Origin of the sequence: uncultured Tessaracoccus sp., from assembly GCF_947286155.1 — a bacterium.
Taxonomy (GTDB): domain Bacteria; phylum Actinomycetota; class Actinomycetes; order Propionibacteriales; family Propionibacteriaceae; genus Arachnia.
The window spans coordinates 55908-104947 of the sequence record NZ_CAMYPD010000004.1 but is presented as its reverse complement, the minus strand read 5'-3'; the positions used below and the strand labels follow the sequence as shown (position 1 = coordinate 104947).

General features: G+C 65.5%; 48 protein-coding genes, 1 tRNA gene and 1 pseudogene (1 of these 50 only partly in view). 41 read left to right on the top strand and 9 right to left on the bottom strand.

Annotated elements, in window-relative coordinates; all coding sequences use genetic code 11:
- Positions 1-862 (top strand): cytochrome c biogenesis CcdA family protein (locus Q0X68_RS02170; RefSeq protein ID WP_297746893.1); only part of this gene is annotated, 862 nt, incomplete at its 5' end.
- On the opposite strand, the gene Q0X68_RS02165 is transcribed toward Q0X68_RS02170, so the two are convergent.
- Positions 828-1952 carry a hypothetical protein gene (locus Q0X68_RS02165; protein ID WP_297746891.1) on the bottom strand — a complete coding sequence of 375 codons (1125 nt, stop codon included), beginning with the start codon at positions 1950-1952 and terminating at the stop codon, positions 828-830. The two genes, Q0X68_RS02170 and Q0X68_RS02165, sit on opposite strands and share 35 nt — an antisense overlap.
- Positions 1953-2218: 266 nt before the next feature.
- On the opposite strand from Q0X68_RS02165, the gene Q0X68_RS02160 reads away from it, so the two are divergent.
- From Q0X68_RS02160 to dinB, 3 genes are read left to right on the top strand one after another with little or no spacing between them, the layout of a single operon-like run.
- Positions 2219-2485, top strand: coding sequence for a DUF6504 family protein (locus tag Q0X68_RS02160; protein ID WP_297746889.1), 267 nt, complete (start codon positions 2219-2221; stop codon positions 2483-2485).
- 1 nt (position 2486) lies between these two features.
- The gene (locus Q0X68_RS02155) at positions 2487-5891 is read left to right on the top strand and encodes a DNA polymerase III subunit alpha (protein ID WP_297746886.1); all 3405 of its coding nucleotides are present in this window, start codon (positions 2487-2489) and stop codon (positions 5889-5891) included.
- Entirely contained in the window at positions 5888-7039 is a 1152-nt protein-coding gene (gene dinB / locus Q0X68_RS02150; protein ID WP_297746880.1) for a DNA polymerase IV, read from the top strand. The genes Q0X68_RS02155 and dinB overlap by 4 nt, the downstream gene beginning before the upstream one ends.
- A gap of 9 nt (positions 7040-7048) precedes the next feature.
- Here the strand turns inward: dinB and Q0X68_RS02145 are convergent, their stop codons facing one another.
- Positions 7049-7474: a DUF3040 domain-containing protein gene (locus tag Q0X68_RS02145; protein ID WP_297746877.1), complete on the bottom strand. Its 426-nt coding sequence runs from the start codon at positions 7472-7474 to the stop codon at positions 7049-7051.
- A 181-nt stretch (positions 7475-7655) separates the two neighbouring features.
- On the opposite strand from Q0X68_RS02145, the pseudogene Q0X68_RS02140 reads away from it, so the two are divergent.
- A pseudogene (locus tag Q0X68_RS02140) lies at positions 7656-8902 on the top strand (IS256 family transposase).
- A 43-nt stretch (positions 8903-8945) separates the two neighbouring features.
- Here the strand turns inward: Q0X68_RS02140 and Q0X68_RS02135 are convergent.
- The 3 genes from Q0X68_RS02135 to Q0X68_RS02125 are packed head-to-tail and all read right to left on the bottom strand — an operon-like array spanning position 8946 to position 13249.
- Entirely contained in the window at positions 8946-11108 is a 2163-nt protein-coding gene (locus tag Q0X68_RS02135; RefSeq protein ID WP_297746874.1) for a transglutaminaseTgpA domain-containing protein, read from the bottom strand.
- The gene (locus Q0X68_RS02130) at positions 11105-12307 is read right to left on the bottom strand and encodes a DUF58 domain-containing protein (protein WP_297746871.1); all 1203 of its coding nucleotides are present in this window, start codon (positions 12305-12307) and stop codon (positions 11105-11107) included. Before Q0X68_RS02130 ends, Q0X68_RS02135 begins: the two co-directional genes overlap by 4 nt.
- Before the next feature lie 42 nt (positions 12308-12349).
- A complete protein-coding gene (locus tag Q0X68_RS02125) occupies positions 12350-13249 on the bottom strand; it encodes a MoxR family ATPase (protein ID WP_297746899.1) in 900 nt (299 codons plus the stop codon).
- A gap of 246 nt (positions 13250-13495) precedes the next feature.
- Between Q0X68_RS02125 and mraZ the strand changes: the two genes are divergently transcribed.
- The 20 genes from mraZ to pyk all read left to right on the top strand — a co-directional run bounded on the left by mraZ (position 13496) and on the right by pyk (position 34257).
- Positions 13496-13927: a division/cell wall cluster transcriptional repressor MraZ gene (gene mraZ / locus Q0X68_RS02120; protein WP_297746868.1), complete on the top strand. Its 432-nt coding sequence runs from the start codon at positions 13496-13498 to the stop codon at positions 13925-13927.
- Positions 13928-14066: 139 nt separating this feature from the next.
- Positions 14067-15005: a 16S rRNA (cytosine(1402)-N(4))-methyltransferase RsmH gene (rsmH, locus tag Q0X68_RS02115; RefSeq protein ID WP_297746865.1), complete on the top strand. Its 939-nt coding sequence runs from the start codon at positions 14067-14069 to the stop codon at positions 15003-15005.
- On the top strand, positions 15002-15562 hold the full coding sequence (locus tag Q0X68_RS02110) for a hypothetical protein (RefSeq protein ID WP_297746862.1): 561 nt from the start codon (positions 15002-15004) through the stop codon (positions 15560-15562). The genes rsmH and Q0X68_RS02110 overlap by 4 nt, the downstream gene beginning before the upstream one ends.
- Positions 15562-17574, top strand: coding sequence for a penicillin-binding protein 2 (locus Q0X68_RS02105; protein ID WP_297746859.1), 2013 nt, complete (start codon positions 15562-15564; stop codon positions 17572-17574). The genes Q0X68_RS02110 and Q0X68_RS02105 overlap by 1 nt, the downstream gene beginning before the upstream one ends.
- A gap of 8 nt (positions 17575-17582) precedes the next feature.
- Positions 17583-19076 carry a UDP-N-acetylmuramoyl-L-alanyl-D-glutamate--2,6-diaminopimelate ligase gene (locus Q0X68_RS02100; protein ID WP_297746856.1) on the top strand — a complete coding sequence of 498 codons (1494 nt, stop codon included), beginning with the start codon at positions 17583-17585 and terminating at the stop codon, positions 19074-19076.
- A complete protein-coding gene (gene murF / locus Q0X68_RS02095) occupies positions 19073-20494 on the top strand; it encodes a UDP-N-acetylmuramoyl-tripeptide--D-alanyl-D-alanine ligase (RefSeq protein WP_297746853.1) in 1422 nt (473 codons plus the stop codon). The genes Q0X68_RS02100 and murF overlap by 4 nt, the downstream gene beginning before the upstream one ends.
- Positions 20491-21561, top strand: a complete 1071-nt coding sequence (gene mraY / locus Q0X68_RS02090) for a phospho-N-acetylmuramoyl-pentapeptide-transferase (protein WP_297746850.1) — start codon at positions 20491-20493, stop codon at positions 21559-21561. Before murF ends, mraY begins: the two co-directional genes overlap by 4 nt.
- Positions 21543-23012 (top strand): UDP-N-acetylmuramoyl-L-alanine--D-glutamate ligase, encoded by a 1470-nt coding sequence (gene murD / locus Q0X68_RS02085; protein ID WP_297746847.1) that lies wholly within the window; start codon positions 21543-21545, stop codon positions 23010-23012. Before mraY ends, murD begins: the two co-directional genes overlap by 19 nt.
- A gap of 14 nt (positions 23013-23026) precedes the next feature.
- On the top strand, positions 23027-24268 hold the full coding sequence (locus tag Q0X68_RS02080) for an FtsW/RodA/SpoVE family cell cycle protein (protein WP_297746844.1): 1242 nt from the start codon (positions 23027-23029) through the stop codon (positions 24266-24268).
- Positions 24265-25350 carry an undecaprenyldiphospho-muramoylpentapeptide beta-N-acetylglucosaminyltransferase gene (gene murG / locus Q0X68_RS02075; RefSeq protein WP_297746841.1) on the top strand — a complete coding sequence of 362 codons (1086 nt, stop codon included), beginning with the start codon at positions 24265-24267 and terminating at the stop codon, positions 25348-25350. Before Q0X68_RS02080 ends, murG begins: the two co-directional genes overlap by 4 nt.
- A gap of 4 nt (positions 25351-25354) precedes the next feature.
- Complete coding sequence (gene murC / locus Q0X68_RS02070; protein ID WP_297746838.1) at positions 25355-26791, top strand: UDP-N-acetylmuramate--L-alanine ligase; 1437 nt, start codon at positions 25355-25357, stop codon at positions 26789-26791.
- Positions 26784-27500: a cell division protein FtsQ/DivIB gene (locus Q0X68_RS02065; RefSeq protein ID WP_297746835.1), complete on the top strand. Its 717-nt coding sequence runs from the start codon at positions 26784-26786 to the stop codon at positions 27498-27500. Before murC ends, Q0X68_RS02065 begins: the two co-directional genes overlap by 8 nt.
- A 133-nt stretch (positions 27501-27633) precedes the next feature.
- Positions 27634-28788, top strand: coding sequence for a cell division protein FtsZ (gene ftsZ, locus Q0X68_RS02060; protein ID WP_297746832.1), 1155 nt, complete (start codon positions 27634-27636; stop codon positions 28786-28788).
- A gap of 124 nt (positions 28789-28912) precedes the next feature.
- Positions 28913-29374, top strand: a complete 462-nt coding sequence (sepF, locus tag Q0X68_RS02055) for a cell division protein SepF (RefSeq protein ID WP_297746896.1) — start codon at positions 28913-28915, stop codon at positions 29372-29374.
- 2 nt (positions 29375-29376) lie between these two features.
- Positions 29377-29661, top strand: a complete 285-nt coding sequence (locus Q0X68_RS02050) for a YggT family protein (protein WP_297746829.1) — start codon at positions 29377-29379, stop codon at positions 29659-29661.
- 104 nt (positions 29662-29765) lie between these two features.
- The gene (locus Q0X68_RS02045; RefSeq protein ID WP_297746827.1) at positions 29766-30770 is read left to right on the top strand and encodes a DivIVA domain-containing protein; all 1005 of its coding nucleotides are present in this window, start codon (positions 29766-29768) and stop codon (positions 30768-30770) included.
- Between the two features lie 126 nt (positions 30771-30896).
- Positions 30897-31313: a TraR/DksA family transcriptional regulator gene (locus Q0X68_RS02040; RefSeq protein ID WP_297746824.1), complete on the top strand. Its 417-nt coding sequence runs from the start codon at positions 30897-30899 to the stop codon at positions 31311-31313.
- Positions 31286-31819: a signal peptidase II gene (gene lspA, locus Q0X68_RS02035; RefSeq protein WP_297746821.1), complete on the top strand. Its 534-nt coding sequence runs from the start codon at positions 31286-31288 to the stop codon at positions 31817-31819. Before Q0X68_RS02040 ends, lspA begins: the two co-directional genes overlap by 28 nt.
- Positions 31816-32739: an RluA family pseudouridine synthase gene (locus Q0X68_RS02030; protein ID WP_297746818.1), complete on the top strand. Its 924-nt coding sequence runs from the start codon at positions 31816-31818 to the stop codon at positions 32737-32739. The genes lspA and Q0X68_RS02030 overlap by 4 nt, the downstream gene beginning before the upstream one ends.
- A 93-nt stretch (positions 32740-32832) precedes the next feature.
- Positions 32833-34257 (top strand): pyruvate kinase, encoded by a 1425-nt coding sequence (gene pyk, locus Q0X68_RS02025; protein ID WP_297746815.1) that lies wholly within the window; start codon positions 32833-32835, stop codon positions 34255-34257.
- Positions 34258-34325: 68 nt separating this feature from the next.
- Here the strand turns inward: pyk and Q0X68_RS02020 are convergent.
- Positions 34326-34408 (bottom strand) — tRNA-Leu (locus Q0X68_RS02020).
- A 113-nt stretch (positions 34409-34521) separates the two neighbouring features.
- On the opposite strand from Q0X68_RS02020, the gene Q0X68_RS02015 reads away from it, so the two are divergent.
- Complete coding sequence (locus Q0X68_RS02015) at positions 34522-35112, top strand: ANTAR domain-containing response regulator (protein WP_108869688.1); 591 nt, start codon at positions 34522-34524, stop codon at positions 35110-35112.
- Positions 35113-35118: 6 nt separating this feature from the next.
- Here the strand turns inward: Q0X68_RS02015 and Q0X68_RS02010 are convergent, their stop codons facing one another.
- Positions 35119-35523: a PaaI family thioesterase gene (locus Q0X68_RS02010; protein WP_297746812.1), complete on the bottom strand. Its 405-nt coding sequence runs from the start codon at positions 35521-35523 to the stop codon at positions 35119-35121.
- Between the two features lie 58 nt (positions 35524-35581).
- Entirely contained in the window at positions 35582-35716 is a 135-nt protein-coding gene (locus Q0X68_RS02005) for a hypothetical protein (protein WP_297746809.1), read from the bottom strand.
- 324 nt (positions 35717-36040) lie between these two features.
- Here Q0X68_RS02005 and Q0X68_RS02000 point away from each other — a divergent pair, with 324 nt between their 5' ends.
- From Q0X68_RS02000 to Q0X68_RS01965, 8 genes are read left to right on the top strand one after another with little or no spacing between them, the layout of a single operon-like run.
- Positions 36041-36661: an NUDIX domain-containing protein gene (locus tag Q0X68_RS02000; protein WP_297746806.1), complete on the top strand. Its 621-nt coding sequence runs from the start codon at positions 36041-36043 to the stop codon at positions 36659-36661.
- A complete protein-coding gene (xerD, locus tag Q0X68_RS01995; protein WP_297746803.1) occupies positions 36658-37569 on the top strand; it encodes a site-specific tyrosine recombinase XerD in 912 nt (303 codons plus the stop codon). Before Q0X68_RS02000 ends, xerD begins: the two co-directional genes overlap by 4 nt.
- 41 nt (positions 37570-37610) lie before the next feature.
- A complete protein-coding gene (locus Q0X68_RS01990; RefSeq protein WP_297746800.1) occupies positions 37611-38504 on the top strand; it encodes a ParA family protein in 894 nt (297 codons plus the stop codon).
- Positions 38497-38838 carry a hypothetical protein gene (locus Q0X68_RS01985; protein ID WP_297746797.1) on the top strand — a complete coding sequence of 114 codons (342 nt, stop codon included), beginning with the start codon at positions 38497-38499 and terminating at the stop codon, positions 38836-38838. Before Q0X68_RS01990 ends, Q0X68_RS01985 begins: the two co-directional genes overlap by 8 nt.
- Entirely contained in the window at positions 38831-39661 is an 831-nt protein-coding gene (locus tag Q0X68_RS01980) for a ScpA family protein (protein ID WP_297746793.1), read from the top strand. Before Q0X68_RS01985 ends, Q0X68_RS01980 begins: the two co-directional genes overlap by 8 nt.
- On the top strand, positions 39661-40227 hold the full coding sequence (gene scpB / locus Q0X68_RS01975; RefSeq protein ID WP_297746790.1) for an SMC-Scp complex subunit ScpB: 567 nt from the start codon (positions 39661-39663) through the stop codon (positions 40225-40227). The genes Q0X68_RS01980 and scpB overlap by 1 nt, the downstream gene beginning before the upstream one ends.
- A complete protein-coding gene (locus Q0X68_RS01970; protein ID WP_297746788.1) occupies positions 40220-40954 on the top strand; it encodes a pseudouridine synthase in 735 nt (244 codons plus the stop codon). The genes scpB and Q0X68_RS01970 overlap by 8 nt, the downstream gene beginning before the upstream one ends.
- Positions 40955-40976: 22 nt before the next feature.
- Complete coding sequence (locus Q0X68_RS01965) at positions 40977-42020, top strand: FKBP-type peptidyl-prolyl cis-trans isomerase (protein ID WP_297746785.1); 1044 nt, start codon at positions 40977-40979, stop codon at positions 42018-42020.
- Here the strand turns inward: Q0X68_RS01965 and gluQRS are convergent.
- Positions 41984-42862: a tRNA glutamyl-Q(34) synthetase GluQRS gene (gene gluQRS, locus Q0X68_RS01960; RefSeq protein WP_297746783.1), complete on the bottom strand. Its 879-nt coding sequence runs from the start codon at positions 42860-42862 to the stop codon at positions 41984-41986. The genes Q0X68_RS01965 and gluQRS overlap by 37 nt on opposite strands.
- Before the next feature lie 99 nt (positions 42863-42961).
- On the opposite strand from gluQRS, the gene Q0X68_RS01955 reads away from it, so the two are divergent.
- From Q0X68_RS01955 to Q0X68_RS01925, 7 genes are all read left to right on the top strand, one after another.
- A complete protein-coding gene (locus tag Q0X68_RS01955) occupies positions 42962-43891 on the top strand; it encodes a YafY family protein (protein WP_297746780.1) in 930 nt (309 codons plus the stop codon).
- Positions 43884-44801, top strand: coding sequence for a YafY family protein (locus Q0X68_RS01950; protein WP_297746778.1), 918 nt, complete (start codon positions 43884-43886; stop codon positions 44799-44801). The genes Q0X68_RS01955 and Q0X68_RS01950 overlap by 8 nt, the downstream gene beginning before the upstream one ends.
- A 5-nt stretch (positions 44802-44806) precedes the next feature.
- The gene (locus Q0X68_RS01945; protein WP_297746775.1) at positions 44807-45016 is read left to right on the top strand and encodes a hypothetical protein; all 210 of its coding nucleotides are present in this window, start codon (positions 44807-44809) and stop codon (positions 45014-45016) included.
- Positions 45017-45018: 2 nt separating this feature from the next.
- Entirely contained in the window at positions 45019-45258 is a 240-nt protein-coding gene (tatA, locus tag Q0X68_RS01940; RefSeq protein ID WP_297746772.1) for a twin-arginine translocase TatA/TatE family subunit, read from the top strand.
- A gap of 84 nt (positions 45259-45342) precedes the next feature.
- The gene (gene tatC, locus Q0X68_RS01935; RefSeq protein WP_297746769.1) at positions 45343-46140 is read left to right on the top strand and encodes a twin-arginine translocase subunit TatC; all 798 of its coding nucleotides are present in this window, start codon (positions 45343-45345) and stop codon (positions 46138-46140) included.
- Positions 46137-47048, top strand: a complete 912-nt coding sequence (locus Q0X68_RS01930; RefSeq protein WP_297746766.1) for a diacylglycerol kinase family protein — start codon at positions 46137-46139, stop codon at positions 47046-47048. The genes tatC and Q0X68_RS01930 overlap by 4 nt, the downstream gene beginning before the upstream one ends.
- Positions 47045-49040: the 5' portion of an RNA helicase gene (locus tag Q0X68_RS01925; protein WP_297746763.1), read on the top strand. 734 nt of this gene lie beyond the right edge of the window; 1996 of the gene's 2730 nt are visible here — the first part of the coding sequence; it begins with the start codon at positions 47045-47047; its stop codon lies off the right edge, out of view. The genes Q0X68_RS01930 and Q0X68_RS01925 overlap by 4 nt, the downstream gene beginning before the upstream one ends.

Sequence of the window (49040 nt, the reverse complement as noted above, 5' to 3'; positions counted from 1 at the left end):
AGGTATTCAAGCAGACCATCGATGCGGAGCTGGCGAAGGCAGGATCGTGACGCTCGGTTGGGCGGCCGCCTTCCTCGGTGGGGTGGCGGCTATCTTCAGCCCGTGCTCGGCCATGCTGTTGCCGAGCTTTTTCGCCATCGCGTTTGGCACCCGTAGGGCGACGCTGCTCGGCAGGGTGGGCCTGTTCATGCTGGGCATGCTGCTCACCCTCGTCCCGCTCGGCATGGCCGCAGGGACGCTTGGCTCCATCCTCATCACCCATCGTCACACCATCGCGGTGGTGGGCGGCGTGCTGCTCATCGTCATCGGCGTACTCACCATGGCTGGCGTCTCTATTCCCATGCCGGGGCTGCGCTCGAGGGGCGGGACGAGCGGGCTCGCCGTCCTCGCGCTCGGCGCTGTCTACGGCTTGGCGGGTGCCTGTACTGGGCCGCTACTCGGTGCGGTGCTGACATTCGCCGCAGTGTCTGCCTCGTGGCTGTATGGGGCCATGATGCTCTCCCTCTTCGCCGCTGGGATGGTGGTGCCGCTCGCGCTGCTGGCGCTGTTCTGGGACGCGGGGCGCATGGCGGAGCGGCTGCAGCCGCGCGAGGTCACCGTCGGTCCGCTGCGCACGACGGTGTGGGGCCTTGTGGCGGGCGTGCTCTTCGTCGTGATGGGTGTGCTGTTTCTCGCGACCGACGCCACCGGCGCGCTGGGTGGCATCTTCGACGCGACGCAGCAGCTGCAGCTGGAGTCGACGCTGTGGCGGTGGGCCGAGGCCATCCCCGATGTTGCGGTGCTGCTGGTGCTCGCAGTGATCGTCGGGTTGTTGGCGTGGTGGGCGGTTACGCGTCGCGATCCGGAGCCTCGCGACGAATAGGAGGCATGGTGAAGGCGCGGTTCGTCGGGCGGCAGTCCTCGCCCGTGAGTTCCTCGTGCAGCGCGTAGACGGTGAGCGCTGCGCTCATCAGCTCCGCCCACGGCGCGCCACCGGCGACGCAGGCCGCGCTGGCGTGGTGGGCGCTCGGGGTGGGGCGGTGTAGCCAGCGGCGGGCGTCGTCGGGCGCGAGGCCGGCGTCGATGTTGGGTGTGGCCTGCGTGTAGTCGAGGCGCGTGGCGCGCTGCTCGCCACGGATAGTGCGGATGGGGGCCGGCCCGGTGAGGTCGACGATCTCCGCCGCCGCACCGGGTTCCGCGGGCTGGGCGGCGGGGGTGAGCGCGGGGCGGGGTCGGCGCCAGCGGCCTTGGGGCAGTGCTGGCCGTGCGTCGACGGTGACCCCGCCGGGCGGTGCGGGGCTTCGTCGGACGAACCGCTCGGTGAGGCGGCGTTCCAGCAACGAGATGAGGGCCGACGCGTCTGCCGTGCGGCCCTGCTCGTCGACGAGGCGGTGGCGCCCGAAGATGCGCACGATGGATTGCCGTACCGCGACGAGCGCCGGCGCCTTGCGTGAATCGGTGCCTGCGAAGTGAGCTTCCGCGAGGATGATCGGCGCCATCTTCCCGGCGCGGTCTGCAACGTCTGCCAGCGTGCGGTGTAGCCAGAGCGCTCGACGGTCGTCGGCGCTGGCGGGGGTGTCTGCGGCCTCGACGCCGAAGCGGCGCAGCGCGGCCCACACGCCGTCGAGTTCGTCGACGAGATCGCGCCAGCGTTCCGCTTGGGCTTGGCCGAAGGCGTCGCGGATGGCGTAGTACTGGCCGCCGCGCTCGTCGGGGAGCACCAGCTCAGTGCCACAGGGGAGGAGATACGTCACCGGCGGGGCCGGTTCGAGCGAGAGCCCGAGCGAGCCGAGCGTTCCGGCGAGCGGGCGCCCGGTTTTCTTGAAGAGATCGCGCCACGCGGCGGGAAGCTCGAAGTGGTCGAGCGGAGCGCGCGGGGTGTCGTCGCCGGAGAGCACTACGTCGTGCCCAAGTCTGGCCAGGCGAGCCGCGACGGCCATGCCCGCCAATGTGCTTCCCTCGACGACAATCATGTCGGGCAGTCTATGCGCGAATGCCCTTGAATACGCGAGTTGTCGTGCGCATTGGCCGGCTGACAAGGCGCAATGCTGGAGGTTGACGAATTGTCAGTGGGGGCGCCTATAGTTATACATACCGGACAAGCGTTCGATTACCTTGGGGAAGCTCTAGTCGAGCGCTTTCCGGTTGGGCCACCTCGGCCGGTTGCAGATTCGACCCCTGCAGCCGGCCGAGGTTCCCGGGTCGAGCAACACAATCGAACGTTCCCCGGAAGGCTGCCATGCGTATCTATCAAGAGCCCGTCACCGTACAGTTTCGCGACGTTCCAACCCAGTTCGTCTGGCGCGGGCGTCTGCTGCGTGTGCTCACCGTGCAGACCCTCACGAGAGAATCGTCTCCGTGGTGGCGAAACCCTGCGGCACCAGGTGTCGAAGAGCGCGAGGTGTGGCGCGTCGAAGCCGAGAGCGGGCGTGCCTGGCGTGGTGTCTACGAGCTTGCCCGCACCGTCGGAAACGACGACTGGCAGCTGCAAGGCGTGGAGGATTAGCGTGTTCACCCACCTTGAAGCCTGCTCCAGCTACTCGATGCAGTACGGGGCCTCACACCCCGACGAGCTCGTCACGCGGGCTGCCGAGCTTGGCATGACGCGCGTTGGGCTCACCGATCGCGACGGCCTCTACGGCGCGGTTCGCTTCGCGAATGCATGCTCGCAGGTGGGGGTCGCGCCCATCATCGGGGCAAGCCTCGCAGTGGTTCCTAACGGATGGGCTCCCGCGCGCCGCCCCGCTGCGGTGAAGGGCGGGGCGCTCCGCGACCATCGTCTCCCTCGGGCCACGCTGTGGGCCACCTCGAGGGCTGGGTGGGGGCAGTTATGTGCGCTCATCAGTGCCGCGCACGCTGCGGGTCGTGGCACCCCACGGGTCACCCTAGAGCGCATTGCCGAGCACGTAGCAGGCGGCGACGTGATCGTCGGGCTTGGCGCCGATTCCCCAGCCGGGAGGATGCTGCTCGACGCTCGGTTCGACGGCGCCGTCAACGAAATTCGGCGCTGGCGCGATGCGTTGGCAGGCGGGCTCACCGTCGCGATGACGAACCATCACACACCTGGCCGAGGCATCGCGTCTGCACACCAGGCCGCGGGGCTTGTGCGCGCCGCAGAGCAGGCGGGGGCGCCCGTCGTGGCGACGAACATGGTGCGCATGGCGCGTCCCGAGCAGGCCGCCACCTGTGACGTGCTTGACGCCGCCAGGCGACGAGTGCCGCTGCGGGCCGGCAACATCGACCGCGTCAACGCCGAGGGCTACTTGAAGGGCGAGCAAGAGATGCGCCGCGCCGTCGACGAGGTCGCCCAGCTCGCGGGTGCCAACGCCGAAGCGCTGCTCGCTGCCACCGAGGCACTCGCGGAGCGCTGCACGCTCAGCCCGCGCCACGATATCGGCCTCGGCGAGGTTCGCCTGCCCGAACTCGATACCCTCGGCGCTACCATCGACGACGCACCTCGCGCACTGCGCGCCCGCTGCGAGGCGGGCCTGGCCGCGCGGTACGGCGTCGTCACCCCCGACGCCGCGGCACGGCTCGACGACGAGCTGGCAATCATCGCGGGCCTTCGCTTCGATGCGTACTTCCTGACGGTCGCTGACGTGGTGCAGATGGTGAACGAGATGGGCATTCGCTGCGCCGCCCGCGGTTCTGGCGCGGGCTCGCTCGTCAACTATGCGCTCGGCATCTCCGGCGTCGACCCGATGCGGCACGGACTCCTCATGGAACGCTTCCTCTCACCGCTGCGAAGGGCCTTGCCAGACATCGACCTCGACGTCGAATCCGCGCGCCGCACCGAGGTCTACGACGGCATATTCGAACGCTTCGGCAGCGCCCGGGTGGCCTGCGTCGCAATGCTCGAAACCTACCGAGTGCGGCATGCTGTACGCGACGTCGGTGCCGCGCTCAGCCTTCCCCCGAGCGAGATCGACGCCATGGCGAAAGCGTTCCCGCGCATCCGGGCCCGCGATGCCCGCACCGCCATCCGAGAGCTTCCCGAGCTCCGCAATGCCGGCATGCGGGAGGCGCGCCTCGAGCGGTTGTTCACCCTGGTGGAATCTCTCGATGGGCTGCCGCGCCACGTGGCGCTGCACCCGTGCGGCGTGGTGCTCTCCGACGCCACCCTCGCCACCCGCACTCCGCTCGAGCCCAGCGCTCAGGGGTACCCCATGAGCCAGTTCGATAAAGATGACGTCGAGCACCTGGGGCTGATGAAGCTCGACGTGCTGGGCGTGCGCATGCAATCAGCGATGGCGCACGCACTCGAAGAACTCGAGCGCACCACGGGCAGCGCCCCCAACATCGACGCGCTCGAGCCCTTCGACGACGAGGAGGTGTACCAGATGATCGCCGAGCGCCGCACGCTCGGCTGCTTCCAGATTGAGTCGCCAGGGCAACGAGAGCTCGTCGGCAAATTCGACATACGCAGTTTCGACGACATCGCGATCGACATCTCCCTCTTCCGCCCCGGCCCGGTGAAGTCCGACATGATTACGCCCTTCGTCGACGCGCGCCAGGGCCTGCGCACACCGGAGTTCCTCCACATCGATTTCCAGCCATTCCTCGAAGAAACGTGCGGGGTAGTGGTGTTCCACGAGCAGATCATTCAGCTCGTCGCCGCCGCCACGGGGTGCTCGTTCGCGAAGGGCGACGAGGTCCGTCGTGCACTTGCGGATAGGAACAACCAACACGAGATAGAGCGCTGGGTCCGGCGGTGCGCTAGCGAGCGGGGGTACGCCAGCGAGGTGATCGAGCGCGTGTGGGAGATTCTGGTGTCGTTCGCCTCGTTCGGGTTCTGCAAGGCACACGCCGCCGCATTTGCGCTGCCCACCTACCAGTCCGCGTGGCTGAAGCGGCACCACCCGGCGCATTTTCTGGCCGGCATCCTCACCCACGATCCGGGCATGTACCCGAAACGGCTGCTGCTCGAAGAAGCGCGGCAGATGGGGGTTGCGGTGCTGGGCCTCGACGTCAACGCATCCACCGGAAGCTACCGCGCCGAACGTGTCGACGGCGGCTGGGGCATCCGGCTCTCCCTGGCCGACGTGGCAGGCATTACCGACGACGAGGTGGCGCGCATCGTGGATGCCCAGCCATTCACGTCGGTCACCGATTTCTGGCAGCGCGCGCGTACCAGCCGCACCACCGCCGAGCATCTCACGTTGGCCGGCGGGTTCGACTCGCTCTACGGCATCGGGAATGCAGACGAACTGCGCAGCCACGCGCAGGTAACCCGTCGCGACATTCTGCTCACCATTGCCGACCTCCACGCCGGCACGGGCAAGCAACTGGAAGGCCAAGACGCCTTCACATTCACAGAAGCTGACTGCCTCGACGTCACACCCACGGGCCTGCCTGAAATGAGGACTGACGAGCGCATTCGGGCCGAGCTGGAGGTGCTCGGTCTGGACGCGAGCAGTCACGTGATCACGCGATACCTGCCCTTGCTGCGCGCGCTCAGTGCCACACCTGCACGGCTCCTTGGCAACCAGCGGCAAGGCGCAGAAGTGCTGGTGGCAGGGGTGAAGGTGGCCACCCAGACGCCCCCGGTTCGCTCGGGAAGCAGGGTGGTGTTCCTTTCCCTCGACGATTCCACGGGGGTGAGCGATGCCACGTTTTTCGAGGACGTGCAGGGCCCGTATTCCACGACGGTGTTCAACTCTTGGCTGCTGCTGGTGCGCGGCACCGTCCGGCGCACCGGGCGCAGCGGCGTCTCGCTTCGCGCCACGGGAGCATGGAGCTTGGAGCACCTCTACACGCATTGGCGGGACGCGCACGAACGCACACGCCAACCAGCCGAGGCTATCGCCGCAGTGCACCGCATTATCGACGCCGACCCCGCCAGCTACCACACCCCGCAGCAGAGCACGGCCCGCAAACTCTGGCACTCCAGCCCAGGGAGCATCGGCCGATGATCATCATGCATATCGACATGGACGCCTTCTACGCGTCGGTAGAGATCGCGCGCCGCCCAGAGCTGGCAGCGGTGCCGATGTTCGTCGGAGGCGACGGGCGCGGCGTGGTGCTCTCGGCTAACTATCCGGCCCGAGCCTACGGCATCGGCGCAGGTATGCCGACGAGCAGAGCTAGGCGCTTGTGCCCGGCAGCCCACGTGATTCCGCCCGATTTCGACCGCTACGAGCAGGTATCCAACGGCATCAAAGAGATCTTCTGCACCATCACCGACCGCATGGAAATGGCCTCCATCGACGAGGCCTTCCTCGACCTCACGACGGCGATGCGCCGGCTGGGCGGCAACCCCGTCGAGGTGGGGGAACGCATCCGCGCGCAGGTAATGGACGAGCAGCGCGTGCCTTGCTCCGTGGGCATCGGCCCCAACAAGTTCGTCGCCAAACTCGCATCCAAGCAAGCCAAACCCGACGGGTTGCTGGCGGTGCAGCCGAACGAGGTCGTGAGCTTCCTGCACCCGCTTCCGGTGGAAGCCATCTGGGGCGTGGGGGAAGCGACGGCGAGCAAGCTCCACAAGCTCGGCCTCGTCACCATCCGCGATGTCGCCATGACGAAACGCCAGACGCTGCAGCGGGCGTTGGGCTCGCAAGGAGCACAACTCCTCGACCTCGCCTGGGGCTACGACAAACGCACCGTCATCGCGCGCGAGCCAGAAGAACGCAGCGTCGGTGCGCAAGAGACCTTCCCGTTCGACACCGACGACGAACTCGCCGTCGAGACGGAAATCTTGCGCATGGCCGAGCGCACCGCGTCGAGAATGCGCGCGCAGCAGATGGTGGGCGGTCAGGTCACGCTGTCAGTGCGGTTTGCGGACTTCCAGACGGTGACCCGCACAGGTTCCATACCTCCTACGGACGCCACCAACGCCATCTTTGCTGAAGCGATGCGGCTCTTTCGACGCCTGCATCTGCAGCGGGCGCGTATCCGTCGGGTGGGGGTGCGGGTGGGAAAGCTCACACCGAAAGAAACTGCGTACGAGCAGCCAGCACTGGGCGAACCGGAATACGGGTGGCGCGACGCCGAGGCCGCCATCGACAAGCTCGCGCTCCGGTTCGGGCCGAATGCCGTGCGTCGAGCCAGGCTTGCCAGATGAACGCAGGCGCTACGGCTGTTCGCCGCCCTCCTGGCGCTTTTTCCAGCGCTCTTCCAAACGCTCCATGAAATCCTGGCTCGACGACGGCGCAGACGGTCGCCGTGCAGCAGCGCTGCCGCCACCACCTGCGGTGCGATCACTGTGGCGCTGCGCTGGGTCTGGTTCGCCCTGCACGCGCTGCCAGGAATTGATGCCGACGACGGCTCCCGCCAGCATCACGGCAAACCCTGCGATGCTCACCGCTGGATGAATTTGGATGCCTCCGAGGAGTGCGGCAAGGCCGACGACGAACGCCAGCCCAGCGATTGCTGCGCGGCGACGGTGGATGCGCACTTGGCCGCGTCCGCTGAGCGTGTCAGCGAAACCCGGATCCTCAGCTTTGAGGGAAGCTTCAAGCTGCTCGAGAAGCTTGCGCTCCTGTTCGGATAGCTCCATGCACGACTCCTTGGGAGAGATGTACCGGTCATTGTATGCCGAGTTTGCGTCCGTACCAATCAGTAGAGCCCCCTAGCGTGGTGTAGCGCCCAGGGTGGCTGGTGTCGTCGATGACGGTGGCGCGGTCACCGTGGGATCGTTCGAGTTCACGTTCGAAAGCTCTCTCAAAGGAAGTGCCACGATGACCGCTCCTCATATTGTCGACCCTGCCCGGGTCTGGGCAACCTGCTGGCCGAAGCGTCGCCGGGCATGATGCGTCAGCTTTTGCAAACCATCATCAACGCGCTGCTCTCCGCCGACGCCGACGCGGTGTGCGGCGCCGAATGGGGACAGGCCTCGGCAGGACGGATCGCACAGCGCAACGGCTACCGCCACCGCCGGTTGGACACCCGCGTCGGCACGATCGACGTCGCCGTCTCGAAACTGCGCTCGGGTACCTATTTTCCCGAATGGCTGCTCGAGCGCCGCAAACGTGCCGAGTCCGCGTTGATCACGGTGATCGCGGACTGCTACCTCGCAGGCGTGAGCACGCGCCGGATGGACAAGCTCGTCAAGACCCTCGGGATCGACGGGCTCTCGAAGTTCCAGGTGTCCCGGATGGCGGCCGACCTCGACGAACACGTCCACCAGTTCCGCCACCGCCCCCTCGCGGATGCGGGGCCGTTCACGTTCGTCGCGGCCGACGCGCTCACGATGAAGGTCCGCGAAGGCGGGCGGGTGATGGGCGCCGTCGTGCTCGTCGCGACCGGCGTCAACGGCGACGGCCACCGCGAAGTCCTGGGCCTGCAGGTCGCCACGAGTGAGACCGGGCCGGCGTGGAACACGTTCTTCGCCGATCTGGTCGCCCGCGGCCTGGGCGGGGTCCGTCTCATCACCAGTGACGCCCACGCCGGGCTGGTCGAGGCTGTCGGGGCGAACCTGCCCGGAGCGTCCTGGCAGCGCTGCAGAACCCACTACGCAGCCAACCTGATGTTCCTCACCCCCAAGACGATGTGGCCGGCGGTGAAGGCGATGCTGCATTCGGTCTACGACCAGCCGGACAAGCCGTCGGTCCAAGCCCAGTTCGACCGGCTCCTGGACTACACTAGCGAGAAGCTCCCCGCCGTCGCCGAGCACCTCGAAAACGCGCGCGCGGACCTGCTCGCCTTCACCAGCTTCCCCAAGGACGTCTGGACCCAGATCTGGTCGAACAACCCCGCCGAACGCCTCAACCGCGAGATTAGGCGTCGTACCGACGCCGTCGGGATCTTCCCCAACCGCGACGCCATCATCCGCCTCGTCGGCGCCGTCCTAGCCGAGCAAACCGACGAATGGGCCGAAGGCCGACGCTACCTCGGCCTCGATATCCTCGCCCGATGCCGACTCACCCCCATCCCCACCACCGACACCGTCGAGGAGGACACCCAACCCCTACCCCTGACCGCCTAACGAAGGAAACCGCTACACCACTACAAGGGACTTGACCTACCAATCAGCGCCATCGCCACAGCGAGCGTGGCCAGAGCTTTCGCCACCACGGCATGCTGCCCACCATGCTGCGACGCAGTGCAGCCACCTGCTGTGGCAGCTGGGTGACGTCAGCGCCGTCACGCGAGAACGCAACACGTTCGACAGTCTCCGCCACCTGTTGGAGGAGGTCGCCGGAGGGCACCGAATCTGCGGCAGCTCGTGCGGCAGGGCCGGGCGACCCGTCGGGCCACGGAACCCCCGCGTCGGTGAAAATGGCGTGCACCTCGCGCCAGGCGGCATCCGCCAACGCTCGCGACTCCTGCCCTGCGCGCAGGCGCCAGCGATGGAGGCCTTCGCGGATGAGCCAGGGCAGTGCGAGCAGCACCAGTACGCCCAGCGCCCCAAGCAGCACGGGAACCCACGGCGACGAAGAACTCGACGTTGGCACCGGAACAGGTTGCTTGGACGGAACGCCGGTAGGCGTCGGCGTTGGGGATGCATTCGAGCTTGGCGTCGGATCAGCGGCTGCCGATGACGATGGCGTCGGGCTGGGGCTAGGGGAGGGCGTTGGCGTGGCGCTCGAAGGAGCGTCGGGGTCGGTGTAGGCAGGGGGCTCGGCTACCGAAGGTGTGGGCTCGAACGGCACCCAGCCGAGACCCTGGAAATACAGCTCCGGCCACGCGTGCATATTGTGTGAGGTCACCTGGAAGGACCCGTCAGCCATCCGGCTTCCGGTGTTGAACCCCACCGCCATGCGTGAAGGGATCCCTTCGATACGCGCCATCGTCATCATCGCGGAGGCGAAATGGATGCAATAGCCGTTGCGGTCTTCCAAGATAAACGACGAGATCACATCGAGTGAGGCATGCTGGGGAGCCTCAATAGAGTAGTTGAACTTGTCGCTGCGCAGGAACTTCTGGATGGCCTGCGCCTTCTGCCCGTCGGTGGCGGCGTCTCCCACCACCTGCTTCGTCAACTCCACCACACGGTCATCGACGTCAGGTACCGCGGTGGTGATGGCATCGACGTCGGTGCCGGCGGTGGCACCGTCGAGATCTTCCTTGCTGGGATTGGGTACGACAGCGCGCGCAGAGTAGCCGAGCCCCACCGTCTCCTGCGCACGATCCTTGCCGGTAGCGACGACCGACAGCGTTGCGGGGTCGTACGCCCATGAGCCCCGCGCATCGAAGCTGTCGACCGCGAACGGCACGGGCAAGTACTCGGACGGCACATTCTCCATCTGCACATCGACGGCGACGTCCCGCCCCGGCGCGTCGTAGGCCTCTGCCAAGCCCCTGGTGCGCAGCTTCATCTGCGTCAAACCAGCACCGTTTGAGGTGAGGTTCGGCAGCGCCACCGTGCGGAGGTAGACAGGCTCGCCGTCTGCTGTGCGATACGTCAGCACCGGTCGGTCCTCGGGCCGCAGCAGGTTCTTGTTCAGCTCCACCGTGGGATCGTTCAAACGGATGGGGCCCGAGCCGGCTCCTTGCCACGGCTGTTTGTCACCGAGCGGAATGAGCGGTTGGAGCGCGACGGCGCTCGCGATGGCAGCCACGGCAAGCACCGCCGCAAACAGTGCGCGCGTGGCGTGAAATGCTCCGGCTCGAGAAGCGCTTTCAGCGCGGTACCCATTGCCGACGCTCGTGGCGGTCACCAACACCAGCACGTAGGCGGCCGCGACAGCGGCGAACACGCTGAGCGTCAGCTCGTCGTGGTTGGCGATGGCAGCCACGATGTAGCTGAGGAAGAGCGGGGCGAACGTCCACGATGGTTGGTCCAGCACCGTCGCGAGCAATTCCACGATCAGCTGCACAAGCAACACCAACAGCAGCACCAGGAACACGACGCCCGCAGCGCCATCGACCGGGGGTTGAGAGGCGTTGATGGCGGCGGCCCCGGACCGGCACAGCTCGATCACCGTCGAAGGGAAGGGCTCGTCGGGGAGGAGCGTGGTCGAGCGCCACAGCGCGAACACCACGGCGGCCAGCACCTGCAGTGCGTAGGTGAGCCCTCGCCCCAGCTTCATGAACGCACCGAGTAGGCCGACCACTCCCACAGCACCGGCCGCACCCGCGGCAACGGTGAGGTGATCGTGCCCAGTGATGAGGGTGTTCATCGGCAAGATCGACGCCCACGCCGCAACGGCGATCACGAGGGGCAGCAACACGTTGGTTCGATGGCTCATGCGGCACCCCGCCTCGTCATGGCACGTGCCCATGCCTTCGTGAAGGAAGTACCAGGCCCGTACTGTTCCACCGCCCAGCCATGGCGCTGCAGCAACTGCACGGCGTCGTGATGCTCCGACGAGGGCTCACTCCAGGCGGGCGCGTCCATCACGATCGCGAATGGCTTGGCCATGCGCTGGCCAATGGCTGTCAGGGTAGCGGCGTCTTGCACCGTGAGCAGCCCCCCGAAGAACGCGAGGCTGCCGGTGGCGTCGAGCGACTCAGACTCCGCGAAAATCGCGCTCAGATCGCGTTCATCGGATGCGCCGGTGTCGGTCATCGCGTCGATCACAGCTTGGCGCTGCGCCGGGCCCTTCAACTGCCGCGGCTCGAAGATGGTTCCCGAACCGCCAGCGATGACGATGTGATAGCGCTCGTCAGCGAGCTTGACGGCCACGCTCGTCGCGGCCGAAATAGCCCACTCGAGGCTCGACTGCGGGCCTGCCCCGACGTGGCTCACGCGCCGCGTATCGGCAATCAGCAGTGCGGACGGGTCCCACGGGTGCTCCTCGAGGCGCACCATGAGCTCGCCCTGCTTCGCCGTCATACGCCAGTGCACGCGACGGATATCGTCGCCGTGGCGATGCTCGCGCACGAGCACGTCGTCTTGACCAGCAGCGCCCGTCAGATGCGGCGACGATTCACCCGTCGCGCCGACGCCCAGGCCGCGCATCGCGTCTACCAGGGGCCAGATTCTCGGCGTGACGCGCAACAGCGTCGGTTCGCCGCGGGGGCGGACGATCGCCACGGCGAGCCCGAGCGGATCGCCTGCCCGCGCCTTCAATGGCCCGACGAGGAACCGCCCGCGTTGCTCCGATTCGATCTGGTAGCGCACGGCTTGTTCCCACCGACCGAACGCGCGCATGACCGAGAACTTCGCGCCGCCCCCGAGCGGTTCGGGCGCCAGGTCGTAGAGCTCCAGTGACGTCGCAGCGAGTGGTTTGGTGTTGCGTAGGCGCACCACGGCTTCGGCAGTCTCCTCGACGGCGACCTGCGCCGGGTGGATCGTACGTGAAAACTCGAGCTTGGGGTGTAGCAGCAACACCATGACGAGGCTCAACAGTGGCAAGACAAGCAAGAACAGCCCGACCCACACCAGGTCAGGCTCACCGACGGCTGCAGCCGCCATCACCAGCACCGTGCCCACGAGCAACAGCATCCAGCCGCGTAGCGTCGGCCTCGCACCACGAAGCAAGAGGAGTCAGCCTCTCCTGGGAGAGGGAACCGAGCGAACCACGTCAGCGATGATCGCTTCGGCAGAGCGTTCAGCGATCTGCGCCTCAACGGTGGTGATGACCCGGTGTGCCATGACCTCCACCGCAAGGGATTGGACGTCCTCGGGGATCACGTAGTCGCGCCCGGCGAGTGCCGCACCCACTCGCGCCACCTGCATGAGATGCAGTGATGCGCGAGGGCTCGCGCCGAGGCGAAGATCGGGGTGGCTTCTCGTCGTGTCGACGATGCTCACGATGTAGTCGGCGATGATGGGCGAGACGTAGATGGCCGCGAGTGTGCGCGTCGCCTGGTTGACCTGCTCCACCGAGGTGACGGCGTTGACCTTGGCGAGCTGGTCGCCGCTCGCCCGCGCCAGCAGCATGGCTGACTCCGACTCTTTGCTGGGATATCCCATCTGGATACGCGCCATGAATCGGTCGCGCTGCGCCTCTGGGAGGGGATAGGTGCCCTCCATCTCAATGGGGTTTTGGGTGGCGATCACCATGAACGGCTGGCTGAGACGGTGGGTGCGGCCATCAGCGGACACTTGCTGCTCCGCCATGGCTTCCAGCAGGGCCGACTGGGTTTTGGGGGAGGCCCGGTTGATCTCGTCGCCCAAGACGATGTTGGCGAAGATGCCGCCTGGTTTGAACTCGAACTCGCGGGTCTGCTGATTGAACACTGAGACGCCGGTCACGTCGGCGGGTAGCAGGTCGGGCGTGAACTGGATGCGTTTCACGTCGCCGGCAATGGAGCGTCCGAGTGCTTTCGCGAGCACGGTTTTTCCGACACCGGGAACGTCTTCGATGAGGAGATGGCCGCCTGCTAGGAGCACGGTCACCGCGGTGCGGATCTGGCGTGGTTTGCCTTCGATCACGCGGGCCATCTCGGTGCTGACCGCGTTGGCGAGTTGCGCAACCGCGGCGATGTTCGGTGCATTCACTTCGGGCAGGTCTCCTGTCGGAATCGGTGATGTCGCACTAAGCGTACTGGCCTCGCGGGCAAGTCAGAACTCAGCGATCTCGATTCCGGGGAGGAACACGCCCAATATGGGGAGAAAGGTGGTGAGAAGTGGGGTAAAGTGGGGGCAAGTGGAGCGAACTGGGTCCAGATTGGTGGAAGGAGGTGCCCGATGTTCCTCGGTACGTACACGCCGAAGCTGGACGAGAAAGGGCGCCTCATCCTGCCCGCGAAGTTCCGTGACGACTTCGCCGACGGCTGCGTCGTCACCCGAACGCAAGAGCACGCGCTGGCCGTCTATACCGCTCGGGCCTTCGAGCAGTTGATGGAGCCGGTGTCGTCGGCTCCGACGACGGTGAAGCAGGTGCGCGACTACCAGCGCATGCTCGCCGCTGGCGCCAGCTTTGAAATCCCCGACAAGCAGGGGCGGGTCACCATCCCGCAGGTATTGCGCAACTACGCCGGGCTGCACCGCGACGTCGTCGTGATCGGCGCCGGCACCCGCGCAGAAATCTGGGACGCCGAGCGCTGGGCCCAGTACTCCGAGGCCAGTGAGGCTGGCTTCTCCGAGCTCGATGAGGAATTCATGCCTCCACCGCCGTGACCTGCTTCCCGGTGCTCGTCCGGCTGGTGCCCTGACTCTTCTTCCCCGTTGTCAGGTCGCCAGGCGGACGGGGACCAGGGGTCAGGACGCAGCGCAGCAATGCACAACTGCACGTCAATCACATTGGAAGGGTCGAGAGATGGACGTACACGTGCCGGTCATGCAGGACCGCATCGTTGACGTACTCTCGACGTCCCTGCAGCGCCCCCACGCGGTGTACGTTGACGGCACACTCGGCCTCGGCGGGCACGCAAAGGCCATGCTGGCGGCGAACCCCAACGCGCGACTGGTTGGCATCGATCGCGACACCGACGCGCTCCAGATCGCCGCGGAACGCCTGGCGGAGTACGAGGATCGAACCACCCTCGTGCACGCCGTCTACGACGAGTTGCCCGACGTGCTTGCCAGCCTCGGGCTCACTCGCGTCGATGCAATCTTGCTCGACCTCGGGTTGTCGTCGCTGCACATTGATCGGGAAGCACGCGGCTTCACGTACCGCGTTGATGCACCGCTGGATATGCGCATGAATCAGCAGGAGGGCGAAACAGCCGCGGATGTGTTGAACACCTACGACGTGGCCGACCTCACGCGCATCCTCAAGCGATATGGCGAGGAGCGTTTCGCGGATCGCATTGCGCGAGCCATCGTCGAGGCTCGCCCATTCGAGACCTCGGCCCAGCTCGTGCGTGTCATCAGCGACGCCATCCCTGCAGCTGCTCGGTACTCGGGCGGGCATCCCGCCAAGCGCACGTTTCAGGCGTTGCGCATCGAGGTGAACCACGAACTCGACGCCCTTGAAGGTGTGCTGCCTGCGGCGGTGCACGCGCTCGCTGTTGGCGGACAAATCGCGGTGTTGAGCTACCACTCGCTGGAAGATCGCCTCGTCAAGCGCGTGTTCGCGCAAGTCTCGAGCGACAGCGCGCCGCGCAACCTTCCCGTCGTACCGGAACACATGCGAGCGGAATTCACGCTCGTCACCAAGGGCGCCGAGCGCCCCGAACGAAGCGAAATCGATGCCAACTCACGGGCCGCTTCGGCGCGGCTGCGGATCGCCAGGAGGGTCAGGGAGCGTTCATGAGCGGAACAACCACCAAAGGGACTATCTCGACGGTCAGGTTCGCCCTGATCATCGTCGCCATCATTGGGTTGGGGCTCGCCGGCGTCCTCGTCGTGACGACATCGATCGGGGCGCAGGCCAACGAGCTCACCAAGCTGCAGACCGAGGCGAAGAAACTCGAGTACGAATCCGCGTCGCTGCGAACGCAACTCGAGGGGCTCTCCAGCACGGGCTCTCTCGCCATGCGCGCCAGCGAGCTCAACATGGTGCCCAACCCGTACCCCGCGTTCGTCATGCTGGATTCGGGCAAGGTGCTTGGTGAACCGACGAAGGTGCGCGGCAACGAATTCCCCGAGCTGCGCAGGCAGAAGCCTCAGCCGACACCCACCCCGCCGCCCTCGCCGAGCCCGGTGGTGACGCCGTCGCCTGTGCCGCCTACCCCGAAACCGGAGGAGCACGGTGAACGGCCCGAGGATGTCATCGCCGCACAGCAGCCTGCGGCTCCCCAACCGTCGGCATCGCCTGTGCCGAGCCCAACCCCTACCACGCAGCCCACAAGCACCCCTGGAGGTGAGTGATGACGAAGCGCTCGAACAGCAGCGCCGCGAACGTGAGAACACGTCGCGCACCCGCAAAGGGCGCGACGAAGTCCGCGCGCCGTTCGTCGGCGAAGCCTGGGTGTACGAAGATCGTCGATACTGCAGCATCCAGGCGTAGCGCGTCGGGAGTGCGCTACAAGACGCGTGGCAAGCGTGTCGTGAAGCTCGGCAAAACGCACACTCGCCTGAGCGTGTTCCTCGTCGTGGTGGCGTTGATGCTAGGTGTTGCCGGGGCGCGGGCGTTCCAGTTACAGGCTCTCGACCCGCAGGCGTTCGCCGCAGAGGCGGCCAAGAAGATGCAGACCTCCCGCGACGTTCCTGCCCAGCGCGGCGCCATCACGGACCGTAACGGGGTTGTGCTCGCGGAAACGGAGCCGGGCTTCATGATCTTCGTCGATCCAGACATGATCAAGACCAACGGCGCTGACAAGCGGTACAAGATGTCGCCGCAAAAGCAGGCGGAGGCCGCGGCGGCCCCAGGCGCGGTGGCAGACATCTTGGTGAAGCACCTCGGCGGGCGCAAGGAGGACTACCTCGAGATTTTCGACCGTCGCGATACGAAGACGGGGAAGCGTTCGCAGTATGAAGTGGTGGCGCGACGCGTGTCCGCTCATACCTTCACCCGCATCCAAGACGACATGAACGCTGGCGTCGGCGGCGAGGATGTCGGTGAGCGCGGGGTGAAGCGTTGGTACGGAGTGTTCGGCGAGTCAGACCCGATCCGCTCCTATCCCAACCGCACGACGGGCTCCAACGTCGTGGGCTTCGTCAACGGCGAGGGCGACGGCGCGAGCGGGCTCGAATTCGCCTTAGAGAAGGAGATCCAGGGCATCAACGGCACGAGCACGTTCGATCGCTCCACGTATGGACGTATTCCGCTGGGGACGAACACCATGGTGCCTGCGAAGAACGGCGCGAGCTACCAGCTCACGATCGACTCCGACTTGCAATGGATGACCGACCAGTTCTTGGCCCAAGGCATCCAGAAGGCCGGCGCTAAGACGGGTACCGCAGTGGCGATGAACGTCAAGAGCGGTGAGATCCTCGCGCTCTCCGTGCTGCCCACCTTCGACTCGTCTAACCCTGGTGCGGCGGATCAGGAGGACCTCGGCAACCGTGCCGTCACCCAGGCGTACGAACCCGGTTCGACGCAGAAGGTGCTCACTATGGCAGCGCTAGCCGACCAGGGCCTCGTCACACCTGATACGAAGGTTCGGGTGCCGGAGAAGATCGCTTCGGGCTCCGGCTACGTCCGCGACTCGTTCGAGCACGGCACGCTGCAGCTCACCGCGCGGGGCGTCGTCGCGCAGTCATCGAACATCGGCACCATTGAGCTCGCTCGGCAGATGGATAAGGGGCAGCTGCACAGCTATCTCTCCAGCTTCGGTCTGGGCAACCGCACTGGTGTCGGGCTGCCCGGTGAAGCAAAGGGGCACCTTCCCCCGGCAGGCATGGCTGACTACACGCGCGACCAGATCTCGTTCGGGCAGGGCCTGTCTGTCAACGCCGTGCAGATGGCCGGCGCGCTCGCGTCCGTGGTGAACGGCGGTACGTACCATCAGCCGACCATCATCAAGTCGGCGAAGGACGCCGAAGGTAATGAGCTGGAACGCAAGGAACCGACGAGCCGCAAGGTCATCTCGGAGGAAGCTTCCGCCATGACCGTCAACATGATGGAAGCCGTCACCATGGCCGATCCCAAGGAGCGGGCGATCCCCGGCTACCGCGTGGCTGGCAAGTCGGGAACAGCCCAGCGCTACAACCCCAAATGCAAGTGCTACAAGGGGTTTACTGCGTCGTACGTGGGTGTGGCGCCTGCCGAGGACCCGCAGATTCTCGTGTACGTGGTGATCGACCAGCCGGCCAATGGCAACCTGGGTAGCCGCCTGGCGTTGCCAGTTGTCAATCAGGTGCTGCAGGTAGCGTTGCCCAGGTACAACGTGCTGCCCTCCACCACCAAGGCGTCGCGAGAGCCGCTAACCTTTGAATGATGCCCGACATGCATGCACATTCATCCGGTGCCGTGAGCCTTCGGCAGTTACTGCCTGAGGCGGCGGCAGACGTGGCTATTGCTGGGATCACACTGGATTCCAGGAATGTCCACCCCGGTTGGTTGTACGCCGCGTTGCCTGGCCAGCGCACGCACGGTGCGCGGTTCGTGGGGCAAGCCGTTGCGTCTGGTGCCGCAGCGGTGCTCACTGACGCCGACGGCGCCGCGATCGTCGGCGATATTGACGTGCCGCTGGTGGTGGCGGACAACGCCCGTCGGACACTCGGCGATGCGGCTGCCGCCTTCTATGGGTATCCGACGGAGCACCTCACCGCATTTGGGGTGACGGGCACGAACGGCAAGACGACGACCGTCGCCCTCATCGCCCAGGCGCTGCGATCGCTCGGCTCGTCGGTTGGCACCATCGGCACCCTCGGTGCACGCCTTGACGATGTTGCGCTCGAGGCTCACAGCACCACGGTGACCACCCCGGAGGCGACGGATCTGCAGCAGCAGCTCGCCGCGATGCTCGAACGCGGTGCGAGCGCCGTCGCGATGGAGGTATCGTCGCACGCACTGGCGCTCGAGCGAGTGCAGGGCATGCACTTCGACGTCGTCGGCTTCACAAATCTTGGCCAAGACCACCTCGACTACCACCACACACTTGAGAACTACTTCGCCGCGAAACGCAAGCTGTTCGAGCCTGGCCGTGCCGATGCCGCCGTGATCTGGATCGACGACGAACGCGGCGTCGAGCTGGCCGAGCAGGTGCGTGCGCAGGGCGCGATGCGGCTCACGACCGTGGGCACGCGCGACGCCGACTGGATACTCTCCGACGTGATCCCGCACGGCCGGTTGGGAACGAGAGGCACAGTGCGCCGGGGTGGGCGGAAGCTCACCGTCGAACTGGCACTGCCCGGCATGCACAACATGGTGGACGCGGTGCTTGCCCTCGCCATGCTCGAGGCAGCAGGCTTCGACGCCGAGCGGGCTGTGGAAGGTCTACGGCAAGCGCAGGTGCCAGGTCGCATGCAGCGGGCCATCCTCGACGACGCCGCCCCGCTCGTCTTCGTCGATTTCGCGCACACCCCGCAAGCGGTGGAGGCCGCCGTCGAAGAGCTCGCGCAGCTCGGCCCGCTCACCACGGTGGTGGGCTGTGGGGGAGACCGCGACCCGGTGAAACGCCCACTCATTGGAGCTGCGGCAGCGCGCCACAGCAGCCAGGTGGTAATCACCGACGACAACCCGCGCACTGAAGATCCAGCGGCTATCCGTGCGGCCACCCTCGAAGGAGCACACGGGCATGGCGCCGAGGTAGTAGAAGTTGCCGGGCGAGCCGACGCGATCGCCTACGCGCTCGCACACACCGAGCGTGATGGGGTGGTCGCCATCTTGGGTAAGGGACACGAGCAGGGGCAGATACTGGCCGACCGTGTCGTCGACTTCGACGATGTTGAGGTGGCCCGCGACGCCTGGGCGAAGTTGCAGGAGGAACGACGGTGAAACAGCGCAAACTCTCTGAACTCGTGGCGCTCATGCAGCCGGCTGCCGTAGAGGTGGTGGGCGACGACGTGCTCGTCGGGCCCGACGTGGTGACCGACAACCGAGCGGTCACGCCCGGCGCGGTGTTCGTCGCCATCCCCGGGGAGCGAGTTGACGGCCACTCCTTCGCCGCCGCCGCGCAAGACGCGGGAGCAAGTGCCGTCGTCGGCATGTACGTCACCGACGCCGACGTGCCACACCTGCTCGGCGAGGACTCCGTGCAGACGCTCAGCTGGATTGCCAGGGGTGTAGTGAAAGAGGCGCGCGCCCAGGGGATGCTGTCGATCGGCGTGACGGGATCGTCGGGAAAGACGTCTACCAAAGACCTCATCTTTCAAGTGCTCGAACAAGCAGGCGAGACGGTGGCTCCCAGCGGCAGCCTCAATAACGAGATCGGAGTGCCGCTCACTGCCTGTCGCGTGGGAGAAGCCACACAGTTCCTCGTCAGCGAGATGGGTGCGCGAGGGATCGGGCACATCAAATGGTTGACGTCGCTCGTCCCGCTCGACATCGCCGTCGCGCTGAATGTCGGCTCGGCGCATGCCGGGGAGTTCGGCGGCATCGAGGTGACCGCCCGGGCGAAATCGGAGATCGTCGAAGACCTCTCCGACGACGGCTGGGCCGTGCTCAACGCCGACGACGAGCATGTACGAGCGATGGCGTCGAAGACGAAGGCGCGCATCGCCTGGGTCGGGACGGGCGCACTGCCCGAGGGAGCACTGCGCGTCACGGCGCACAACATCACCGTCGACGCAGTCAGTCGACCTCGATTCACGTTGGAGGTGAGCGACGATCAGGGCACCCGCAGCGCCCCCGTCGCCCTGAGCGTCGTGGGGCGCCACCAGGTGGGTAACGCGCTGAGCGCGGCTGCCGTCGGTGTGATCGCAGGCATGGACGTGGAGCGCGTCGCTGCTGCCCTCAGCGCGGCGGTCGCGCGCTCGGATTGGCGCATGGCGCTCAGCGAACTAGCCTCCGGTGCGCTGCTCGTCAACGATGCGTACAACGCGAATCCGGAATCCGTCACCGCGGCGCTGAACACCGTGGCTGAGATGGTAGACATCAACCGCGAAGCCCATCCGGGCGCGACGGCGACGGCGGTGCTCGGCGACATGCTTGAGCTGGGCGCGAACGCGTACGATGCCCACGTCGGCATCGGACGACGCTGCGCGGACCTCGGGTTCAGTAAGGTCATTGCTGTTGGAGAGTTTGCGTCAGCGATTGTCGAAGGCGCAGCCGAAGGCGTGCCGGAATGCGTCGTGGTCACTCGCGACGAGGTGGCACGCCACCTCGCGCCCGGCGCAGGCGACGTCGTACTCGTGAAAGGATCTAGAGCCGTGGGCCTCGAACAGGTCGCAGCAGCCTTGGAGGAAGCACAGTGATCAACATCCTGTTGGCCGGAGGCCTGTCGATGGTGTTCACCCTCGTGGGGACACCGGTGCTCATCCGTTACCTCACCAAGAAACGGTACGGGCAGTTCATCCGTGAGGATGGGCCGGACTCGCACCAGGTGAAGCGCGGCACTCCGACGATGGGCGGCCTCGTCATCGTGCTGGCGATGACGTTCGCGTACTTCGTGAGCCACCTCGTGCTGTGGAATCCGCCGACGCTGTCCGGCATGCTGCTCATCGGGCTCACGCTCGCCATGGGTGGGCTCGGCTTCCTCGACGATTGGTCCAAGATCGCGAAGGAACGCAGCCTCGGCCTTACGCCGAAAGGTAAACTCCTCGGACAGTTTCTGATCGGCGGCATCTTCGGCTGGGCAGTGCTGCATTTCCCCGGAACTCGTGGTGCTACGCCTGGTTCCAACGCCATCTCGTTCCTGCGCGACATCACCTGGCTTGCTCTGCCGACGGTGGTCGCCATCGCCTTCATCGCCTTCCTCGTCGCGGCATGGTCGAACTCGACGAACCTCACTGATGGCCTCGACGGCTTGCTTGCCGGCTCCGCATCGCTGGTGTTCGCGGCCTACACCCTCATCTCCATCTGGCAGGTGAACCAGTGGTGCGGGCGCACGTCGACGGCCGGCCCGCGCTGCTATTTGGTGCGTGACCCCTACGACCTGGGAGTGGTGGCAATCTCGCTCGCGGCCGCGTGTTTCGGATTCCTGTGGTGGAATGCCAAGCCGGCCAAGATATTCATGGGCGACACCGGCTCGCTCGCCATCGGCGGCGCGCTCGCCGGCATCTCCGTCATGACGCGCACCGAGCTGCTCGCGGTGATCATCGGCCTGCTGTTTGTGCTCGAGGCAGGCTCAGTGATGCTGCAGGTGTCGTACTTCAAGCTCACCAAGGGCAAACGTATCTTCAAGATGACCCCGATCCACCACCACTTTGAGCTCAAGGGGTGGCAGGAGGTCACCGTCGTCATCCGGTTCTGGATCGTTTGCGGGCTGTTCGTGGCCCTGGCGCTTGGCATCTTCTACGCCGAATGGGTGGTGGGGCAGTGAGTGAGGCCCGCTTGGCCGGCATGAACCGGCTCTCCGACTGGTCGGGTGTGCACGCCGTCGTCGCCGGGCTCGGAGTGACAGGCTTCTCCGCAGCCGACGGTCTGCTGGAGCTGGGCGCCCAGGTGACGGTGCTCGACGACAACGACCGCCACCACGACAAGGCCGAACTGCTGCGCGTACTCGGGGCGACGGTGACCACCGGCCCCGGCTCCACCGCAGCGCTGCCCAAGGGCACTGATCTCGTCGTGACTTCGCCGGGTTGGCGTCCCGACGCTCCGCTCCTACAGGCCGCCCACGACGCCGGCATCCCCGTCTGGGGTGACATCGAATTGGCGTGGCGCATGATGCAGCCCGACCGTGCCGTGCCGTGGATTGGCATCACCGGCACCAATGGCAAAACCACCACCACGCAGATGACTACCGCGATGCTCAGGGCCGACGGGCTCACCGTGGCCGAGGTTGGCAACATCGGGCGCCCCATCATCGAGGCCGTGCTGGACGAAGAACACTACGACGTGTTCGTGATCGAGTTGTCGAGCTTCCAGCTGCATTACGTGCACACCGTCGCCCTGCACTCTGCCGCCGTGCTCAATATTCACGAAGACCACCTCGAGTGGTATCCCGGCCCCGACGGCTACCAGCGCTATCAAGCAGACAAGGCCCGCATCTACGAGCGCGTGAGCCACTCGTGCGTGTACAACGCCGACGAACCCGTCACCGAACGGATGGTGGAGGAAGCAGAAGTGCAGGAGGGTGCTCGCGCCATCGGGTTCACGCTCGGCACCCCAGCGCGCTCGATGATGGGCGTGGTCGACGACCTCCTCGTCGATAGGGCATTCGTTGCGCAGCGCGCCACATCCGCGCTCGAAATCGCGAGCATCGACGACGTCCAGCCGCACGCTCCCCACAACATCGCCAATGCCCTCGCCGCCGCCGCGCTGGCGCGCAGCTTCGGGGTACGTCCGCAAGCGGTGGCTCAAGGGCTGCGCGACGTGCAGCTGGGTGGGCACCGGATCAGCACTGTGGCGGAGCGCGACGGCATCCGTTGGATCGACGACTCCAAGGCCACCAATCCCCACGCTGTGAACTCAGCCATGCAAGCCTTCGACCACTTCGTGTGGATCGCGGGCGGACAGACCAAGGGAACTTCGTTCGATGAACTCATCGTCGCGCACGCGAAGCGCATGCGCGCAGCCATCGTGATCGGCATCGACCGTCAGGTCATTGCCGATGCGCTCGCCCGACACGCGCCCGAGGTCCCCGTCCATGTGCTCGATTCATCCGACACTGGTGTCATGGCCGAGGCGGTGCGATTGGCTGGAGAGATCGCTTCGGATGGTGATGTCGTGTTGCTGTCTCCTGGCGGAGCCTCGCTGGACATGTTCAGTGGGTATGCGGCACGCGGAGAGGCCTTCGCCGCCGCGGTGAAGGATTACCTGCAATCGCGCTAGAGGAAGGAAGTCGCATGGCCGTCGAAGCCCCGTCGGGCCCGCGCACATCCTCGACGCGACGCCAGCTCCGCGCGCTCGTCGACGCGCCCATGGCGCCCTACTGGTTCGTCATCGGGAGCGTTGGGTTCCTCGTCGGGCTCGGTACGCTCATGGTGCTGTCTGCTTCCGCTCCCTTGGCACAAGGGTGGGACTACAGCCCGTACTACTTCGCCATCCGTCAATGCTCGTTCCTCCTCGTCGGACTGCTGGGTGCATGGCTGCTCTCCAAGTTCAGCATCGACCTCCTCATCCGCATTGGCTGGCCGGCGTGGGCGCTGGCAACGGTGCTGCTGATCCTCGTCGTGTCCCCGATGGGCGTGCACAACTACGGTAACCAGAACTGGCTCGCCATCGGTCCTGTCCAAATTCAGCCTTCCGAGTTCGCGAAGCTCGCTGTCATCGTGTTTTCGGCTGCGGTACTGCACCGCAAACGCCATCTCATCCATGATCTACGACATCTCGTGTGGCCGTTCGGCTTGTCTACCGTCGTGCTCATTCTCGTGTTGGCGGGGCGTGATCTGGGTACCGGCATGATTGTCGCCGCCATCTTGGCGCTCGTGTTGTGGTTTGTCGGCACGCCTATCAAGCTCCTGTTGCCCTTCGGTGTCCTGGCGGCCACCCTCGTCGGTCTGCTCGTGTACGGCTCGGGCAACCGGATGGACCGCATCAAGATCTTCCTCGACCCCGCGTCGAACACTGACCTCTCCGCCCAGCCGATGTCCGCGCTGTACGCACTCGCTTCCGGCGGATGGTGGGGCCTCGGGCTCGGAGCCAGTAAACAGAAGTGGGGCGGATTGAAAACCGCCGCCCACACTGACTACATCTTCGCGGTGATCGGGGAAGAACTCGGGCTGTTTGGCGTGCTGGCAGTGATCCTCGCGTTCGCGCTCATCGCCTTCGCCGGATTCCAGATCGCACTGCGCTCCGATTCGCTGTTCGGCAGAATCGCGGCCGGCGGCATCACCGGCTGGTTCCTCACCCAGGCCATCATCAACATCTTCGTGGTGCTGCACCTGCTGCCCGTGCTCGGCGTCCCGCTGCCGTTCCTGTCCTATGGTGGTTCCGCGCTGCTGGCGAACCTGCTCGGAGTTGGTGTGCTGCTGGCGTGTGCCAAAGCGACGCCCGAAGCGCGCCGCTATCTCGCGGCCAAGAAGCGTAAGCGCAGCAAACGTCCTCGCATGACGAGCGTCATGGCCGCGACGAAGGGAGAATCGTGACCAGCGTGGTCCTCGCAGGCGGGGGTACCGCCGGACACACCTCACCTCTGATCGCCACCGCTCAGGCGCTCACTGAGCTCGGCGTCGACGAACTCGTCGCGGTGGGCACCGCGCGCGGCCTTGAAGTGCGGGTCATTCCTGAGGCGGGGCTCGACTTGGAGCTCATCACCCCCGTGCCGCTTCCCCGCAAACCCAACCTCGACCTGCTCAAACTGCCGTACCGGCTCACCAAAGCAGTGCGGGAATCGAAGGCCATTCTCCGGGAGAGGAAGGCCGACGCCGTCGTCGGGTTCGGTGGATACGTCTCCATTCCCGTCTACCTTGCTGCGCGTTGGATGAAGGTGCCGGTGCTGGTGCATGAGGCCAACCACATCCCCGGCATCGCCAACAAGATCGGGGCCAGGTGGGCGAGCTTCGTCGGCACCACGTTCGACACCCCCATGCCCGGCAACCCCACGCTCGTGGGCATGCCGATCAACCGTCGCATCACGCACCCGCAGGTGAGTCAGAGCGAGGCACGGGAGCTCTTCGGACTCGATCCGGACCGCCGCACACTGCTGGTCAGCGGGGGATCGCAAGGCGCCCAGGCCATCAACCGGGCCGTCGCAGAAGCGCGCGGCGACATCCTCGGTGAGGGCATTCAGATCTTGCACGTGCTGGGCCCGAAGAATTTCGACGACGACCCCACCATCACCCATGCTTCCGGGGCCCAATATCGGCCGGTGGCGTTCGTCGACGACATGGCGAGCGCCTACGCAGCCGCTGACCTCATGGTGGGCCGGGCGGGCGCCGGCACCGTGATGGAAACCGCGATCAGCGGGCTCCCCGTCATCTTCATTCCACTGCCGTGGGGCAACGGTGAGCAAGGCAAGAATGCGGCCGCGCTCGTCGAAGCGGGCGGGGGAGTGCTGCTCCCAGAATCCGAGCTGACTGCCGAAGTGCTGTCTGATCGGGTGCTCGAACTGCTCCGCACAGAAGGCACACTGGAAGCGATGTCCGAGCGAGCGCGCGCGATGTACCCGGCTGATGCAGCCGACGCGATGGCGCGCGCAGTGCTCGAGGTTATCGACAGAAAGGGATGAGGCCATGCTGGTCACTCCTGTTCACGTTGAGCCGGCCTCCGGCGTAGGCCCCGTGCATTTCATTGCTGCGGGTGGGGCCGGGATGAGCGGCATCGCGCGGCTCTACGTCGAACTGGGGATCAAGGTCACCGGCTCAGACCAGAGCGACTCCAGAGCGCTGCGCGAGCTGGAACGCTCAGGCGCGACGGTGTACGTCGGCCACGATCCCGCCCAGATCGCCGACGACGTGCAGACCGTGGTGATTTCCTCGGCGGTGCGCGAGAGCAACGTCGAGCTCATGGAGGCGCGACGCCGGGGCCTGCGGGTTTGGCATCGCTCGGCCGCGCTCGCTGCGCTCATGCTCGGACGCACCGGCATTGCCATCACCGGCACGCACGGCAAGACCACCGCCACCGCTATGACTGCCGTGATGCTGAGTGAAGCCGGGACGAATCCGAGCTACGTGATCGGTGGCCCGCTGGTGACCACCGGCGTCAGCTCGGCCATCGGCAGCGGCGCCCCCTTCGTCGTTGAAGCGGACGAATCCGACGGCTCTTTCCTGCAGTACCCGACGAAGATCGTCGTCATCACGAACGTCGAGGCCGATCACCTCGACAACTGGGGCACGCCCGCCGCCTACGCCGAGGGCTTCTACCAGTTCGCCACGCAGCCGCTGGTTGAGACCATCATCATCGGCATCGACGATCACGGCGGCCGAGCGCTCGCCGAACGCCTCGTCGCTGAGGGGCGCGACGTGGTCACCTACGGCGAGGCCGACGACGCCAACGTGCGTTTCCTGGACGTGCAGCCCACCGCGACGGGCTCCGTCGCGACGATCACCGACGGCCACGATTCGAGCAGTATTGAGCTGCAGGTGCCGGGCAACCACAACCTCGCCAACGCCGCAGCAGCGTACGCGGTGGGGCGCGCAGTCGGGCTGTCGCACGACAGCGCGGTCGAAGCACTCGAAACCTTCGTGGGTACGCTGCGACGCTTCCAGCTCGTTGCGAACACCGCGGGAGTGCGAATCTACGACGACTATGCGCACCACCCGACGGAGATCCGCGCAGCGCTCTCCGCTGGACGCCGTGCGACGGAGGCAGGCAACGAAGCATCAGGGTTGGACGGCAGGCTCATCGCCTGCTTCCAGCCGCACCTGTTTTCTCGCACGCTCGATTTCTGCGACGAGTTCGGGGAGGCGTTGACCGGCGCGGACATCGTCGTCGTCAACGACATCGAGGCTATCCGCGAAGATCCGATCCCCGGCGTGACCGGCCAGATCGTCGTGGACGCCGCCCGCAAACATGGCGCTCGCGATGTGCGATTCGTCCAGGACAAGCGCGATCTCCCTGACGTACTCAACGACATCGCGCGCCCAGGCGACCTCGTCATCACGCTCGGGGCGGGCGATGTGACCCTCGTCGGCCCGATGCTCGCGACGCTGCTGGAGCAACGTGAGTAGCCCCAGGGAGTTCGCGAAGTCCGTGCACGATCAGCGTTCGAAGCGGCGTCTGAAACTGTGGATCGGTCTTGGCGTAGGGGTCCTCGTCGTCGCGCTGGCTGCGTTCCTCGTCTGGTTATTCCTGCTCTCCACTACCTTCCCTGCAGACGAAACCGTGGTGGAAGGGGAGCAACTGCTCACCAGCGACGCCGTCAAGGAAGCCGCTGCGGTGCCCAACAACGTGCCGCTCGCCCGTCTCGATACCGGTGCGATCAGGAAGCGTGTTGAGGAGCTCCCCGAGGTGCGCAGTGCTGAAGTGAAGGTGGATTACCCGAATACCGTGCGCATCGAGGTGAGTGAGCGCGTAGCTGTCTATCAGCTCGCGAAGGACGGGGCCTTTGTGTGGATCGACGCCGAGGGAGTGGAATTCCGCACTGGACAGGCACGCGCAAAGTCACTGCCAGAAGCCAAGCTCACTCGCGACGACACCCGCATCCGTCGCGATGTGGCTACCGTCGCGACGCACATCCCGGAGGCAGCGAAGAAGCAGATCACCCTGATCCGCGCCAAGTCCGTGGACCGCATCGAAGTAAACCTTGCAGATCGCCGCTCGATTGTGTGGGGGAGCGCCGACGAATCCGAGCTCAAATCGGAGGTCCTCGAAGCCCTGCTAAGCGTCGACGCGAACGTGTACGACGTCTCCGCACCCACGCACCCGACGACGAAATAATCACCGCGAACGGCAAACCCTCAAGTAGTACTTGAGACAAGTTGAGCCTTTTGGGCGTTGTATGTTGGACGCTACACAGTTTTATCCATAGCCTTCATGGGAAGAAAGTCTCCCCTTGGCCGAAAGGCAGACAATGACAAGCGCATCTCAGAACTACCCAGCCGTGCTGAAGGTTGTCGGCGTCGGTGGTGGCGGCGTCAACGCCGTCAACCGCATGATCGAGGCCGGGCTGCGTGGCGTGGAGTTCATCGCAGTGAATACGGATGCGCAGGCGCTGCTCATGAGCGACGCAGACGTCAAGCTCGACATCGGCCGCGAACTGACGCGCGGACTGGGCGCCGGCGCTGACCCGTCCAAGGGCCGCCAGGCAGCCGAAGACCACTCCGACGAGATCGAAGAGGCGCTGAAGGGCGCTGACATGGTGTTCGTCACCGCCGGTGAAGGCGGAGGCACGGGCACAGGCGCCGCACCCATCGTCGCAAAGATCGCCCGCTCGCTGGGCGCCCTCACCATCGGTGTGGTTACACGCCCCTTCTCGTTCGAGGGAAAGCGTCGCTCCACGCAGGCCGATGCCGGTATCGACAACCTGCGCGAAGAAGTCGACACCCTCATCGTTATCCCGAACGACAAGCTCCTGGAGATGACCGACGTCGAAGTCTCCATCCTCGATGCGTTCAAGTCTGCCGACCAGGTGCTGCTGCAAGGTGTGTCCGGCATCACCGACCTCATCACCACGCCCGGCCTGATCAACCTCGACTTCGCTGACGTGCAATCCATCATGAGCCAGGCTGGTTCCGCGCTCATGGGCATCGGGTCGGCCCGGGGTGAAGATCGCGCCCGTGTCGCTGCCGAAATGGCCATCAGCTCGCCGCTGCTCGAAGCCAGCATCGACGGCGCTCGCGGCGTCCTGCTCTCGGTGGCCGGCGGCTCCGATCTCGGCCTGTTGGAGGTGTCCGGCGCCGCGAAGCTCATCGAGGAAGCGGCCCACGACGAAGCCAACATCATCTGGGGTACCGTCATCGACGATGCCCTCGGCGACGAGGTGCGCGTCACGGTGATCGCCGCCGGCTTCGATGGCGGCGCCCCGAAGAAGCGCGAGCAGCAGCCCGCCGCCCAGCAGCGTGCGCCGCAGGGGAACCCGTCGGATCACCAGAAGCGCCCTGCCCAGCAGGCACAGGCACCCAAGGACTCCAGCGACGTTCCGAAGGCCGGCCCCATGCCGTCGCCGCGCCCCATGGCCCCTCGTCCTGCCGACGACGATCTCGACGTGCCTGACTTCATGAAGTAAGGCCGAATCGCGGCTGATCTCCTGCGCGTCGCACCTGATGCTTTTGCATGTGGCTTGCTAGCCTTCAAGGGTACATAGTTCTCTGCAGGAGGCGACAGTGGGAGTTCGAAGCCTTGCGGCATGGATGGGCCTGGTCGATGACGGTCGATACGACAGTCCCGACGATGAGCTGTCCGCTGACCTGACCGACGAGGTCATCGTGGGTGACGATGAGCTGAGCGATGAGGCGAGCGCTGCCTTGCCGGTGCAGCAGCCCGCCCGCCCACGTACGCCTGCCAAGACTCGCCAAGAACCGGAGGTGGCCGACTTGAGCCGCATCGTGAGCGTCCGTCCGCGTTCCTACAACGAAGCGCGTGTCATTGGAGAGAACTTCCGCGACGGTGTACCCGTGATCATGAACCTCTCCGACATGGAGGAGGGCGACGACAAGCGGCTCGTCGACTTTGCCGCCGGCCTCATCTTCGGGCTGCGGGGCAATATTGAGCGCGTCTCGACGAAGGTGTTCCTGCTTTGCCCGGCAGGCCTCGTCGTCGGCCCCGAAGACAAGGAACGCATCGCGTCGGGCGGCTTCTTCAACCAGAGCTGACGGTGTTTGCTTTCGTCTGCTGGTGGATCCTCACGTTGTACGTGTGGATCCTGATCGGACGTATCTTGATTTCCTGGATTCCCCAGTTTTCTCCCGGCTGGACGCCCAAAGGCCTAGTGCTGGTGCTCGTGGAGGGTATCTACACCATCACCGACCCGCCGATCAGATGGGTGCAGCGTGTTGTGCCACCGTTTCGTATCGGCAATGTGGCGCTCGATATGTCAGTGCTCGTGCTTATCATTGGGCTCCAGGTGTGCCAGGTTTTGCTGCGTTTCATCCCGTTTTGATGTGTCCTGGACGGGGGATTGGTCGGCTCCTTTAGAATGATTCGACGAATGCCGCTAGGCTAACCTGATAAACAACCGAGTTTTTCTCATAGTTTGGAGCGCACATGAGCCTCACTCTTGAAGAGGTGCGTCGGATCCGTTTTCGCATGGCACGTCCGCGCGAAACGGGCTACGCGGTAGCAGACGTTGACAACTTCATCGACAAGGTGGAGGAGAGCTTCGCCGCATTCGAGAACGATCGCGACGTGATGCGGCGTGAGCTCGAATCCGCATCAGCCGGGGCGCCAGTTGATAATGCCGGTGAACTCGACGAGGCCCGTAAGCAGATCGCCTCGAAGGACGAGGAGCTTCAGAAGCTCCGTGAAGAGCTGGAGCGCGCACGTAGCGAGGCCGAGCAGCGGCGTGCGCAGCCCACGGAAGCCGCCCCTGCCGTCGGCCAAGACGACGAACAGCTTCGCCGTCTCGAGGCCGCGAACCAGGATCTGCAGCAGCAGAAGCACCAGCTCGAGGAGCAGAACGCTCAGCTGCGTGCACAGCTTGAGCAGACCCGCAGTGAGCTGAACCAGTCGCGCAACGACCGCATCACGAGCGCCGCTGGTCAGCCGCAGTCACTCACCGTGCACGCCGCAGAGGACGCCGCACCCGCGGTCACGAGGCTCGTGCAGATTGCGACGGAGCAGGCCGCCACCCTGGTATCTGAGGCTGAGGCCGAGGCGTCGCGTAAGCTGGCTGATGCGGAACAGCGTGCCACCGAAATCAAGACGGACGCCCGCACCCGTGCGGAGCGCATCGAATCCGAGGCGCGCGTGAACGCCGAGCAGATGACCTCCGACGCGGAGGGTCGCGCTGCCCGTCTCGACTCCGATACGGAAGCGAAGCGCACCGAGCTGTTCGCCGATCTCGAGCGCGAGCAGGGCGAACTCACTGGCAAGGTGGACGCGCTGCGCAACTTCGAATCACAGTACCGCGCCAACCTCACCGGTTCGCTGCAGAAGATGCTCGTATCGCTGGGCGAAGACCGCCCCGAGCCGCAGGATGTGCCCGAGTTGGCCCAGGCACAGTCGGATACCCCGCGCCTGGATGCCCTCGCGGGTAGCGACGAGCAGTAGTTTCGACGCTGCCTACGCGATCGCGAGGCCGCACCTTCCTAGGGTGCGGCCTCGCCGCTCTTTGTAGGCCACTCAACTCGTGGTGTACGATCCCCTGCACAGTTACCCGAACGAGAAGGTCTCACCATGGCTGAACAGAAGTCACGCGACGTGGCGTTGCCCGTCCTGGAAGGCGAAGATCCCTGGACTCCTGAGGAAATTCAGGAGCAGCGCGACGAGCTCGTCGCTGAACTAGAACGCGTCGAGAAGCGCGTCGAAGAGAATGAGGCGGATCTCGCAGAATTCCTGACGGGCGGCAACGACGGTGCGGGTCGTGATCCGGCCGACGTCGGGTCGAGCAACTTCGAACGTGACCAGGAGCTGTCGCTTGCGGCCAATGTGAAGGAGATGGCCGACCAACTGCGCCAAGCGCTGAGCCTCTTCGACTCCGGTGAGTACGGGTATTGCGAGGTGTGCGGCGAACCAATCGGCAAGGGGCGACTCCAAGTGTTCCCGCGCGCAACACTGTGCGTGCGGTGCAAGCAGCGCGAGGAACGGCGCTGAACCGCGCGCTCGTGCCCATCGCCTCGGGGCTGTGGCTTCTGGGGCTATCCGTCGACCAACTCACCAAGCTGGCGGCATTGGCCTACCTGGAGCCAGGCGTCCCCGGCGCTTGGGTGCTTGGAGTGCTCAGGCTGCAACTCATTTTCAACCCCGGTGCCGCCTTCGGCATGGGGGAGAGCGCAACCGTTGTGTTCTCACTGTTTGCCATCGCGGCCACCGCGGCGTGCATCTTCGTCGGGCTCCCCAGAATCACCCGGGGCTGGCATGCACTCACGCTAGGGCTGCTGCTCGCGGGCATCACCGGCAACCTCGTCGACCGCATCGTCCGCCCACCAGCGGCGGTGCACGGGCACGTCGTCGACTTCATCCAGCTGCGTGGCTTCGCCATTTTCAATGTGGCAGACATCTGCATCACGGCTGCCGCGGCGCTGCTGATCATCATGAGCTTCACAGGCGAAGAACGTCGAGCTGAGGAAGCCGAGGAGGCCGAGGGGAATCGAGCATGAGCGTGTTCCTCGTCCCGGACGCCTTCGACGGAGAACGCGTCGATGTCGTTGCGGCTCGGATCAGTGGCTACAGCAGGTCGAAGATCGAAATCATGCTGGAAGCCGGCGGCCTCACGTTGGATGGCACAACCGTAGCGAAGGCTTCGCAGCGCGTGACGGCGGGCGCCATGTTGGAACTATCGGACGCCACTGCGCCCGCCCCGCTGAGCATCGAGCCACGCGTTGCGGAGGGCTTACACATCCTCTTCGAAGACGCAGACATCGTCGTGGTGGACAAGCCCGTCGGGGTGGCGGCACACCCGAGCCTCGGATGGGAGGGGCCGAGCGTAGTCGAACACCTGCTGCACGTCGGCGTGCCGATCGCGACATCGGGTGCGGCGGAACGGCAGGGCATTGTGCAGCGCCTCGACGTCGGCACGTCGGGCGTCATGGTCGTCGCGAAAAGTGAGCACGCATACAGCGTGCTGAAGCAGGCGTTCCGAGACCGGACAGTGGACAAGGTGTACCACGCGCTCGTGCAGGGGCACCCGGACCCGTTTCAGGGCACGATTGAGGCGCCGATCGGACGTCATCCCGGCCACGACTGGAAGATGGCGGTGGTCGATGGCGGCAGGCACGCCGTCACGCAGTACGACACGCTGGAGGCGCACCGTCGAGCCACCCTCCTGCGAGTGCATCTTGAAACCGGCAGGACGCATCAGATTCGTGTGCACATGGCCGCGATTGGGCACCCGTGCGCTGGCGATCCCTTATACGGCGCAGATCCCACGCTGGCGGAGGCGCTGGGGCTGCAGCGGCAGTGGCTGCACGCCGTCGAGCTCGGATTCGTCCACCCAGGCACCGGCGAACCCGTTCGGTTCTATTCGGAGTATCCCGACGATTTGCGCGCAGCGCTGGAGCACGTCCGCACGGATGCTTGATGAGTGTGGACGATCGTGCAGCACTATGTCCAATGCGTGTCACAACTCGATGTCCCCTCCGGTTCGCGCAAAGTCTCTAGTAGGCTTGGGTTCGTGCGTAGAGCAAAGATTGTATGTACCCTCGGCCCAGCAACTGAATCCGTCGATCGCCTTGTGGAGCTCATCCAGGCAGGCATGAACGTCGCCCGCTTGAACATGAGCCACGGCGACTACACCGAACACTTCACCCGCCTGCAAAACGTCCGGGAAGCGGCCCAAATCACCGGCCAGACCGTCGGCGTCTTTGCTGACCTGCAGGGTCCGAAGATTCGCCTTGGCAAGTTCGAGAGCGACGAACCGTATCCGCTCGCAAACGGCGACCAGTTCACCATCACCACCGACGACATCGTCGGCACCAAGGAACGGGTCTCCACCACCTACAAGGGGCTGCCTGGTGATGTGAAGCCAGGAGACTCACTCCTCATCGACGACGGCAAGGTCGGCTTGCGCGTCAAGGAAGTAAACGGCAACGACATCGTCACCGAAGTGACTGTCGAAGGCCCGGTGTCCAATAACAAGGGCATCAACGTTCCCGGCGCGGCAGTCTCCGTGCCAGCGCTGTCCGAGAAGGATGAGAACGACCTGCGCTGGGCGCTCCAGCACGGCGTTGACATGATCGCCTTGTCCTTCGTGCGTTCCGGCGACGACATCAAGCGCGTGCACGACATCATGGACGAGGAAGGTCGCCGCACCCCGGTGATCGCGAAGCTCGAGAAGCCTCAGGCCATCGATAACCTGCCTGCCATCATCGATTCCTTCGACGCGTTCATGGTTGCTCGTGGCGACCTGGGCGTCGAGCTTCCGCTTGAGGATGTCCCGCTGGTGCAGAAGCGGATCATCCGCGCTGCACGCAAGTGGGCGAAGCCGGTGATCGTCGCCACCCAGATGCTCGACTCCATGATCTCCAACCCCCGCCCGACGCGTGCGGAGGCTTCCGACGTCGCCAATGCCATCCTCGACGGCGCCGACGCGGTGATGCTCTCCGGCGAGACCTCCGTCGGTGACTACCCGGTGCTCACCGTCGCTACCATGGCTCGCATTGTCGAGACCACGGAGAAGGAGGGCCACGAGGAGATCCACCACATCGACTGGGACCCGCACACCACGGGCGGCATCCTGGCCAAGGCAGCCGCGGAGGTTGCGGAGCGCCTCAATGCCCGCTACCTCGTCGCCTTCACGAAGTCGGGCGACACCGGACGCCGTCTGTCGCGTCTGCGTTCTCCCATTCCGATGCTCGTGTTCTCGCCGGAAGAGGCCACCCGTCAGCAAATGACCCTCTCGTGGGGTGTCGACACGGTCGTGACTCCGCACTTCGAGGCGCAGGAGGAGATGGTCGAGTCGCTCGACAACTACCTGCGCAGCCACGGCATGATCGAGGTGGGCGAACGCGTGGTGATTCTCTCCGGCCTGCCGATGGGCGTGGTGGGTAAGACCAACAACCTGCGCGTCCACCGCATCAAGGAGCTAGGCGAGCACTGACAGCTGTAATGCGAAACGGTGGGTGGTCACGCGAGATTGCACGCGGCCACCCACCGTTTCGTGTGAAGTACCCGGCAGGGGATTCGAACCCCTACGGCCTTGCGGCCACTCGATTTTGAGTCGAGCGCGTCTACCATTCCGCCACCCGGGCTAGCAAGGGAACATTGTGCCATACCGAGGGTAGTTCATGCGATCCGAGCAGACTTTGGCGGATCGCAGTACGATATCTCAGAACCGCCATTGCGGAGCAAGTGAGGAAGCTGAATGACTGAAGCGAAGAAGAAGCCAACTGTGCTGGTGGCTGAGGACGAGGCGCTGATTCGCCTTGATCTGGTGGAACTCCTAACTGAGGAGGGGTACGAGGTCACCGGTCAGGCCAGCGATGGCGAGGAAGCTATTGAGTTGGCGCGTGAGTTGCAGCCTGACCTCATCATCATGGACGTGAAGATGCCGAAACTCGACGGCATCTCTGCCGCCGAAACCATCGCAGAGGAGCGCATTGCCCCCATTGTGATGTTGACGGCCTTCAGCCAGCGCGACCTCGTCGAACGAGCCCGCGACGCGGGTGCGATGGCGTACGTGGTGAAGCCCTTCGACGCATCCGACGTGGTCCCTGCCATCGAGCTCGCGCTGGGGCGGTTCCAGGAGATTAAGGCCATCGAAGACGAGCTGGCGTCGCTGGAAGAGCGTTTCGAGTCTCGCAAGATCATCGACCAGGCGAAGGGCATCCTGCAGCAAGACCTCGGCCTCACTGAACCAGAAGCGTTCCGCTGGATTCAGAAGACTGCCATGGATCTGCGTAAGTCGATGCGTGATGTCGCAGAAGGCGTCATCAACCACAACAAGCGTAAGTAGCAGCTCTCATCGAGGTTCGACCAGCTGGCAGGTGAGTTGACCAATTGCGGTCATCCGCCCGGCGTCATCTCGAACCTCCGCTCGGTATACGGCGACGGTGCGTCCAAGACGGACGGCCGTCGCCGTCGCTGTCACTGCGCCTGCCGTCACGGCCTCCAAGTGCGTGACGTGAAGATCGACGCCCACCGCTACCCTCCCCATCGTCCGGGCGTGCGCGATGGCCGCGATCGACGCGGCAGACTCGACCAGAGCGCCGGTGGCGCCGCCATGCAGCAGGCCCAGGGGTTGCTGGTTCCCCTCCACCGGCATACGCGCGACCGCCCGGTCGGGTGCGAGTTCGAGCAGCGTGATGCCGAGCTTGGCATCCAACGGGCTCACGAGTTCCTCGGCCCATTCGGGAATGTTCGACATGGAGTAACCTTGCCACAGCGCATCGATAGGTGTGGGAGCACGGCTCGCACTGCGAACGTCAGCGCATCATGCGGGCGGTGACCGCGTCGGTATTGCCTTCGGAGAAGATCTCGATCACGGTGTCACGTGAGAGCTCCTGGAGTTTGCGTCCGGCCTGGAACGTCGCTGCCACGTACTCGCGCACGTGGAGCATGTCACGATGACCTGGTCGGGGAGGATGAGGGCGAGCCCGACGCCCTCCCACGCAATCAGTGGCACGTCGAGGTGCTGTGCTGAGCGGATTTCGGCACCCATGCTGGCCGCGATGTGCACGAATTCCGACGGAGTGTGCGGCGCCCGCGTGCGGTGCCCAGCGCATGCCTCGTGCACGAGCAGCCCAGCGTCACTGGAGGCGCGGTGATCGCCTGCTCGAGGGTGCTGAGTTCGATGTCGGATTCCTTGATGCGTTGAATCTAGCTTTCTCAGGGTTCGTTTCGGCTAGCTACGATGGATTCTCGAGGCGAATGATGGGAGCAACGTGATCGAAGATCGACGTCAACAGTGGCCGGTGCAGTCGCGCGAGGTGCTCGCCGAGGGGCGGGTGATGAGCTTCGTCGAAGAGGTCATCGATACCCCATCAGGGGGCACGATGGTGCGCCAATTCACCACCCATCCGGGCGCGGTTGCCATCGTCGCGTGGGATGAGGAACGCGACGAGATTGCGGTGCTCAGACAGTATCGCCATCCCGTCGGCATGGAGCTCGTCGAGATTCCCGCCGGCCTGCTCGACGTACCTGGTGAACCATGGCACGAAGCCGCCGCACGTGAGCTGGCAGAGGAAGCCCAGCTACAGGCGGCGAGATGGGATGTGCTCATCGACATCGTCACGACGCCGGGTGGCTGCCAGGAATCGTTGCGCATCTTCCTGGCTCGCCAACTATCTCCTGCCGCACGCCCCGCAGGGTTCGTCCTCGAGGGAGAGGAGCTAGAGATGTCGGTGGGGCGCGCGCCCAGAGCTGAGCTCGTCGAGGCGGCCTTCGCGGGCCGATGCCAATCGCCGACGCTGGTGGCAGGCATCTTGGCGTTGGAGACAGCCCGACTGTCCGGGCGCATCGACGAGCTGCGCGGCATCGACGCACCCTGGGCGATTCGCGAATGACGTCCCTGCAGGCTGCCGTCGAGGATTTCCTCGGGCACATCCGTGTGGAGCGCGGATTGTCGACGAACACCGTCGCCGCCTACCGTCGCGACCTCACCAACTACGTCGACTTCCTCCGCCGCCGAGGTATCGACGACGTGGGGGAAGTGACTCCCACCGATGTCTCCGAGTTCGTGCGGGAGCGTTCCCAGGCGGTGGCGAAGTCCTCCGTCGCGCGCGGGTTGGTGAGCGTGCGGAACTTCCACGCTTTCGCGCAAGCCGAGGGCACGACGCGCGACAACCCCGCGAAGGAGATCTCGCCGCCGAAGCTCGAGTCGCGCCTGCCGAAGGCGCTCACCGTCGACGAGGTCACGCGGCTACTCTCTGCTCCCGACACCACGGAACCCATCGGCGTGAGAGACGCCGCCTTGTTGGAGTTGCTCTATTCGACGGGCGCCCGCGTGAGCGAGGTCTGTCACCTCGACATCGACGACGTGGCGCCCGTGCTGCGCGATCCCGATCTGGGGCTGCGCCTGGTCGGGAAGGGCAACAAAGAACGCATCGTGCCGCTCGGCAGTTTCGCACGGAAGGCGCTCGACGCATACCTCGTACGCTCGCGCCCGGGTCTCGCGCAGAAGGCAACGAACGCAGACCATGCCTTGTTCCTGAACCAGCGTGGCCGACGGCTGAGCCGGCAGAGCGCTTGGGCGGTGATGCAGAATGCTGCGCAGAAGGCGGGATTGACCGCGGAGGTATCCCCGCACTCGCTGCGCCATTCGTTCGCCACGCATCTCCTCGTTGGTGGAGCCGACCTGCGCGTGGTGCAGGAGCTGCTGGGGCACTCGTCGGTGGCCACGACGCAGATGTACACGCTCGTCACGGTTGACCAACTCCGCGAGGTACACACCGCTGCGCACCCACGCGCGTAGAGCGAGTACGCTCGGTTCGTAAACGAGTAAGATGTCGACAAATGCACGCCCGGAAGGAGAACGCCTTGGCTGAGGATTCGTTGTTCGACGGGGAGATCGGCCCGACGGGTCGACCCCTGCCCGATTTTCCCGAGCCTGAGCCGGTGGGCGACGGTCCGAAGCGTGCAACCATCATCGCCCTCACCAACCAGAAGGGCGGCGTAGGGAAGACCACCACGACGATCAACCTGGGCGCGTGTCTCGTCGAGATGGGGCGCAAGGTGCTCTTGGTTGACTTCGACCCGCAGGGCTCGCTGTCCGTCGGGCTCGGCATCAACCCGCACACGCTCGAGCGCTCCGTGTACAACCTGCTGCTGAGTCGCGAGTTCTCGCCTGAGGAAGTCATCACCGAAACCTCCACGCCGGGGCTCGACATTCTCCCCGCCAACATTGATCTCTCGGCGGCCGAAGTGCAGTTGGTGAGCGAAGTCGCCCGCGAGCAGACGCTCCAGCGAGTGCTGAACAAGCTGCGTACCCAGTACGACTACATCCTCATCGACTGCGCACCGAGCCTCGGGCTGCTGACCATCAACGCGCTCACCGCGAGCGATTGGGTCATCATGCCACTGGAGCTCGAGTTTTTCGCGCTGCGCGGCATCGCGTTGCTCACCGACACCATTGAGAAGGTGCAGGACCGCCTCAACCCGGACCTCAAGGTACTCGGCCTGCTCGGCACCATGTACGACTCACGCACGCTCCACGCGCGCGAGGTGCTGGAGCGCATCGTCGAAGCCTTTGGTGACAAGGTATTCCACACCGTCATTAAGCGCACCGTGCGCTTCCCCGAAACCACCGTCGCCGGCGAACCCATCACCTCATACGCGTCGTCGTCGCCGGGTGCCCAGGCGTACCGTCAGCTTGCCCGCGAGGTGCTGCTGAGAGTGCAGCATGGCTAAGCGTGCATCGCTGCCGGGTGCCTCGGAGCTGTTTCGACCGACCGACGCTGCTCCTGAGGCGCCGAGCGCCCCGGAACCTGCAGCCCCCGAACGGCGCGACGAACGCCCGGGGTGGCCCACGCCGTCGGGGAGAGTGAAGCACGACCACAAAATCACGGTGTACTTCTCCGAGCAGGAGTTGCTCGCCCTCGAGGACGCCAACCTCGAGCTACGCCGCCAGCACAGCATCCGCGTGGACCGCGGGCGCCTCGTGCGAGCCGCGGTGGCGCTGGCGCTCCGCGACATGTACGAGGACGGAGCCGACTCCGCGCTCGTTCAAGAGCTCCGTGGCTAAGCGTCGCTCGCATGCGAAGCCACCCGAACACCATGAGCAGGTGGCCGGGTTCAGCGTTCACCTGACGAACTTCGAGGGCCCCTTCGACCTGCTGCTGCAGCTCATCGCCAGGCGCGAGATGGACGTCACCGAGGTGGCGTTGAGTAAGGTCACCGACGAGTTCATCGCCCACGTGCGAGAAGGTGACTGGGACTTGGAACTCACCAGCTCGTTTCTTGTCGTGGCAGCCACGCTGCTCGACCTCAAATGCGCCCGCCTATTGCCGGGGGCAGAAGCTGAAGATCCGGAGGACATCGCCGCGCTCGAAGCCCGCGACCTGCTGTTCTCCAGACTCCTGCAATACCGCGCGTTCAAGCAGCTTGCCGCCTGGATCGACGAGACGATCGACGGCGCCAGCCGCCGCCACTACCGCCCTGGCGGCTTGGAGGAGCGCTTCGTCGCCGTCCTGCCGGAGGTGGAGCTCCACGTCACACCCGAGGAGATCGCGCAGCTCGCCGCAATGTCGATGGTGCCCAAGGAAGTACCGACGGTTACCCTCACCCATCTGCACCAAGCGACGGTGAGCCTCACCGAGCAGGTGCAGCTCGTCGGGGCGCGATTGCGTCGCGAGGGCACAGCCACGTTCCGTTCCCTGGTGGAAGGCGAAGACCGGCTCGTTACCGTCGTCAGGTTCTTGGCCATCCTGGAGCTGTTTCGCCACCAGCAGGTCGCGTTCGAGCAGCTCAACCCTCTCGGCGAGCTCAGCATCCGGTGGACGGCGGGCGATGAGGCAGCCGTCGACGTGGCAGACGAATACGAAGCACAACCTGAACTGGAGGACTAGTGAGCCTTTCTCGTGCGCTCGAGGCGCTGCTGCTCATGGCTACGGAGTCGATGTCGGCCGACGCGTTGGCCTCCGCAGTGGACGCTCCGACGAGCGACGTCGAGACTCAACTCGACGACATCGCCCGGTTCTACGAGGAGCATGACCGCGGCATCCGGCTGGTGCAAGTGGCGGGTGGCTACCGGTTCGCGACGGTCGAGGACGTGGCGGACATCATCGAGGCCTGGCTTGTGTCCAACCAGCGTGCGAAGCTCAGCCAAGCGGCACTGGAGACGCTCGCGGTGGTGGCGTACCTGCAACCTGTCTCTAGGGGACGCATCGCCGGAGTGCGCGGGGTGAACGTCGATGGTGTGGTGAAGACGCTCGTGCTGCGCGGGCTGATCTGCGAGGCGGGAGAAGATCCGGACACGGGGGCCGTGACGTTCGCCACCACACCGCTGTTCCTCGAAAAATTGGGTCTCAATAGCCTTGACGAGCTGCCAGACTTGGCGCCGTGGCTCCCCGACGCCGTAGCCTTGGAGGCTGAACTGGGTGCGGTTGCCCAGGAAGGGAAGATCGATGAGTGAAACCGAAGGCGTGCGTCTGCAGAAGGTGCTCGCTGCCGCCGGCCTCGCATCGAGGCGTGCAAGCGAGGAGATGATCGTCGAGGGGCGTGTGGAGGTGAACGGCGCCATCATCACCGAGCTCGGCACCCGCGTCGACCCGGAACGCGACACCATCCGCGTCGACGGCTCGCGCATCCCGTCGCCGCGCAACCACGTCTACCTGGTGCTCAACAAGCCCCGCGGCGTGGTGTCGACGATGGAAGACCCGGAAGGTCGCACCACGCTGGCAGATTACATCCCGCCACGCACCAGCCGCTTATTCCACGTCGGGCGCCTGGACACGCAGACCGAGGGCCTGATCGTGCTCACCAACGACGGTGAGTTCGCGCACCGTCTGGCTCACCCGAGCTACGAGGTGAAGAAAACCTACGTGGCCGAGGTTGCTGGAATCGTCGATAACAAGGTGATTCGCCGCCTGGAGAAGGGTATTCGTCTCGACGACGGGCCGGTGAAGCCCGACCAGGTGAAGCTGCTGTCGAACACCGAGTCGAAGTCGCTGGTGCGCATCACCCTGCACGAGGGCCGCAACCACATCGTGCGACGCATGATGGAGGCCGTCGGGCACCCCGTCGATAGGCTCTCCCGCATTGGCATTGGCCCTATCAGGCTCGGCCGGCTGCCCGTGGGGGAGACCCGCGAGTTGACCCGCGACGAGCTGGGCAAGCTGCTCGACATCGTGGGTTTGTGAGGATCGGGGTACCATCGTGCGCGTGTCAATATCGAAGGTTTTCTCCATCGCACTGGCTGCGGTGACGTCCATTGCCCTGCTCACCTCGTGCTCTCCGTCGGAGGGCACCGACACGGAGACGACTCTGCCGAGCGCGTCGGCGTCTGCGTCGGCTACGGCCCAGGAGTCGAGTTCCCCGTCGGCGTCGCCGTCGACATCCGAGTCTGCCTCAGCGGAGCCGAGCGTCAGTGTGCAGCCATCCACTGATCTGGAGGGCATCACTGTGACCGACGGTGACACGCCTGAGATCAAGTTCACGGCGCCGTGGGCCATTAAGGAAACCACGACGAAGGTGCTCAAGCCCTCGGATGGCAAGCAGAAGCTCACGCAGGATTCGGTGGTCACCGTCAACTACGTCGGTGTGAACGGGTCGACGGGCAAGGTCTTCGACTCGTCGTACGAGTCCGGCTCTCCGCTCACCTTCGCGCTCGGCCAGGTGATGCCGGGCTTTAGGAAGGGGCTCGACGGGCAGACCGTCGGCTCGCGTGTGCTCATCGGCATGCCCAGCTCCGACGGGTACCCCGAGGGCAACGCGGATGGCTCGATCAAGCCGGGCGACTCGCTACTATTCGTCGTCGACATCGTCTCGGCCAACTTCGAGGAGGCCATCGGCGAGGAGCAGCCTCCCGTCGAGGGGATGCCTCCGGTGAGCGTTGATGCGAAAGGTGTGCCCACCGCGAAGGTCGACACCAATGCACAAGCACCGGGCGAGCTCAAGAAGGCCACGCTCATCAAGGGCTCCGGCACCGAGGTCACCGCGAAGAGCATCGTGCAGGTGAAGTACCGCTCCTGGAAGTGGGCCGACGGCAAGGAATTTGAGGACGCGTGGGCTCCCCAGACGGGCCACCTCTCAGGGCTCATCGAGGGCTGGAAGAAGGGCCTCGTCGGCGCCACCGCGGGCTCTCGGGTGCTGCTGGTAGTACCGCCCGCGCTGGCCTACCCCGAGGGCCGCACGACGGCGCCCGCCCTCGAACCGGGCCAGACTCTCGTCTACGTGATCGATATTCTCGACGTCCAGAACTCGTAGTCAGCAGGCATTCGGGTGAGGGCTTCTGCGGCATCGCCGCAGGGGCCGAGCCCGAGCGACTGCGCGAGCCACGGGAACACCACCCCCGGCCCGCCCGCCTCGTCGAGCGTGACACCTCCATTGCGCTTGGCGAGGCGCCCTCCGTCGGTGCCCATCACGAGGCTGACGTGCGTGTAGCTCGCGGGCTCACCGCCCAGTTGAGCGGTGAGCCACGCTTGGCGTGGAGCCGATGACAGCAGGTCGTCGCCGCGAGTGATGTGCGTCACTCCGGTGGCGATGTCGTCGACGACAACCGCCAAGTTGTACGCGAACTGCCCATCGCCGCGGACCAGCACGAAGTCGTCGACGGTGGCCTCCACGTCGCCTGCGAAGCGGTCGTGCACCCGGTAGGTGGCGCCGTCGGCCCTGACTCTGAGCGCTGGGCGGCGCTCAGCTCGTCGCTTCTCGCGCTCGCGGTCGGTGAGGTGCAGGCACGTGCCCGGGTAGGGACGGAACCCGTCGTCGCCGTGTGGCGCTGAGGCGGCCGCGGCGAGCTCGCGACGCGTGCAGAAGCACTCGAACACGCGATCACCGAGTGAGGCGACGGCGTCGCGATAGAGGTCGTGGCGCTCGGATTGCCGGATCACCTCGCCGTCCCAGTCGAGTCCGAGCCGACGCAGGTCGTCCAAGTTGCGGCGCTCCGCGTCTCCGGCGGCGCGCACGCGGGCCTCGTCGAGGTCCTCCACGCGCATCAACCACCGGCCACCCGCCGCGCGAGCGAGCAGCCATCCGGCGAGCGCCGTGCGGAGGTTGCCGAGGTGCAGGTCGGAGGTGGGGGAAGGGGCGTAGCGATCCACATGCATTGCATCACCGTAGCCGCCCGGTTGGGCCGCGACGGCGATGGGTGCAGGTAGGCTTCTGCAAGGAATCACCGTCGCCCAAGCAACGGAAGGAGGGGCGCGATGTCGGCCGCGAAGTCGGAGCGCATTTTGAATTTGCTCATCGCGCTGCTGACGACGAAACGCTTCCTCTCGAAAGCGGAGATCCGCGAGATGGTCGAAGGCTACGCCCGCACCGCGAGTTTCGAGCGCACCTTCGAGCGCGACAAGGCGGAGCTGCGCGCACTCGGCATTCCGCTGCGCACCGGCAGCAACGACCCCGACTCAACGGACGAAGATGGGTACCGCATCGACCGCCTCGAGTTCGAACTTCCCGACGTGGAGTTCACCCGCGACGAGCTGGTGGCCATCGGACTTGCTGCGCACGCCTGGCAGACCTCCGTCGGGGCAGAAGCCACATCGACGGCGATCCAGCGGCTGCGCGCAGCAGGGGCCGCGCCCGATCTCGACCGACTGCCGAACGTACGCGCGCACATTCCCGCGACAGAACCTTCGTTCGATGTCATCTACGAAGCGCAGCTGGCGAGGCGCTGCGTCGAATTTGAGTACGGCGGGTGGACGCGTCGGGTGCAACCATGGCAGCTCTCGCAGCGACGCGGCCTGTGGCTGGTGCTGGGCTTCGACATCGACCGGCAGGCGCCAAGACGGTTCAAGCTCTCCCGGATCGACGGTGTGGCCCGCGCGGTGGGGCCAGACGGCGCCTTCCGCATGCCAGACGACCTCACCGAATACCTTGCGCCAACATCCGCGCAGGCCAGCGCCGTGATCGCGGTGCGAGACGCTCCGGAGCTGCTCGCGGATTCCTCGCCAGCCACCTGGCCAGATCCGTTGCCTCAAGGTTTCATCGCCCGCGAGGTGCGGGGCTTCAATGACGACATGATTATCACGGAAATCTGCGCGGCCGGCCCCGACGCGTTCGTGCTCGCGCCTGACCACCTGCGTGAGGCCGTCGTCGAACGGCTCACGGCCCTTGCCGGAGGCACGCATGACTGAGCTGCAACGCCTCGTGCACCTGGTGCCGTACCTCAACGCCCACCCGGGGGTGACCGTCGCAGAGGTGGCCGACGAGTTCGGCATCACCCAGCAGCGGGTGCTCGCCGATCTCTCGATTCTGCAGTTCGTCGGGCTACCCGGCGGCTTCTATGGCGACCTGTTCGAGGTAGATCTGGGCGGTGCGCGGGAAGATGGACACATTTTCGCCACCAACCTCGACGCACTCGGTCGCCCCATGCGCCTCACCGGAGCGCAGGCCGCGAGCCTCATCGTCGCGCTGCGCATGGTGTTGGAACTGGGAGGCGACGACGCGGGCGCCAGGTCGGCGCTCACGAAGCTCGAAGCCCTGTCGAAAGATGCGCCCGCGAGCGTCGAGATCGACGTCGACGCCGGCGACGAACACGTCCGGACAACGCTGCACGAGGCCGTCTCGACGGGGGTGGCCTGCTGGCTCAGCTACCGCAGGGAAGGCCGGGGCGAGGTGCGCGAGGCCATCGTGGAGCCGACGCGGCTGCGCACCGACCGCGGCTACGCCTACCTCGACGCGTGGAGCCGCACGCGTGAGGCGTGGCGTTCCTACCGCCTGGACCGCATCGTCGAGGTGGAGCTGCTCGATGAGCACATCACCCCGCGCGAGGTGCCCGATGAGCTCGCCACCTGGTTCAGCGACGCGCATACCGAGCTGACCATCACGGTTACGCAGGCGGGTAGGTGGTGTGCCGACTACCACCCGACAACCGCGTGCGAGCAGGTGGGTGAGCTGTGGCGCATCACATTCCCGCTCGTTTCACTCGACTGGGCTGCCCGACTGCTGCTGCGGCTGGGAAGCGCTGTCGTGGAAGTGTCCGACGAACGCGTCACTCGTTTGGCGCGGGAGATGGCACGCGAGGCGCTGGGGTACTACCGTTGACTGCCATGATCTGGTCTGCGCTGGTCCTCGCGATGATAGGTGTCGCCGGGCTGATTGTGCTTGTCACCTACGCGTCACGGTTGAAGCTGAAGCTGAGTTGCTTCGGCAGCGAAGCCCGGTTGCTGGCCGAGCGAGTAACCAGGCTGCAAGACATCCTCGAAGAGGCGGCCTTGCCCAAACGGGATTACACTGTCCCAAGTAACGAAAGGCGGTAACCATGCCCATTCCACTGTTTATCGGCTGGCCCGAAGCCATCATCATCTTGATCGTGGTGCTCGTGCTCTTCGGAGGCTCGCGCCTCGCGGGTGTCGGTAAGGGTGTCGGACGCTCGATCCGCGAGTTCAAGGAAGAGGTCACCACGGACGACGACCAGAAGTCGGTGGATGCGCCGAAGTACACGCCGACGCACACCGACGCGCAGACCGTGGACGAGCCTGTCGAGCGCCCCGAGCAGTAAAGACTGGCCTTGTCATCTGACACAGCGTCGAAGCCGAGCCGCTTCGCGTGGCTACGGCCTCCCAAGGGTGGCCCCGGAGGAACCATGTCGCTCATGGATCACCTCCGGGAGCTGCGCTATCGCCTGACCGTCTCCGTCATCGCCATTGCGATCGGGGCGATTGCGTGTGGCTTCGTCTATGAGCGCCTCGTGCCGTTCGTGACGAATCCCTTCAACCAGGCCAAACAATGGGTGGAGGAGAACACGAACGGCACGGCGGAGATTGTGCTCACCGCGCAAAACGTGGTGTCGCCGTTCACGCTCGCCGTGGTGGCATGTCTGCTCGCTGGGTTGGTGTTCACGAGCCCCATCTGGCTCTACCAAATCTGGGCCTTCTTCGCCCCGGCGCTGCTGAAGAAAGAGAAGAAATACGTCCTCACGTTCGTCGCGGCGGCGACCCCGCTCTTCCTCTTGGGCTGTTGGCTGGGGTACATCGTCTGGCCGCGCGGCGTCGCAATCATGGTGGGGTTCACCCCGCAGGGCTTCGACATTAAGAACCTGCTCGACATGGTGGATTTCCTGCAGAAGCAGGTCATGATCATGCTCGTGTTCGGGGTCTCGTTCATGCTGCCGGTGCTCCTGGTGATGCTGAACCTCGGCGGCGTGGTGCACGGCTTCCAGCTCGGCAAGTACCGCAAGATGGTGGTGCTGGGCTCCACCATTTTCGCGGCGGTGGTGACTCCCACCGTCGATCCCTTCTCTATGCTCTCGCTCGTCATTCCTATGACACTGCTGTTCTTCGTCGCAGAGCTCATCTGCCGCATCATCGATAAACGCAGAGGCATCACCGAGGAGTCGTACGCAGAGTTCAACCCCGACGTCGACGCCCCCGAAACGCAGTGAACGAACTCGCCAAGCCACAGCTCGTCACGCTCGTCGTCAACCCCCGCTCCGGTGGTGGCCGCGCCGGGCGGAAACTGCCGAAGATCATCGAGCGACTTCGCGCCACGCTGCCGTCGGCGGAAGTGCTCGTCATCACGTCGACGAGTTGGGTCGACGCCGAAGCCCGCATCAGCGCCGCCGCAGCGAGCGCGCGAGAGGGCGACACCGTCGCGGTGGTGGGCGGCGACGGTATGGCCCACCTCGGCCTGAACGGCTGCGCTCACACTGACGCGACGCTCGCGATCATTCCGGCAGGCACGGGCAACGACTTCGCGCGAGCCCTCGGCATAACGAACATCGAGGTTGCGCTCGCGGCCATCGCGGCAGGTCGCACTAAGCACATCGACCTCACCAAGGTGCGCAGCGAGAGCGTGGGGGAGCGCTACGTTGGGGCTGCGGTCAGCTCCGGTTACGACGCGCGCGTCAACCGCGCGACGAACGACACCCGGTTGCGTTTCGGGTCGCTCAGCTACGGTGTGATCGCGATGCGTGAGCTCATGGGGTTCACGCCGCTGGAGTATCGGCTGGTGATCGACGGCCAGCCGCGCCACTTCGAAGGCATGTTCGTCGCGGTGTGCAACACCGGCATCATCGGCGGCGGCATGCGCATGAGCCCCGTCGCCGACCCCACCGACGGGTACCTGGACCTCACGCTCGTCGGCCAGGTGGGGCGCGGCACGCTGCTGCGGATGCTGCCCAGCATGTACTCCGGGAAATTCGTGGATCATCCCGCAGTGGAATTGGTGCGGGCGAAGCGGGTGGATATCGACGGTGACGGCGTCTTTTTGATGGGTGACGGGGAGGAGCTCGGCGACGTCCCAGCTGTGCTTGAGTGCGACTCTGGGGCGCTGCAGGTGGTCGTCGCATGAACCTCATCAACGAATTCGCGCAAGGCTACTCGTTTCCGCTCGACGACTACCAGATCGAGGGCTGCAAGGCGCTCGCCGACGCCAAGGGCGTGCTCGTGGCCGCGCCCACCGGCGCGGGCAAGACGGTGGTGGGGGAGTTCGCCGTCTTCATGGCGGTCGAGGAATCCCGGAAATGTTTCTACACCACGCCGATCAAAGCGCTGTCGAATCAGAAGTACCACGATCTCGTGGCGCGGTACGGCCCCGAGCGCGTCGGCCTGCTGACGGGCGACCAGTCGGTGAATTCCGAGGCACAGATCGTGGTGATGACCACCGAGGTGCTGCGCAACATGATCTACGCCGCGTCGCCGACGCTGCGCGACCTCGGCTACGTCGTGATGGACGAGGTGCACTACCTCGCCGACCGCTTCCGTGGCGCCGTGTGGGAAGAAGTGATTCTCGGCCTGGCGGACTCTGTGCAGCTCGTGGCGCTCTCCGCGACGGTGAGCAACGTCGAAGATTTCGGCGCGTGGCTCGACGAGGTGCGCGGCGGGTTCGCCACCGTCGTGAGCGAACGTCGGCCCGTGCCGCTGTACCAACACATGCTGGTGGGGCGAAAGCTGGTCGATTTGTTCGACGGTGTCGCGCCCACCGCGCAGGAGGCGCCGTCGCAGCGGGCGGCGAAGGTGAACCGCGAGTTGCTCAAGGTGAGCAAGAACGAGTCGATGCGGGTGCGCGACGACGCGCGCAATCCGCGTGGGCGCAGCGGGCGCGGTAAGCCACGTCGGGGGCAGTTCGGCGGCGAGGCGCATCGTCGGTTCTCTACGCCGCGCACGAACCGGGTGGATGTGGCTCGTGCGCTCCAGTCCGCGAAACTGCTGCCCGCGATCCACTTCATCTTCTCGAGGGCCGGTTGCGACGGCGCTGTCCAGCAGGTGCTGCGCTCCGGCGTGGTGCTGACCGAGCCGCACGAAGCGGCCATGCTCGGGGCTATCGCCGACAAGCATGCTGCCGCGCTGTCGATGACGGATCTCGACGCGCTCGGCTACGAGGATTTCCGCCTGGCGCTCACCAACGGGGTGGCCGCCCATCATGCTGGCCAGATTCCAGCGTTCAAGGCAATCGTCGAAGAGGGCTTTCAGAGCGGTGCGCTCAAGATCGTGTTTGCGACGGAGACCCTCGCGCTGGGCATCAACATGCCGGCGCGCACCGTCGTGCTGGAGAAGCTGTCGAAGTACAACGGCGAGGCGCACGTCGATATCACGGCGGGGGAGTACACCCAGCTGACGGGGCGCGCGGGCAGGCGCGGCATTGACACGGAGGGGCACGCCGTCGTGTGCTGGCAGCCGGGCATGGACCCGCGCGCGGTGGCGGGGCTCGCGTCGAAGCGTACGTATCCGTTGAAGTCGAGCTTCGCGCCCAGCTACAACATGGCGGTGAACCTCATTGCGACGATGGGGCGCGAGCGGGCGCGGGAGATGTTGGACCAGTCGTTCTCGCAGTTCCTCACCGACAAGACTGTGGTGCAGGCGGCGCGTCAGGACCGGCGTCGGAAACTCGACCTCACCGAGCTGCAGGAGACCGTGGAGTGCCATCTGGGTGACTTCATGGAGTACGCGCAGTTGCGCGACGACGTGTCGCGGCTTGAGGCCAGTTCGGCGAAGCATCGTCGGGCGGAGCGGCAGGCGCAGACGGCCGATTCGATTGCGAGCCTGCTGCCGGGCGATGTGATTTGGGTGCCCAAGCAGGGCTGGAGCGTGGCGCTTCGCACTGGGAGGAAGCCGGCCAAGGGCGCGCAACCGTGGGTGCAGACGATCTCCGCAGACCACACAGTGTTGAAGCTCGAACCGCATAATTTCGCGGGGCCAGTGAGCGCGCATGGGCGCATCCGGGTGCCGAAGCGTTTCCGCTTGAAGGAGCGCTCGGATAGGCGGGCGCTGATCGCGGCGCTTGCGGCGAAGACCGACGAGCTCGAGCCACCCGATGTGGAGGACGTGCCCACCGATGAGTCGC

Coding starts and splice junctions, on each gene's coding strand:
- Q0X68_RS02165 (WP_297746891.1), bottom strand. CDS start 1,952: ATGATTGTCGTCGAGGGAAGCACATTGGCGGGCATGGCCGTCGCGGCT.
- Q0X68_RS02160 (WP_297746889.1), top strand. CDS start 2,219: ATGCGTATCTATCAAGAGCCCGTCACCGTACAGTTTCGCGACGTTCCA.
- dinB (WP_297746880.1), top strand. CDS start 5,888: ATGATCATCATGCATATCGACATGGACGCCTTCTACGCGTCGGTAGAG.
- Q0X68_RS02145 (WP_297746877.1), bottom strand. CDS start 7,474: ATGGAGCTATCCGAACAGGAGCGCAAGCTTCTCGAGCAGCTTGAAGCT.
- Q0X68_RS02135 (WP_297746874.1), bottom strand. CDS start 11,108: ATGAGCCATCGAACCAACGTGTTGCTGCCCCTCGTGATCGCCGTTGCG.
- Q0X68_RS02130 (WP_297746871.1), bottom strand. CDS start 12,307: ATGCTGTTGCTCGTGGGCACGGTGCTGGTGATGGCGGCTGCAGCCGTC.
- Q0X68_RS02125 (WP_297746899.1), bottom strand. CDS start 13,249: ATGGCCCGCGTGATCGAAGGCAAACCACGCCAGATCCGCACCGCGGTG.
- mraZ (WP_297746868.1), top strand. CDS start 13,496: ATGTTCCTCGGTACGTACACGCCGAAGCTGGACGAGAAAGGGCGCCTC.
- rsmH (WP_297746865.1), top strand. CDS start 14,067: ATGGACGTACACGTGCCGGTCATGCAGGACCGCATCGTTGACGTACTC.
- Q0X68_RS02110 (WP_297746862.1), top strand. CDS start 15,002: ATGAGCGGAACAACCACCAAAGGGACTATCTCGACGGTCAGGTTCGCC.
- Q0X68_RS02105 (WP_297746859.1), top strand. CDS start 15,562: ATGACGAAGCGCTCGAACAGCAGCGCCGCGAACGTGAGAACACGTCGC.
- Q0X68_RS02100 (WP_297746856.1), top strand. CDS start 17,583: ATGCATGCACATTCATCCGGTGCCGTGAGCCTTCGGCAGTTACTGCCT.
- murD (WP_297746847.1), top strand. CDS start 21,543: ATGGGTGGTGGGGCAGTGAGTGAGGCCCGCTTGGCCGGCATGAACCGG.
- Q0X68_RS02080 (WP_297746844.1), top strand. CDS start 23,027: ATGGCCGTCGAAGCCCCGTCGGGCCCGCGCACATCCTCGACGCGACGC.
- murC (WP_297746838.1), top strand. CDS start 25,355: ATGCTGGTCACTCCTGTTCACGTTGAGCCGGCCTCCGGCGTAGGCCCC.
- ftsZ (WP_297746832.1), top strand. CDS start 27,634: ATGACAAGCGCATCTCAGAACTACCCAGCCGTGCTGAAGGTTGTCGGC.
- sepF (WP_297746896.1), top strand. CDS start 28,913: ATGGGCCTGGTCGATGACGGTCGATACGACAGTCCCGACGATGAGCTG.
- Q0X68_RS02045 (WP_297746827.1), top strand. CDS start 29,766: ATGAGCCTCACTCTTGAAGAGGTGCGTCGGATCCGTTTTCGCATGGCA.
- Q0X68_RS02040 (WP_297746824.1), top strand. CDS start 30,897: ATGGCTGAACAGAAGTCACGCGACGTGGCGTTGCCCGTCCTGGAAGGC.
- Q0X68_RS02030 (WP_297746818.1), top strand. CDS start 31,816: ATGAGCGTGTTCCTCGTCCCGGACGCCTTCGACGGAGAACGCGTCGAT.
- Q0X68_RS02015 (WP_108869688.1), top strand. CDS start 34,522: ATGACTGAAGCGAAGAAGAAGCCAACTGTGCTGGTGGCTGAGGACGAG.
- Q0X68_RS02010 (WP_297746812.1), bottom strand. CDS start 35,523: ATGTCGAACATTCCCGAATGGGCCGAGGAACTCGTGAGCCCGTTGGAT.
- Q0X68_RS02005 (WP_297746809.1), bottom strand. CDS start 35,716: ATGCTCCACGTGCGCGAGTACGTGGCAGCGACGTTCCAGGCCGGACGC.
- xerD (WP_297746803.1), top strand. CDS start 36,658: ATGACGTCCCTGCAGGCTGCCGTCGAGGATTTCCTCGGGCACATCCGT.
- Q0X68_RS01990 (WP_297746800.1), top strand. CDS start 37,611: ATGCACGCCCGGAAGGAGAACGCCTTGGCTGAGGATTCGTTGTTCGAC.
- Q0X68_RS01985 (WP_297746797.1), top strand. CDS start 38,497: ATGGCTAAGCGTGCATCGCTGCCGGGTGCCTCGGAGCTGTTTCGACCG.
- Q0X68_RS01970 (WP_297746788.1), top strand. CDS start 40,220: ATGAGTGAAACCGAAGGCGTGCGTCTGCAGAAGGTGCTCGCTGCCGCC.
- gluQRS (WP_297746783.1), bottom strand. CDS start 42,862: ATGCATGTGGATCGCTACGCCCCTTCCCCCACCTCCGACCTGCACCTC.
- Q0X68_RS01955 (WP_297746780.1), top strand. CDS start 42,962: ATGTCGGCCGCGAAGTCGGAGCGCATTTTGAATTTGCTCATCGCGCTG.
- Q0X68_RS01950 (WP_297746778.1), top strand. CDS start 43,884: ATGACTGAGCTGCAACGCCTCGTGCACCTGGTGCCGTACCTCAACGCC.
- Q0X68_RS01945 (WP_297746775.1), top strand. CDS start 44,807: ATGATCTGGTCTGCGCTGGTCCTCGCGATGATAGGTGTCGCCGGGCTG.
- tatA (WP_297746772.1), top strand. CDS start 45,019: ATGCCCATTCCACTGTTTATCGGCTGGCCCGAAGCCATCATCATCTTG.
- tatC (WP_297746769.1), top strand. CDS start 45,343: ATGTCGCTCATGGATCACCTCCGGGAGCTGCGCTATCGCCTGACCGTC.